Origin of the sequence: Nonomuraea candida, assembly GCF_000725485.1 — a bacterium.
In the GTDB taxonomy this organism is placed as follows: domain Bacteria; phylum Actinomycetota; class Actinomycetes; order Streptosporangiales; family Streptosporangiaceae; genus Nonomuraea; species Nonomuraea candida.
In genome coordinates this window covers 1-53,795 of the sequence record NZ_KL647035.1, presented here as the reverse complement: position 1 = coordinate 53,795, position 53,795 = coordinate 1, and the positions used below count along the sequence as shown (strand labels likewise).

Below are 53,795 nucleotides of genomic sequence, written 5' to 3'. Positions count from 1 at the left end.
TGAACGCCGCCACCCGCTACGTCCGCGTACACGGCACGACCCGGGCCACCCCCTGGGGCTACTCCCTGTTCACCTTCGAGGTCCACGGACGCTGACCCGTCCGGTCAATAGGGTGACAATAAGGTCGCCGCAACTGGAGGATCCATGCGCAGACTGATCGCCGGCCTGGGCGCCGCCATCGCCCTGGCCGCCTGCACGATCTACGCGCCGGCGGCGGTGGCCGCCGACGCGCCCTACGACGTCCTGGTCTTCTCCAAGACCGCCGGATTCCGGCACGACTCCATCCCGGCCGGCATCCAGGCCATCAGGGAACTCGGCGCGGCCAACAGCTTCACCGTCACCGCCACCGAGGACGCCGGCGCGTTCACCACGGCCAACCTCGCCCAGTACGAGGCCGTCGTCTTCCTCAGCACCACCGGCGACGTGCTCAACGCCGGCCAGGAGACGGCGTTCGAGTCCTACGTGCGCGGTGGCGGCGGCTACGTGGGCGTGCACGCCGCCGCGGACACCGAGTACGCCTGGCCCTTCTACCACCAGCTCGTCGGCGCCTACTTCGCCAGCCACCCGGCCATCCAGCAGGTGAACTCCCCGACCCAGAACCGCGCCCACCCGGCCACGGCGCACCTGCCGCAGGTCTGGACCCGCAGCGACGAGCTGTACAACTACCAGACCAACCCGCGCGCCTCGGCCCGCGTCCTGGCCACGCTGGACGAGTCGTCCTACTCGGGCGGCTCCATGGGCGCCGACCACCCGATCACCTGGTGCAAGACCATCGACGCCGGCCGCTCCTTCTACACCGGCTTCGGCCACACCCAGTCGTCCTACGCCGAGCCGGCCTTCCGCGCCCAGCTCCTCGGCGGCATCCGGTACGCGGCCAAGCGCGCCCACGCCGACTGCCGGCCCGAGACCGGCTACACCACCCTCTACAACGGCTCCACCAGCGGCTGGTCGCAGTCGGGCCCCGGCAGTTTCAGCAACGCCGACGCCACCCTGACCTCCGTCGGCGGCATGGGCCTGTTCTGGTACAACGCCAAGCAGTACACCTCGTACTCGCTGAAGGCCGACTGGCGGCTCACCGGCGACAGCAACTCCGGCGTGTTCGTCGGCTTCCCCAACCCCGGCGGCGACCCGTGGGTGGCGGTCAACCAGGGCTACGAGATCCAGATCGACGCCACCGACACCCCCGACCGCACCACCGGCTCCGTCTACGGCTTCAAGTCGGCCGACCTCGCGGCCCGCGACGCGGCGCTCAACCCGCCGGGGGAGTGGAACACCTTCGAGATCCTCGTCGAGGGCCAGCGCCTCCGCGTCTACCTCAACGGCTCCCTGGTCAACGACTTCACCAACACCGACCCGAACCGCAACCTGGACGGGTACATCGGCATCCAGAACCACGGCGCCGCCGACCAGGCCGCCTTCCGCAACATCCGCATCAAGGAGCAGGGCACCCAGCAGCCCGTGACGAACCTGGCGCTGAACAGGGCCTTCCCGGCCTCGGCGGCCGTGGACGCCTCGGCCACCACGCGCTGGTCGAGCGCGTTCTCCGATCCGCAGTGGATCCAGGTGGATCTGGGGGCGTCTTACACGGTGGACCGGGTGCGGCTGGTGTGGGAGACGGCGTACGGGTCGGCGTACCAGATCCAGACCTCGCCGAACGGGACGACCTGGATGAACGCCGCCACCCGCTACGTCCGCGTACACGGCACGACCCGGGCCACCCCCTGGGGCTACTCCCTGTTCACCTTCGAGGTCCACGGACGCTGACCCGCTCCGCCGCGGCCGGGACGTTTCCCGGCCGCGGTGGCAGCCGGGCGATGCGCCCTCACGGGACGCACCGGCGGGCCGATCGGGCACCGCGACCTGCCGTCACTACAATCGAACCCGTAACACGCCGGTGACCGGGAGGGCCGATGCAAGCCGTGCGGCGACGCCTCGCGTCGCGGGTCGCGCGCGGCCTCCTGCTCGTCCTCCTCGCCCTGGGCGTCTACGGCATGCACACCCTGGGACACGTGACGGGCGGGCATGGTGGCTCCCCGTCAGCGGCCCACTCCACGGGCGTCGCCCAGGAGCCGGCCCACGCTCTCGCGGCGGCACTCCAGTCCTTCGCGCCCGAGCCCGGGACACCGGGCCTGGACCCGACCAGTGTGTGCCTGGCCATCCTGACCTCCTTCGTGGCCGTGCTGCTGGCCACGGCCTGGCTCCGGGCGCGGCGACGCCCCGGAGCGGGCGGCGGGGCGATGCCTCCCGCCCGGCACGTCGCCCGGCCTCCGCCCCGGCCCACGTCCGTACGGCTGGCAAGTCTCTCGATCCTGCGCATGTAGGCCGATGCCCCGGCAGGCGGCCCTTCCCGGGGCTGTCCGCGAACAGGACCACGGACACCTACACATCGAGAGACCGATCGACCATGCGTATCAACCGCAGGATTTCCATGACCGCAGCCGCGGGCGCGCTGGCTCTGCTGACCGCGTGCGGCGGGGGGAGCGCCGGCTCCACGGCCGGCCGCGAAGGGACGAGCGGCGGCCCCGCCCCCGCCACCCCTGTCGCCACCCCTGTCGACACCACGAGCAGCGCCCGGCCGTCGGCGGCCGTCAACGACGCGGACGTCATGTTCGCGCAGATGATGATCCCGCACCACGAGCAGGCCGTGGAGATGGCCGGCCTGGCGGCGACCCGCGCGGGCGACCCGGAGATCAAGCAGCTCGCGGCCCGGATCAAGGCGGCTCAGGACCCGGAGATCCGGACCATGAAGGGCTGGCTCGCCGCCTGGGGCAAGCCCGCGGCCGACCCTGGGCACGGCATGGATCACGAGATGCCGGGGGTCATGTCCGAGGAGGACATGACGAAGCTCCGGGCCGCCACGGGCAGGGACTTCGACAAGCTGTTCGCCCGGCAGATGATCGCCCACCACGAGGGCGCGATCGAGATGGCCCGCACCGAGCAGGCCCGGGGAGCCGACCCCGAGGCCAGGGAACTGGCCAGGGCCATCGAGACCACGCAGCGAGCCGAGGTGGCGCAGCTGCGGAAGATCCTCGACCGGCTCTGAGGTTCGCGGCCCGCTCGGGCCTTCCGCCCGGGTGGCGCACGAAGGCCCGAGCGGCGCCGCGGCGGCCGCGGTGCCGCCTTCCGGGACGTCTCCACGCCGGCCGGCTCGCTCCGGTGACGTCGCGGGAAGAGCCCGGCCGGCGCGGGTGGCCGGCCGGCCGGCGAGGGGACGCCTGAGGCGTTGACCCGGGCCACCCGCCGGATCGATAGTGGGAGGAGTACGGAAGGGGAGTACCCGCCGTTCGACATCCCTGCCGTCATCACGGCCCGCACGCCTGGGCGGACCCGGCGGGATGGCCCTGGCGCGCGGAGCGCGGCCCGCGTGGAGGGGTGCGGGAAGACCTTCGTCCTCGTGGCCATGTCTCCAGGCGAGGCCGAGGGAGTCCTCATGTCGATCATCGTGCTCGTGGAACTGCTGCTGGGCGTCCTGCTGCTCTTCTCCGCCCTCGTCAGCGCCGCGGCGCTGTGGGTGGGGCCACCGCGCTCCCGCGGCGTCGTCCGCCGTTCGCTCCCCGTCGAGGACCGTCCCGACTGGCCGGGACGCCGGAGCGGGCCGGAAGCCTGACCCGGCGGCGGAAACCAGGACGGTCCCTGTCCGAAGTGACCGGCTGCCGGTCACCGGCGGCCCGTTCGCCGAGACAGCCGGCAGCCGGCCGCGACGGCGCAGTCCGGGCAGCGGTCAGCGGACGTCGGGGAACGAGCCGTCGCCGAACAGGATCCGCGCCGCCAGGGCCCGACCGGGGCGGGCGCGCAGCACGTGCACCGCGGCCTCGGCCGCCGCCGCGGACCGAAGGCCGCCGAACGCCCGGCGCAGCAGCAGCCGCCCGCGGAACCGGCCGCGCAACGCGACCCCGTCGTAGCGCTCCAGCGCCCGCCTGTCGCCGGTGCGCAGGTAGTCGGCCGTGACCGCGGCGGCCAGCTCCGCCATGCGCAGGCAGGGATCCAGCCCGCCCGCCGTCAACGGCGACACCGCGCCCGCGGCGTCGCCGACCAGCAGCCCGGCCGGGCAGGCCAGCCGCCGCAGCACTCCGCCGACCGGGATCGGGCCGCCCCGGCGCTCGACCGGGCCGACCGCCGCGGCGCGGCCCGGCGCGGTGGCGGCGAAGGCGTCCAGCAGGTGGCGGACCCCGGCGCGCATCGCCTCCGGATACCCGGCGACGCCGACGTGCGCGTGCCGCCCATCGTCGATGACCCACCCCAGGTAGCCGGGGGCGACGCGGGGATCCAGCACGCAGTGGAACGCCGGCGTGCTCGTCCCCGATGCGATCGGATGCACGATCTCGGCGCCGACCAGGAACCGGGTGTTGACGTCGAGGCCCAGGTCACGCGCCACCCGGGAACGGGCGCCGTCCGCGCCGATGACGAACCCGGCCCGCACCGGCCCGGCGCCCGCGAACCGCGCCACCCCGCCCGAGAAGCCGAGGTAGCGCGCGCCCAGCAGGACCCCCGCCCCGGCCGCCAGCGCCGCGTCCCGCGCGTGGGCGTAGACGGCCGCCATGTCGGCCACGCGATACTCGTCCCGGTCGCTGGTGAGCCGGATCGGCGCCCGCCGCGACGGCGGGTACAGCAGCACGTGACGGATCCCGGGACCCAGCAGGTGGCCGGGCAGGGGGAAGTCGTCGAGCGTGCGGCGCACGAAGATCCCGGTCGTGCGGATGCCCGCGGACAGCGACCGGCGGCGCTCGGCCACGAGCACGCTCAGTCCGCGGCGGGCGAGCAGGCAGGCCGTGCGCAGGCCGGCCAGGCCCGCCCCAACGACCAGGACGTCCACAGTTTGCATACCGTGCGACAGTAGGTCCGATTCTCCGGCGATTCGATGGTTTGCACCGGCCCCGCCCAGGACCTCCACACCGTCACCACATGCCCGAGCCGGGGGGCGGGCAAGGCGCGGCACTCTCAGGCGCCCTGCTGTCTGGATTCTGCCCGTTGACTGTCCGATCGCAACGGCCTACCGTCAGGGCAACTTAAAGGAAAGTTTCCTATAAATTTGGGAGACGTCACGTGAAGAAGGTCCTGCTCGCTCTCACCCTCTTACTCGGCATGACGGTGGTGCCGGCCCCCGCCGAAGCCCGCCATTCCGACTACAAGAGAGTCGCCTACTTCGTCCAGTGGGGCGTCTACGGCCGCGACTACCACGTCAAGGACATGAAGACCAGCGGGGCGGCCCGCAAGCTCACTCACATCAACTACGCCTTCGGGTTCGTGAACCAGCAGGCCGAGTGCTACTCCTCCGACCCCTGGGCCGACTGGCAGCGGCCCGTGCCCGCCGAGCAGAGCATCGACGGCGTCGCGGACGCGCCGGGCCAGGCACTCAACGGCAACCTCAACCAGCTCAAGAAGCTCAAGGCCGAGTACCCCCATCTCAAGATCCTGATCTCGCTGGGTGGCTGGACCGGCTCCGCGCACTTCTCCGACGCCGTCCTCACCCCCGAGTCGCGCAGCAAGCTCGCCAAGTCCTGCATCGACCTGTGGCTGCGCGGCAACCTGCCCGGCCTGCCCGACGGCACGGGCGCCGGCGTCTTCGACGGCATCGACCTCGACTGGGAGTGGCCCGGTTACCCCGGCGCCCCCGGCAACGTCGTCCGCCCCGAGGACAAGCAGAACTTCACCGCCTTCGTCGCCGAACTCAGGTCGCAGCTGAACGCTTACCGGCGTTCAGCTCTCATCACGGCGTTCCTGCCCGCCGCCGCCCGCGTCATCGACGCCGGCCTGGAGGTGCGGCAGGTCTTCCGCCACCTGGATTACGCCACCGTCCAGGGCTACGACCTGCACGGCCCGTGGGACAAGATCACCGGCCACCACTCCAACCTCTTCAACGACCGCCGCGACCCCAACGAGATCCGCGAAAGCCTCGACCAGACCATCACCTACTACCGCGAGCGCGGCGCACCCGCCCGTAAGCTCGTCGCCGGCGTCCCCGCATACGGCAAGGGCTGGACCGGAGTGCCGGCCGGACCCGCCGGGGACGGCGTGTACCAGCCCGCCACCGGCGCGGCCCCCGGCAAGTGGGAGGCCGGGTCCGAGGACTACAAGGACATCCTCGCCAAGCCCGGCAAGCGCTACCGCGACCTCAGGACCGGCGCCGTGTGGTTGTACGACGGCAACGAGTTCTGGACCTATGACGACCCGGCGGCGATGCTGCAGAAGGCCGCCTACATCCGGCACAAGAGGCTGGGCGGCTACATGATGTGGTCCATCGACGGCGATGACGCCAAGGCCTCCCTCACCTCCGCCCTGTACAGGGTTCTCCGCTAGAGGCCGGCCAGCGACTCTGATCGCTGCTCGTGGTGACTCTCCCTGATCGCGTCTTTCGGCCGGGGTCAGGGAGAGGACCCATGGAAGAGCCGCACGGCATCGTCCGGGCACACGACGGGGACGCTCGACCTCGGAGCCCGCCCCGCCGGCGGGCTCCGCGTCACGGCCCGGCTCCCTGGCACCGTCGCGACCGGCTCGGCCCCGCCTGAACGCGAAGAGCCCCTCATAAGGGCGTCCCGGCCCCGTGAAGAGGTGCCGGCTCCTCGCCGTACTCGGGGAACATCGGGGGCAGCTGTCCCGGGGTGAGAGCCGTCGGGCCGAAGAGCCAGTCCACGTGGCCGTAGTCGTGGACGTCGCGGGCGCGGAGCACCGCGTTGCGCCACTCCCGCTTCTCCTCGTCGTGGTGCCACAGGTCGCCCCAGGCGCGGGCGGTGGTCTGCACCCGGCGGCAGTGCCGCACGCGGACGGCGTTGTAGGCCGCCAGCGCCGCGTCCCAATCGACGTCCGGCGCGGCGTTCCGAGGGGCGTCCGGCGTGGCGTCCCGCTGGGTGTCCGGCCGGGTCTCCCGGGCGGCGGCTGCCGGCGCGCCCGCCCGTCCCTGGCCGCTCACGTGCTCGGACAGCACCCACGCGTCCTCGATCGCCATGACCGCGCCCTGGGCGAGGTACTGCAGCGGCGGATGCGCCGCGTCCCCGGTGAGGGCGATCCGGCCCCGGACCCAGTTCGCGATGGGCTCGCGGTCGAACATCCGCCACCGGCGGTCGCGCCACAGCAGCGGCAGGCCGGCCCGCACCTGGTCGCAGGCAGCGGTGAACGCCGCGTCGAGCTCGTCGGGCGTGCCCCAGTCCGCCTCGCCGGCCAGCGCCTTCGGCGACTCGAACACCGCGACCTGGTTGAACACCTCGCCGTGGCGCAGGGAGTACTGGACGAAATGGCACCGGGGGCCGACGTAGACGACCACGTCGTCGGGCTGCGTGTCGAGGTGGGAGACCTGGCCGGAGGGCACGGTGCCGCGGTAGGCGACGTACGCGGAGCTGACGGGGGCGTCGTCGCTCATGACGCGCCGGGCCACCGAGTGCAGCCCGTCGGCGGCCAGGACGATCCGGCCGAACTCCCGCCCTCCTTCGTGGACGGCGAAGGCTCCTCCTTCGGCCTGCTCGTACCCGGTCACGGTGACGTCGTTGACGAGATCCCCCCCCGCCCGCCGGCAGGCCCGCAGGAGCGTGCCGTGCAGGTCGCTGCGGTGGATCACCAGGTAGGGGAAGCCGTAGCGCCGCTCCACGTCCCGCAGGTCGAGCGTGGTGAGGACCTCGCCGTCGAGCGCGTCCTTCATGACGATGCTCCGGGGCAGCACGCCGAGGGACGTGACCTCGTCGAGCAGCCCCCAGCGGTGCAGGATGCGGGTGCAGTTGGGGGCGATCTGCAGGCCGGCGCCGACCTCGCCGAACCGGTGAGCCTGCTCCAGCAGCCGCACGCGCAGGCCCTTGCGGGTGAGCGCCAGGGCGTTGGCCAGCCCGCCGATGCCCCCGCCCACCACCACGACGTCGGCGTCGCGGCTCTGTTCGGACATGACCGGTGATTCCTTTCTCGGCTCGCGCCGGGGCTAGAGCCAGCGGGGAAGCGTGGGCGCCGGATCGCCTGCGGAGCCGGTGACGCCGTCCGATCGGCGGCCGGAGAGGTACGCGGCCAGGCCGGCCAGCGTGCCGGCGACCCGGGTGGGGCCGCCGGAGCCGGACACGGTCCACGTGCCGTCGTGGTCGGTGGCCGCCAGGGCCAGCGCGGGCCCGTCGGCGCCGGACCGCTTGGCGGTGATGTCGTCGATCAGGGCGAGCAGGAAATCGGCGGGCAGATCGCCGAACTCCACGCCCGCGCCGAGATCGACGGCGTGCACCATGACCTCGCGGGCCCGCATCCACGGGATCTCCGCGGCGGTCACCGTGCGGCCCTGCGCGGTGCGGACGTGCCGCTGCCAGTGCCGCCGGTCCAGCTCGGCGAGGCGCGCGTCGAGGGCCTCGGCGGCTCGCGCGCTCCAGGCGCGCAGCTCGGCCGCGGGCAGTTTCGCGCCGGCCGCGATGTCGGCCTCACGCTGGGCGGGGGAGGAGTACATCGGCCGCTCCTCGCCGGTGCGGGCCCAGTGCGCCAGGTTGACCAGCGCCTCGGCGTTGGCCGCCAGGTGCGCCGGCAGGTGCCTGCCGCTCCAGCCGGCCAGCCGGGTCGGCCGGTCGAGGTGGCCGTCCGGCAGCGCGGCCAGCGCGCCGGCGAAGATCGCGCTGCCCTGCGCCGTCCACCGCAGACCGTCGGCCAGGCTCCGGTTCGCGGCCGTCATGCGCTCCACCGCCGGCCCCCGGCGCGGCGACGGCTCGCGGCCGTCATGCGATCGGCCCGGCGCCGGCTTCGGCCTCGATCGGCTCGGCTTCGGCCTCGATCGGCTCGGCGACGGCCTTGACCTCCGACCGGCCGAGGCCGGTGATCTCGGTCGCCAGGACGCTGCCGCCGGTCAGGTACCGGGCGGGCACGCGGGCGTGGCCCACCCCGCCAGGCGTGCCGGAGGCGATGACGTCGCCGGGGTTGAGCGTGAGGATCGTGGAGACGTACCGGACCAGGTCGACGGGGTCGAACACGAGGTCCGCGGTGTCGGCCCGCTGCACCAGCTCGCCGTCGACCCAGCCGCTCAGGGTGAGCGAGGGCCGGCTGCCACCGGGCAACTCGTCGGGGGTGACCAGGTAAGGGCCGAAGGGCGTGCTGGTCTCCCACGTCTTGCCCTGCAACCACATCGGGGAGCGGTACTGCCAGTCGCGCATGGTGACATCGTTGAACACGGCGAATCCCGCGATGGCCGCGGCGGCCCCGGACTCGTCCGCGCGCCGCACCGAGGCGCCGATCACGATCGCCAGCTCGGCCTCCCAGTCCACCTGGCCGGACTCCGGCGGGAGCCGGATCTCGTCGTACGCGCCGACGAGCGCCTCGGGGTACTTCGCGAACAACGTCGGATACCGCGGCAGTTCCCGGCCCATCTCCAGGATGTGGGCACGATAGTTCAGCCCCACACAGATGATCTTGCCGGGACGGGGCACGACGGGCGCGTAACCCGCCGCCCGGAGAGCGGGCCCGTCCGCCCGGGCGGCGCGCCCGGCCCAGCCGGGCCGGGCCAGCAGCTCGCCGACGTCGGCGCAGCCCAGATCGATCAGGCTCTCCCCGTCGACGCGCACGGCCCGGGTGTCCCCGCCGGCGGTACGGATGGTGGCGAGCTTCACGGGTTGGTTCCTTCCAGGTCGGTACGGTTCAGGTGCAGGGCCTCGAAGATCGGGCCGTCGCTGAATCGGAAGAGGTCCAGCGCGCCGGAGTCGGAGTCGGACGCCGAGGCCTCGGACCTCGCGGAGAACGGCGTCCAGGAAGGCACGACGAACAGGTCGCCCCGGGTGACCGGCCACGACACGTCGCCCACCGTGACCCGGCCGCTGCCGTCGAAGACCTGGTACACCGAGGAACCCGTCTCCCGGCGCGGCGCGCTCCCCGCCCCGCGCCGAAGCCGGTGCATCTCGACCCGGATGGTCGGCAGCACGTCGCCGCCGGTGGTGGGATTGACATAGCGCACGGCCGCGTGACCGGGCTCGATCGTCCCGGCATGGCCCTCGGCCTCCAGCGCGAGCTGGTCGGCCAGCGCGCGGTCGGTGTCGGCCCACCGGTAGGCCAGCAGCGGGGTGGCGGGCCGCGGGCCGGGGAAGGCGACCGGGCGCAGGCCCGCGTGGCCCCACAGCCGCTCCGACCGGGACCGCTCAGGGGTGGTGCGCTCGGCCGTGCCGATCTGATCGCGGCCGAACTCGAAGAACTGGGACTCTGTGACGTACTGGAACGGGATGTCCAGGCCGTCGATCCACGCCATCGGCCGGTCGGCCGCGTTGTGGTGGGCGTGCCAGTTCCATCCGGCCTGCGGCAGGAAGTCGCCCCGGCGCATGGGCACCGGATCGCCCCCGACCACGGTCCACACGCCCTCACCCTCCACGACGAACCGGAACGCGTGCTGGGTGTGCCGGTGCTCCGGCGCGTCCTCGCCCGGCATCAGGTACTGGATCGCCGCCCACAGCGTCGGCGTCGCGAACGGCCGCCCGCCGAGCGCCGGGTTCGCCAGCGCGATCGCCCGCCGCTCACCGCCCCGGCCCACCGGCACCAGGCGCCCGGACCGGTCCGCCAGGGCCAGCAGGCTCTCCCACCGCCACAGGTGCGGGACCGCCTTGGACCGGGGATGCGGCGGCATCAGGTCGCCGATCTCGGTCCACAGCGGGACCAGCAACTCCTTCTCGAAGCCGCGGTACAACTCCGCCAGCGCCGGCGACGGCGCCGGCTGATCGGGGGAGTCCACCACGGACAGGCGAACCGGGGAGTCCGCTGTCTCGGTCATGTCTGCTCCTGGCTCGGTCAAGCGGGGGCGGGCGCGGCGGCGGGCCGCGAATGCCGGGTCCAGCTTGTAGCGTGCGGAGCAGTTCGGAATAGGAGATTCTGCTATGAAGAATCCGCCCCACTATCTCCTGCGCAGCGTCGACCATGCGCTCCAGCTGGCGGTCATGCTTCAGGTCGAGGGGCCGTTCGGCGTGGGGGAGGCCGCGCGGCGGCTCGGGGTGGCGCCCTCCACCGCGCACCGGCTGCTGGCGATGCTCGTCTACCGGGACTTCGCGGTCCGGCGGGAGGACCACCAGTACACCGCCGGGCCGGTCCTCTCGCTCGGCGGCAGCTCCCAGTCGCGTACCGCGCTGCTGCGCTCGGTCGCGATGCCGCACCTGGCCGCCCTGGTGGAGCGGGTCAGGGAGAGCGCCAACCTGCAGATCCTGTCCGGCGACCACGTGCGGTTCATCGGGTCGGTCGAGTGCACGCAGGCGCTGCGGGTCGGCAACCGCGAGGGCATGGTCTTCCCCGCGCACCTGGCCTCGGGCGGCAAGGTCATGCTCGCCGACCTGCCGCCCGAGCGGCTCCAGGCGCTGTACGACGAGGACAAGTGGGCCGGCCGCGCGGACCGGCGGCCCAACCTGGCGGCGCTGCGCCGTGAGCTGCGCAACGTCCGCGACCGGGGCTTCGCCATCAACGCCGGCAAGACCGAATCGGGGGTCACCGCCCTCGGCCGGGCCGTGCGCGGCGAGGACGGCCGCGCCGTGGCGGCCGTGTCGGTGTCGATGCCCACCACCCGCTTCTCGCGGGACCGCCTCCCCGAACTGGTCGCCGCCCTGTCGCTGACCGCCCGCGACATCGAGGAGGAACTGCGGGGCGCCTCCGCCGCCGAGTGAATCTCAGCCGGTGTGGTCGGTGCCGATGCTCAGGGCGTAGCCCCAGCCGGAGACGTGGTCGTCCTCGAAGGTGATGTCGCGGTAGACGCCCTTGCCCCGCAGGGCCAGGCCGCCGGTCGAGGCGGGGAGTTCACCGAGGCCGGCGGCGGAGCGCTCGTTGCTCGGCGGCGTCGAGTGCGGGGGTGAGGGGTGCGAGCGTGGTGCGAAGGAGGTCCGGCAGCGAGCCGGACGGCACGACGAGCCCGCTGATCGTGGCGGACGAGGCAGTCGTGTGCAGCCACCGCTCGATCGCCACGCGAACCGCGGCGGCCACGCTCGCCGCGAGCACCCGTGCGGTGTGCGGGTCGTCATCGCCGAGGCGTTCGGCGATCGCGTCGGTGAGGGGATGTTCGATCGCGGCAGTGGTTTCGAGGAATGCCTCGCGCAGCGCGGGGCGGGTGATGATCAGCAGCAACGCGTCCCGGCCGGACTCGTCCGGGGCGGTGTACTGATCCACGATCGCCTCGATGACGGCGTCGGCGAGGCCGACGCCGGCGGGCCGGTCGGCCACCGCCGCCGCGACCCGCGCTTCCCGCTCGCCGGTGACGGCGGCGACGATCGCGTGTTCGCGGCTGGAGAAGTAGTTGTTGTACGTCCTCGGCGAGACGCCGGCGGCCTCGGCGATGTCATCGACGCGCACGTCGTCCGGGCCGCGCTCAAGAGCCAGCCGCAGGGCCGCCGCGCGCAGGGCCTCCCGGGTGGCCTGCTTCTTCTGCTCGCGCAGCCCCGTCCGTCTCGTCGTCACCGTCTCAGCATCCCAGTTTTGATGCGTACATGCAAACTTGCGTGCACGCACTTTTCTGCTTAGCCTGAGCGTCCTCATGCCGCAGGAAGGATCAACGCGATCGTCCTGCCTCCGTTGCGGGCGAACCACAGGGAGCACACGTGATCACAGATGTCGTCATCGCCGGCGGCGGCCCGAACGGGCTGATGCTGGCCTGCGAACTGAGCCTGGCAGGGGTCCGGCCGGTCGTGCTGGAGCGGCTGCCGGAGCCGAGCGAGGAACCGAAGGCGAACGGCTTGCTCGGCCAGGTCGTGAGAATGCTCGACCGCCGGGGGTTGTACGAGCGTCTCAGCGGCAGCCCGGAACCGCCGCGGCCGAACACCGCGTACTTCATGTTCGGCGCGATGGGCCTGGACCTGAGCCTGCTGGAGGACAGCCCCGTCTACGCCCTGCCGGTGCCGCAGCGACGCATCGCGCAGGTTCTGCAGGAGCGCGCGATCGAGCTGGGTGTGGAGATCCGGCGGGGACACGAGGTCGTCGGCCTGTCACAGGACGACGACGCGGTCACCATCGACGTCGCGGGTCCGGGCGGGGCGTACCGCCTGCGGGCCCGGCACCTCGTCGGCGCGGACGGAGCCCACAGCACCACGCGCAAGCTCTCCGGCATCGGATTCCCCGGCGTCACCTACGACCGGATGACCGTGCGCTCAGCGCATGCGACGGTCCCGGCGGACTGGGTCGATCCTGCGACCGGCGCGCTGAACGTGCCCGGCTACGGCGCTGTTTCCCCGTTCCTGCCCCACCGCACCGAGCACGGAGGGTTCTCCTACGCGCCGATGCCTGGCCACCCGCCGCTGGTCAGCACCACAGAGTGGGACCAGCCCGCGACGGACGCCCCCATGAGCCTGGCGGAGTTGCGGGCGAGCATCCGCCGCGTGCTCGGCGTCGACGTGCCGCTCGGCCCGCCCGACGGCCAAGGACCGCACGCGCTGCGCCGGCTGACCGGCGGCAACACCCGGGTCGCCGAACGGTTCGCCGACGGCCGGGTGTTCCTGATCGGTGACGCCGCCCACGTGTACGCCGCCACGGGAGGCGGTCCAGGGCTCAACCTCGGCCTGCAGGACGCGGTCAACCTCGGCTGGAAACTCGCCGCCGAGATCCGGGGCAGCGCCCCGTCCGGACTGCTGGACAGTTACGACACAGAGCGGCGATCGGCCGCCCGGCGCATGGTGCTGAACGCGCAGGCGCAGGCGGCCCTGATCGCCCCCGGCAGCGATGTCACCGGACTGCGCGAGGTCTTCACCGAGCTGCTCCGCGACCCGGGCACCGTGCGGCGCCTGGCCGAACTCATCGCCGGCGCCGACGTCCGCTACGACATGGGCGGGCGCGAGGCGCACCCGCTGGCCGGCCGGTTCGCCCCGGACCTGGAACTGCACACCCCGACGGGGCCGGTCCGGCTGGCCGAGCTGACCAAAACGGCACGTCCCCTGCTGCTCGACCTGACCGAGGGAGCATCGCTGGCCGAGACGCTCGCCCCGCGCCACGACCGGATCGACATCGTCGCGGCGCGCTCCCAGGCCCCCGGGCCCACCGCCCTGCTCCTCCGACCGGACTGCCATGTGGCCTGGGCATCCGCATCACCCCGGCCAGATCCCATGGAGATCGAAGCACTCCGGGCGGCCCTGCGGCGGTGGTTCGGCGTCGCCGGACGCGCCCACTCCTAGAACGAAGCGCTGAAGACGTCGCCGGACAGCCTCATCGGCCCGGTGGCTTCGGGAGGTGTCAGAGCTCGACGGACTGGCCGTGGCGGAAGACGTCGCCCGGGTCCCAGCGCCGCTTGGCGCGTTGCAGCCGGGGGTAGTTGGCGCCGTAGTAGAGGGTGGACCAGGGCACTCCGGAGGTGTTCCACGCGGAGTCGTTGAGATCGGCGTCCGGATAGTTGACGTAGCACCCGTCGGTGACCTCGTTCGGCACGGGCACCCCGCCGGGATACATGTTCCGGTACAGCGTGCGGATCCACCGGAGGTGGTCGCTGCCGTCCTGATCCGCCGGCCAGTAGACCTGGTGCTGCAGCTTCATGACGGAGTCCCGCTGTACCACGGCGGTGTCGCCGGGCTTCAGCCGGTTGACGGCGGAACCGTAGGAGTCGATCTGCACCACCGCGTCGCGCTTGGTCGCCCTGTCCTCCGTCAGGCTTCGCCACAGCGCGGTGACCTGTTCCGCGGGAAGCGCCCTGCGCATGTAGGCCGACTTGTGCTTGCCGCATCGGGTGTTGTGCGGGGCGCTGACCTTCTCCGTGACGTTCCAGGGCACCGCGAGGAGCTCCTCACGCGGCCGGCCGAAGGTCGCCTCCTCTCCGAGCACCTCGCCGGCGGCGGAGACCGGATGCTCTCCGATCGCCACGGTCAGCGGGTGCAGCTCCCTCCCGATGCCCTGGTTGATCTCACGCTCGAAGTTCCTGATCAGCTCGCGGGCGTTCGGGACGCCGGCGTCGATCTGCGCCATCAGGCCGATCTGCGGCTGGCTGGCGTGATTCAGCGTGAGGATGCCGAACAGCGCGGCGTACTCGTCGCACGGCCCGCCCTGGTGCTCCTCGAAGAAGGCGCCGAAGTTGCCGACGATGCGCCGGAACCGGTCCTCGTCGATCTCGTCCCATTTCCAGCCGCCCATGGCGGAGAGCACGCTCTTGGGCGCCTCGGGCAGGTCACGGAACCACATGCGGGTGACGATGCCGAAGTTGCCACCGCCGCCTCCCGTGTGCGCCCACCACAGGTCCTTGAGATCGGGATCGTCGTCGTCCCTGGTGGCGGTGACCAGCTCCACCGTGCCCGTCCTGCCGACCACGGCGACCTCCACCGCGTACAGGTAGTCGACGGTGAGCCCGTGCTGCCGCGACAGCAGGCCGAAGCCGCCGCCGGTCACGTGCCCGCCCAGCGCGACCGTGGACCACGAGCCGCCGGGCAGCGTCTTGCCGGTTCTCTGGTACATCTTCTTGTAGAACTGCCCGAGGGTGAGACCGGCCTCCATGCAGAAGGCCCCCATGTCGTCGTCGACGTGAGCGCCGTCCATCAGCGACAGATCGATGATCACGCGTACGTCGGGGGCGCAGACGAAGTCCTCATAGCAGTGACCGCCGGACCGGATCGTGATGCGCGACCTCTCCGGGCGGGCCGGTTCGTCGAGCGCCTCCTGCAACGCGGCTTTGACCTCGGCGCTGTTTCTCGGGAGGCGGATGTAGTCGGGCCGCGCGGCCAGCCAGCGCGCGTTGAAGCCACGGCGGAGCACCTCGTAGCGCGGCTCGCCGGGCTCGATCTTGATTCCGCCTGGATGTGCCATCGCCGAGCCTTCCACGTCGGAGTACGGACGGAGTGGCGAGCCCGCCGTCCCCCTGGGGCTGCCGCGGGAGTTCGTACCCGACGGGCACCTGGCGTAATGCAGCGGCCGCACCAAGACCGGACAGCGGGTTGTTAGATCATCTCCGCGGCAGGCGGGCCCCGTTCGCGGCCCCCGGCCGGTAGGCGTCGTTGACGTCCACGGGGGCCGCGCCGCCCGCGGTGCCGCCGCCGGGGATGTGGATCGTGCCGCCCACCGCGACGGCGGCGGTCCCGTGCCGGGGCACCGGCATCGGCGCCAGGCGCACCCACCGGTCGCGCGCCGTGTCGTACGCCTCGGTCTCGGCGAAGACGGTGTTCGGGTTCGTCCCGTCGTGCCGTCCCTCGCCGCCGAAGGTGTAGATCGTGCCGCCCACGGCCGCGGCGGCGATCCCGCCCCGGGCCGTCGGCATCGGCGCCCGCTCCGACCAGCGGCGCGAGCGCAGGTCGAGCGCGTACACGGTGTCGCGCACGTTGACCTGTCCCCGGTCACGGCCGCCGAGCACGTAGAAGGTCGCGCCGACGACCGCGCCGCCGACGTGGTCGCGCGCCTGCGGCAGGCTCGGCAGGCTCTCCCACCGGCCGGTCGCGACGTCGTACGACGACACGAGGTCCACCGTGTCCTGCAGGCCGCCGGGGCCGGGCGTCAGCGTGCGCATGCCGCCCGCGAGATAGATCTTCGTCCCGTGTACGCCCATCGCGGCGCTTCCCCGCTCCATGCCGGCGGGCATCGGCGGCAACGGCGTCCACCGGCCGGTACGCGGGTCGTACACGAAGCTGTCCCGCAGGGCCTGCCACGACGCGCCGCCGGACAGCCCGCCGAGCACGTAGATCCGGCCATCGACCGCCGCCACGTTGGGGTGGTTCATCACGACGGGCAGCGGGGCCGCCTCCGACCAGGTGTCGCGCCGGGTGTCGTAGACCTCCGCCCGCCCGGTGGTGACGAAGCCGCCGGCCGGGCCCGGGACGATGCCGCCGATGACGTAGACCCGGTGGCCGAGCGCGGCGACGCTGTGCTCTTGCCGGGGCCCGCCGCCGATCGCCGCCCGCGGCCACCACCCCTTGCCGTAGGCCGGCTCGGCGGCGGGTGTCGCGGGCGTGGTGGAAGGGGTGGGCGTGGTGGAAGGGGTGGGCGTGGAAGGGGTGGACATGGTGGGCGTCGGATGGTTGGGGTGCGCGTGCGCGGGCAGGCCGGGGCCCGCCGCGAGGACCGCGCCGAGGAGCAGGGCGATACCGCGTCTCATGATTCTCCTCATCGTTCGTCAGTTCGGGGTCTTCGCTGGTTCAGGGACTGGTGTCGTACGGCCACACTCGCCCGCAGCCCGCCCGCCGGCCAGGGCTGAGCTCACCCAGGGGTTGTCATCCCCTGGCTACGACCGGCCGCCCGGGCCACGATGGAGCGGTGAACCTCCGTGAGCTCGCCGCGTTCCTGAAGACCCGCCGCGCCCGCGTCCGGCCGGCGGACGTCGGCCTGCCCGCCGGCCCCCGGCGCCGGGTGCCCGGGCTGCGCCGCGAGGAGGTCGCGCAGCTCGCGGGGCTGTCGGCGGACTACTACACCGAGCTGGAGCGCGGGCGCGGCGCCCAGCCGTCGGCCCAGGCGCTGTCCGCGCTCGCCCGCGCGCTGCGGCTGGAGGGCGACGAGCGCGATCACCTGTTCCATCTCGCGGGCCGCCCCGTCCCGGCTCCGCACGCCCCGGCCGCGACCGCGCACGTCGAGCCCGCCATGCTGGGCCTGCTGGACCGGCTGGCCACGACGCCCGCGATGATCATCACTGACCTGCACGAGACCCTGGTGCAGAACGACCTGGCCGCCGCGCTGCTCGGCCGGCACCCGATGAGGCGCGGCCTGGAGGCCAGCTACGTCTACCGCTGGTTCACCGACCCCGCAGCCCGCGCGCTCTACCCGCCGGACGAGCACCCGCACCACTCCCGGGTCTTCGTGTCCGACCTGCGGGCGGTCGCCGCCCGGCGCGGCCGTGACGCCCACGTGGTCCGGATGGTGGTCGCACTGCGGCGGCGCAGTCCCGAGTTCGCCGCCCTGTGGGACGGCCATGACGTGGCGCTGCGCCGGGCGGACCACAAGCGTCTGCTCCACCCGGCGCTGGGGGTCATCGAGGTGGACTGCCACAGCCTGTTCAGCGAGGACGGCCGACGGCGCCTGCTGTGGTTCACCGCACCGGCCGGCAGCCGGGGTGCGGCCCAGCTGGAGTTGTTGTCCGTCATCGGCACCCAGGACATGAGCCTCGGCCCCTCCCGGGTGAGCCGCACCGCTCCGGACGCGAGCCGCACCGCTCCGGACGCGCCTGCCTGTGGATGTGCTTCTGATCCCTCCGTAGGAGTCGCGGAGAATCCACGGATGCCCCTGATCTGCGGTCATTGTTCGTTGAGCGGGTCAGGCGCCAGTGGCGATCATTGCGACTCACCTCACATGCGGAAATGAGCGCGTCCGCTGCCGAACTCAAAGGGCTCTCGTGGTGAGGTTCTCGGTCTACGGGAACGTGGGGGAATGCGCGGGGCGGGAGGACAACGCGACCGGTTTCGATTCGAAACAGGGCGGGATGAGCCCGGCACGATAAAGCGATCTCCGTCCGCGGTTATACCGCCGCTATGGCGGTCCACGCTAATTTCTGTTGATCGATCAAATGCCCCTCTCCCGTAAGGAGAAGCATGCAGAAAGTCACCTGGTTCCGCCGGCTCGGCCTCGTCTCGGTGGTGGTGACGGCGGTCGGCCTGGCGACCACGCCCGTGGCCGCGCACGCCGACGGCTATGACACCCCCCGCAGCGCCACTGCTGTAGGGGCGGGCAACACCTACGCGGCCGGGCTGGCGGCGGCCGAACAGCGGGCCCGGCAGGCCGTCCTCGCGGTCGGCCACGACTGCACCCCTGGCGTTTATCACACGTTGCTGACCTACTCCTCTCCGGGTGGCGGCACCTGGGTCTTCCGGTCCACCCATGATGCGATGTGCGTCGACTGATCAACTTTCGGCAGGCCGGCCTCCGCCGGGGTCGCCGGGGCGGGCAGCCGCGCCGCCCGCAGCGGAGGCCGTGCCACGGGACACGGCTACGGCCTCCATGCGAACGAGGTCCGGCAAGCCGTCAACGGTCAAGGCGCGGATCTCGCCGAGCCGGGTGGCCGGGGTGGTGTCGACGTCGTACACCCTGATCGAGGCAGGGCCGGCGCCCGGCTCTCCCACCGCCAGAGTGCGCCCGGCGACGGCGACCAGCGGAGGCTGCGTCGTGCCCGACTCGACCGGCACGAGGGCGGGTGTGGGCCGCCACGTCTCGAGGGCGACGACGCCTCCTTCCCCCGCCTGGCCGCACCCGTACCCGGCCCACACCCGCTCGTACGCCTGCGCCAGCGTGGACGGGCACGGGTAGGCGCTGAGGTCGACCCGCCTGGTGATGGCGAGCGTCGCGAGCTTGAGGGGCGCACAAGCACTCCATTCTGGAAGATGATTGTCGAACACATGTTCGCACACTGGATCATCGTCGTCCAGAAGGACCTCGCGGGCGACCGGGTGCTCCGGAGCGGCGTTCCCTGGGGATTCTCCCGTCGTTGCCGCGTCCTCTGACGGCCTGCTGCTACGGTTGGCTCTCCGTTGTGATCATGAGGGGATGTATGTTCGGCATTGTCCGCCCGTGCCGGCATGGTCTGTGCAAGGGGCTCTACGCGGACTGGATGGGCCACTTGTGCGGACTCTGCCTGGCCCTCCGCGACGAACACGGGCACCTGTCCCGTCTGGTGACCAACTACGACGGCCTGCTCGTGTCCGTCCTGACCGAGGCCCAGACGCCCGCGCCCACACCGCGCCGCAAGGCGGGCGCGTGCGCGCTGCGCGGCTTCAAGGGCGCCGACGTGGTGGAGTCCGAGGGGGTACGGCTGGCGGCCTCGGTGTCGCTGCTCCTGGCGGCCGGCAAGGTGAACGACCACGTGGCGGACGGCGACGGCATGTACGCCCGCCGCCCCCTGGCCGCCGGCGCCACCCGCCTGGCGGGCCGCTGGTCCTCCGCCGGTACGGCCACGGCCGGCACGCTGGGCTTCGACCCCACCCCGCTGACGGCGGCGGCCGCCCGCCAGGCCCTCCTGGAACGCATCCCCGCCCAGCGGCCCCCGGGCAGCGCCGCCGCGCCCGGATTACGAGAGTTGACGGGCCCCACCGAGGACGCCGTGGCGGCGGCGTTCGCGCACACGGGGGTGCTCGCGGGCAAGCCGCACAACCGCGAGGCCCTGGAGGCGGCCGGTCGCGCGTTCGGGAGGCTGGCCCACCTGATCGACGCGGTGGAGGACCTGGCCGACGACCGGGCCTCCGGGGCGTACAACCCGCTGGCCGCCACCGGCACCGGCCTGGACGAGGCGCGCCGCCACTGCGACGCCGCGCACGCCGACCTGCGCGCCGCCGTGAACGCGCTCGACCTGCCTCGCCCCGCCCTGACCCGCGCCCTGCTGGTACGGGAAACCGGCAACGCCATCTCCCGAGCCTTCGCCACCGCCGGATCTCAAGCCGCCGCAGGAACGCACGGCCCCGGCCATGCCCCCGGCCACTCGCCGGGCCAGGCCCCCGGCCACTCGCCGGGCCAGGCCCCCGGCCACTCGCCGGGTCATTCACCAGGCCACCCGCCGGGCGATCCCGGCGCACCGCCGGGACGCCGGCCGCCGAAGCGGGATCCCGGCGGGCTGCTGTCGCTGGCGTGCGCCGCGTTGACCTGCTGCACCTGCGGCCTGTACCGGCCGGCCTGGGACGAGGATCACGAGGGCTCCTGCTGCCAGCGCTTCGACTGCTCCGGTTACGAGTGCTGCGGCAACTGCGGTGGCTGTCGTCACTGCTGCTCGGGCGAGGACGGCGATTGCGGTTGCGACGGCTGCGGTTGCGACTGACGGCTGTGACTGCTCACTGCCCAGGTCGCGCCCAGGTTTCGCCCATGGTTACGCTCTGGGCGTCGATGAGGAGCGCCGGCCTGCTTCCAGATCGCCGGCGTGACCGGTTCGCGCGGCGGTGGAGAGTGGCGGGTGCCGTGGCCGGGACCACCGGAAGCGATCACGCAAGGCGTTCCGGTCCGGCCGCTAGGAGTCCTGGGTGAGGTCGGCGCGGTGGTCGGCGGCCCACTGGGCGAGGGTGCGGCCGGGCTTGCCGAGGACGCGTTCGACGTCGGGCAGGACCGGGGGCGGCTCCTCGGCGTACTCGGCCTGGTAGCCGAGCAGGTATTCGGCGATGTCGTAGGGCATCCCGGCGGTGATGTAGGCGGAGCGTGCCTGTCCGTAGGTGAGCGCTTCGAAACGCAGGTTTCTGCCCAGTCCCTCGCCGATGGCGGCGGCCTGCTCGCGGTGGCTGAGCGCCTGCGGGCCGCTCAGCGAGTAGGCCTTTCCGGCGTGCCCGTCCTGGACGAGGGCGGCGGCGGCGACCTCGGCGATGTCGGCTTCATGGATGGGTACGCCGATCGCGTCGGGGAAGGCGCTGCGCACCACGCCTTCGGTGCGGATGGACTCACCCCACATGTCCAGCTTGTTGATGGCGAACTCGCCCGGCCGGACGTGGGTCCATTGCAGGCCGGAGGCTTCGACGGCCTGTTCGACCTGGTGCAGCATCTCGTAGCTGCCCGGCCGCCGGACGGTGACGGCCACACTGGTGAGGGTGACGATGCGGGTGAGCCCCGATTCGACGGCCTGTCCGGCGAAGGCGCCGGCCTGCTCGGCGGCGCGGCCGGGGTCGGGGTCGAGCAGGCCGGCCAGGTAGAAGGCGCGGTCCACGCCGTCGAGCGCGGCGGGCGCGCCACTGATGTCGCCGGCCACCAGTTGCACGCCGCCGGGCAGAGCGGCGGTGGCCGGGTTCCTCGTCAGGGCGCGTACGTGATGTCCGGCGCGCAGCAGGCGGTCGACCACGATGCGTCCGATCGTGCCGGTCGCGCCGGTCACCAGGATGGTCATAGAGGTTCTCCGTTCGCGGACGGCGGACGGCCACGGGCCGTCGATCGAGCCCGAGTGGCGGCCGGTGAGCGTCCCGCCTCGGCGCACGGTCCGGCTCTGCGTCGCGGCGATCGCCGGCGGCACCGTCGCCTCATCAGCGGCCGCCCTCTTCGCGCCTCGGCCGCCCCGTGCCGCCGCCCTCAGCTCGATGGCGCGCGCCCTCATCGCGGCGCTCTCCTGCCCGGAGAACCCCCTCCGCCGGGCGATCGGGTCGCGTCTTCTCGCTGCCCACCTTCGATGTGCCGCTCATGACGTGTTGCTCCTAGTCAGCCGCCGGGAGGGGATGACCTCACGCTATCCGCACCGGCACAGGTCAGGGCTTCTCGATTCCTGACCGATCCGACGCCCCGCGACGCCGTACGCGGCTCGCCGGGGCCGGTCTCCGCCTCGCCGCTCGGCGTCACGATCCTGCGGCCGGACACCGGCCCACGCGGAGGCGAGGCCTCACGGGCGTCGCGCGCCGCGCACATGACGGGCCACGACGTCACGGACGAAGGCGAGCCCGTCCCACAAGTCGCCCCACACCTCCGAGGTGAAGGGAATGACATCGACGCACCACCATTCACCCTGGTAGCAGTCGGCCAGCACGGGCAGCAATTCCTCGAAGTCGACGATGCCCTTGCCGAAGCCGATCTTCCGCGAGAAGAGATTGCGGGCCACGTCGCCGTCGGTGTCGCACAGATGGACATGCCCGATGCGGTCCCGGAGCCGCCGCACCAGCTCCACCTGCCCGCCTGGCAGCAGCTCCTCCGGCTGCACCTGGTTGTGCCCGGTGACGGTGGCGGCATGGAAGTGGCCGGTGTCGTACAGCAGCCCGAGATTGGGATGGCCGATGTCATCGAGCAGCCGCACGATCTCGCTCGGCTTGTTGAACGGCTGCCCGGACTCCACCTCCCACAGCACGGAACATCCGATCTCCGCTCCCTGCTCCGCGAGCTGTCCGAACATGCCCACCACGCCATCCCACACGCGGCGGTGATCGACGCCATAGGGGAGGGGGCCACGCATCCCCGGATCGACACGCATCCTGGTGATGCCCAGATCGGCGGCGAGCCGGAAGAACTCCGACCACCACTTCTCGTGCAAGGCGACGACTTCGTCATCGTCGGCCAGCGGCCATGGCGGAATGCCCGCGATCGGCCCGTGCGGCGCGGGCGCGAGCAACACCGGCTCCAGGCCCAGGTCGTCCAGCATGGTCGCCAGCCCGCGGCGGGCGGCGGGATCGGCGTAGCGCTCGATCATGACGTGATCGGCGAAACCCGCGAGCTCGACGCCGTCGAAGCCGAACGCCGCGGCCACCTTCAGCGTCTGCTCCAGGCCGGCGGGCCGGCGCATCCCGAACGACGTGGACCACGTGCCCAACGACACCTTTACCTGCCTGCTCATCGGGTTGCCGAATCCTCCCAGATCAGGGTTTTCGTCCTGGCCTCCGCTCAGGACGTGCGTCACAGGAAACCATGAGTCCCGGCGTCCGGGCGAGATCCCGCCCCGTTCTGCGAGCCGCTGAACCGGCCACGTGTCGTCGATCGGCAGGCGCACGGCTGCCAGGGCGATGGCGGAGGACCTGGTTCCCGTGAGGGAGCGCCGGCCCTCGGCATCGTCGGATGGATCTGGGACACGGTGCGGGCATGGGCGGCGGCGGGAGTCATCGGGCGGGACGCGGACGTGGGGGACGCGGGGAAGCGGGATCTTGTCGTCACCGTAACAGCCGTATCAGCCTTTGACCAGATATGGACGGAAGATCTGACTCTTTTCGACGCTACTTGTTGACATTTCGCTGAAAATGGCGCGTACTTCGATCGAAAGTCGTTCGAACTCCTCCTCCACGACACCACCGATCACGACGCGGCCGGTCCAGGCCCAGACCCGCATCGCGCGCGAAGGCAGCGTCCCGAGCGCCCGCACGACACCCTCACGCAAGCGTCATCGATTGGGGAACCATGACCGAGGTAGGCAGAGGCGTGGCGAAAAGCCCGCTCTCCCGGCGTGCCTTCACCACGTCCGCGGCGGCTGCCGCGTTGGCGCCATTGGTCGCAGCGAATCAGAGCGCGACGTCGGCCCAGGCCGGTACGGCCGGCACGACCATGGGCGCGGTCCGCCGCATCACTCTGTACGCCGAGCGGCTGGAGAACGGCCAGCTCGGCTACGGGCTGGAGCCCGGTACGGCCACGATTCCCGGGCCGCTCATCGAGATGGTCGAGGGCGACACGCTCGAGATCGAAATGGTCAACAACCTGGACGTGACGGCGAGCCTGCACGTCCACGGGGTGGACTACGACGTGGCCAGCGACGGTACGAGGCTGAACGAGAGCGTGGTCGAGCCCGGCGGCCGGCGCACCTACATCTGGCGCACCCACGCGCAGCGCAGGCGCGCGGGCGGGGCCGGCATCGAGCCTGGCAGCGCGGGCTACTGGCACTACCACGACCACGTGGTGGGGAGCGATCACGGCACGGGCGGCATCCGCCAGGGGCTGTACGGCCCGCTGGTGGTCCGGCGGAAGCAGGATGTCAGGCCGGACAAGACGTTCACCGTCGTCTTCAACGACATGATGATCAACAATCGCCCCGCGCACGACGCGCCGGAGTTCGCCGCCAAGGTCGGCGAGCGGGTGGAGTGGATCGTGATCACCCACGGCGAGTTCTACCACACCTTCCACATCCACGGGCACCGCTGGGCCGACAACCGCACCGGCCTGCTGGAGAGCCTTGCGGACCCCAGCCGGATCATCGACACCAAGATCACCGGGCCCGCCGAGTCGTTCGGCTTCCAGCTGATCGCGGGCGAGCGCGTCGGCCCGGGGGCGTGGATGTACCACTGCCACGTCCAGAGCCACTCCGACATGGGCATGGCCGGCATCTTCACGGTGACGGACGCGGCCGGGAACGTGCCGGGCCGACCGGGCGGCGACCACCCGGGCGGCGGTCACTCGGGCGGCGGTCACTCGGGCGCTGACCGCACGGGCGCTGACCACACGGGCCACTGACGGCAGTGCGCGGCCCCGGGCGCCCCTCGGGACCGGATTCGGCCGCCCTGTGCCGTACGCGCACGGCCCCATGCAGACGTTGACACCCCGGACCCGGGCCGATCCCCGGACTCGTCCGCGAGTGGTCCCGAACCACCCCTCAATCCCAAGGAGCAGTGATGGGCCGAACAGGCCACTTACCGTCCCGATCGTCCACCTGGCGACGCGTACTGATCATGATGTCGAGTGCCGTCCTCGTGCTCGGACTGGCGCCCCCGTCCGCCGTGCCGGCCCAGGCGCAGGCCCCCGCCCCCGCCGCCAAGAGGGCGGCCGTCAAGGTGCTGGTCTTCAGCGGCCAGGCCGCGCAGCAGGACGACCCGGTGCGTGCGGCCGCGACGGCGATCAGGGAACTGAGCAAGAAGAACGGGTTCTCCGTGGAGGAGGCCCAGGATCCGGCGGTGTTCACCGCCGACAATCTGGCGCGGTTTCGCGGCGTGGTGTTCCTGTCCGCCAAGGGCGTGAGCCTGGACGAGGCGCAGCTCGCCGCCTTTCAGGCGTACATCAGAGGCGGCGGCGGGTTCGTCGGCATCCGGGACGCCGCCCGCGCGCAGCTGGACTCGGCCTGGTTCACCGAACTGATCGGCACCCGTCCCGTCGGCGCCCTCCCCATCGCGGAGAAGGTGGTGGAGAGCGCGGCGAGCGCGGAGAACCCGCCGAACGAGACCAAGGACAAGGTCTTCGACGGCGACAACGACACCAAATGGCTGGCCCGGACGCCGACCGCGTGGGTGCAGGGCAAGCTCGGCAAGCCCGTCGCGGTGGCGCGCTACGCGCTGACGTCGGCCAACGACTCCGCCGGCCGGGACCCGAAGGACTGGACCCTCCAGGGTTCGCAGAACGGGACGACCTGGACGGATCTCGACAAGCGCAGCGGGGAGACCTTCCCCCAGCGGTTCCAGACCAAGGAATACACGTTCGAGAACACCACGGCCTACCAGTACTACCGGCTCAACGTCACCGCCAACAGCGGTGAGCCCCTGACGCAGCTCGCCGATCTGCGGCTCTACGGGCCCGACTCCGCGCCTCCGCCCGCGCCGAAGGAGCAGAAGGCCGTCGTGGACATCCTCGACCGCCGGCATCCGGCGAACGAAGGGCTTCCGCTCACCCTGTCACGGACCGACAAGTGGCTGAGCTGGAACCCCAATCCGGTGGGCAAGGTCCACACGATCGCGCAGGTCGAGGAGTGGACCTACAACCCGAAGATGGACGGCAACGGCCCGTTCCATCCGGTCTCCTGGTGCCGTGACTACGACGGCGGCCGGTCCTTCTACACCGGCATGGGCGGCACCGCGGCGAGCTACACCAGCGACAAGCAGTTCCGCACGCACCTCGCCGGCGCCATCCGGTGGGCGACCGGCATCGTCCGGGGCGACTGCCAGGCGACCATCGCGGCCAACTACACCGTGGAACGGCTGACCTCGCCGAACACGCAGGGCCGGCTCGACCAGATCGGTGAGCCGCACGGCCTGACCATCGCGCCGAACGGCAAGGTGTTCTACATCGGCAAGGCGGCCTGTCCCACCGGTCCGATCCCCGACTGGAACGACCCGAAGGTGGGCCTCGGCTGCGGCACCATCCACCAGTGGGACCCGAGGACCAAACAGGTCAAGCTGCTGACCACGCTGCCCGTCATGGGCAACCGCGGCAGCGGCGACGAACTGGTCAAGAACGAGGAGGGCCTGGTCGGCATCACCCTCGATCCGGACTTCGCGGAGAACGGCTGGATCTACGTGTACTGGATGCCGCATGAGTCGATCGACCGGGACAGGCGCATCGGCAAGCGGACGGTCTCCCGATTCGACTACGACTCGCGTACCCAGACGATCGACCAGAGCAGCCGCAAGGACCTCCTGCAGTGGGACACCCAGATCCACAGCTGCTGTCACGCGGGCGGAGGCATGACCTTCGACGAGGACGGCAACCTCTACATCGGCACCGGTGACAGCAACTCCTCCGGCGGATCCGGCGGTTACTCCGGGAACAACTGGACCCAGGACTACAAGGGCACCTCGTTCCAGGACGCCCGCCGTACCTCCGGCAACACCAACGACCTCAACGGCAAGATCCTCCGCATCCACCCGGAGCCCGACGGCACCTACACAATCCCCGAGGGCAACCTGTTCACCGGCAAGGAAGAGGGCGGCGGCAAGACCCGCGCGGAGATCTGGGTGATGGGCGTCCGCAACATCGCGCGGCTGCAGTGGGACAAGGAGAACGACTGGATCACGGCCGGCTGGGTCGGTCCCGACGCCGGCGGCCCGAGCGAGACGTGGGGACCGGCGAAGTACGAGACCGTGACGGTTCTCACCTCCGCCGGCAACCAGGGCTGGCCGTACTGCATGGGCGACAGGCAGCCCTACCGCGACCGCAGCAACAACGACGCCACCCAGCCCGCCGGGTGGTACGACTGCGACAACCTGAAGAACACCTCGCCGCGCAACACCGGCCTCGTCGACATCCCGCCGGCGCGTGACAACATGATCTGGTACTCGCCACAGGGCGGCGGCCCGGTCTACCCGAAGCGGCAGGACGGCAGCGGCCTCCCGACGTACAAGCAGGGCGAGGAGACCCTCACCATGCCCTACCTCAAGGGCGGCGGCCAGGCGGTCATGTCGGGCCCGACCTACCACCGCTCCCGGACCGACACCGGCAGCGGGGTCGCGTGGCCGGAGTACTGGGACGGCAAGTGGCTCATCGGTGACCAGTCCAACGGCAACAACCGCATCGCCGTGACCGTCGACCCGCAGACCGCCAGGGACGCGGGCCGGCCGGCGTTCGCCGAGGACCTGCGGAGCATCATCCCGGGCGGCACCGGCGCGAACCAGCTGTATTCGTGGATGGACGCGAAGTTCGGCCCCGACGGCGCGCTCTACATGCTCGACTACGGCAACGGCTTCTTCAGCCTGCACGCGAACCAGAAGCTGGTCCGCGTCACCTACAAGGGCGGTCCGGCGACGCCGAGCCCGGACGCCGCCGTGGCGCGTCCCGCCCGGCAGAACGCCGATCCCAGGACGATGACGTTCTCCGGCGCCAAGGCCGGCGGCGTGGCGTGGGAGTGGGACTTCGGCGACGGCAGCGCGCCGTCGAACCAGGCCGCCCCGACGCACACCTACGCCGGCTTCGGCACCTACGAGGTGACGCTGAAGGTCACCTACGCCGACGGCGAGCAGGCCACCGGGAAGATCCCTGTCACGGTCGGCTGCACCGCGCCCGACGCCCGGCCGACGGTGCAGTTGCTCGACGCCTTCACCGGCGTGCGCAACAAGGCGGCCGGCGGCGGCTGCACGATCAACGACCTGATCGACGACGAGCGCGACTGGAAGAACCACAACCAGTTCGTCCGGCACCTCGACACCGTCGTGAGACAGCTCCGCGAGGACGGCGTCATCACCGCCCAGGAGGCGAAGGCGCTGCGTACCGCCGGCGCCGAGTCGGAGGTCGGGAAGGTGAAGGGCTACCAGCCCATCTTCGACGGCACGGCATCGTCGCTGCTGGGCTGGAGCCAGGCCCCGTCCGGCAACTTCGCCCTCCGGCCGGACGGTACGATCCGCAGCTCCGGCGGTCTGGGCATGCTGTGGTACTCCGACAAGGCGTACGCGGACTTCTCGGTCCGGCTGCAGTTCCGTGACAGCTCGCCCGACCCTCATCGAGCCAACAGCGGCGTCTTCGTCCGGTTCCCGGACCCGAGGACCCCGCTGGAGCAGCGTCCCGCCGGAAGCTGCGGCACGGTCGGCGCGGCGCGCACGTCACCCGCGTGGGTCGCGATCTTCTGCGGCCACGAGATCCAGATCTACGACGGCGACACCGGCGAGCCGCAGAAGACGGGCTCCGTCTACAACTTCTCGCCCAACGGCCTGAACCGGGCGGGGGTGACCCCGAAGGGCCAGTGGAACGACTACGAGGTCCGCGTGGTCGGCCAGCACTACACGATCATTCGCAACGGCACGGTGATCAGCGAGTTCGACAACACGCCGGGCAAGGCGTCATCCCGCGCCGGTGACCCGCCGACAGACCTGCGCCAGTTCATCAGCGGGTTCGTCGGGCTGCAGAACCACGGCGGCAACGACGTGATCGACTTCCGCAACATCCGCGTGCGCGAACTCTAGGACGGTACGCCGGCCGGGTGCCGGGCCGGGGAGCGTTCCCCGCGCCCGGCACCCCACCCCAGCTCGGAAAGGTGCATCGACACATGCATGCCGGATCTCTCCCTTCCCTCGTGACCAGAGCCTTACGGCGGGCGTCCGCGCCGCGCCTCGCCTTCTTGCTGCTCGCCGTGGCGCTTCCCGCGCTCTTCCTGTCGTCGGTCCAGGCCGACGCGCGGCCCCGTACGCAGCTCACCGCCGTGCGGGCGGCGGACCAGGTGCTCACCTGGACCGCCGACGACAGCATGACCGCGTACAAGTCGGCGCCGGAATCGGCGACGGCGGGCCCCGCCACCATCGTCTTCGAGAACAGCGCGGCCACCGGCAACACCACCGGCATGACGCACACGCTGACGTTCGACACCTCCACCCCCGGCTACAACCACGACGTCAGCCTCAACATCATCGCCAGCCCCTTCGACGCCGCCGGCGGCCGGCACATCGCGCAGGTGAACCTCACCCCCGGCAAGTACCGCTACACCTGCGTGATCCCCGGTCACGGCCAGATGACCGGCGAGTTCGTCGTCACGGAAGGCGGGAGCGAGGACACGACCGCGCCGCAGGTCTCCGCGCAGGTGGCGGGTGACCAGGACACGGACGGCAACTACGTGGGCGCGGCGACGGTCACGGTCTCGGCGAGCGACACCGAGTCCGGGGTGGACACCGTGGAGTACGCGCTCGACGGCGGGGAGTTCGCGGCCTACTCGGCCCCGGTGTCGGTCAACCGGGTGGGGGCGCACACGGTGACCTTCCGGGCCACCGACAAGGCGGGCAACACCTCGCCGGTGGGCTCGGTGACGTTCACGGTGGTGGCTCCGCAGGAGGAGGACACCACTCCGCCCGTGGTCACCGGGAAGGTGACCGGTGAGCAGGACGCGGACGGCAACTACGTCGGCGTGGCGACGGTGACGGTCACGGCGAGCGACGTCGGCTCCGGGGTCGACACCGTGGAGTACTCGTTCGACGGTCAGCCGTTCGCGGCGTACACGCGGCCACTGCCGGTCAACCAGCCCGGCGCGCACACGGTGACCTTCCGGGCCACCGACAAGGCGGGCAACACCTCGCCGGTGGGCTCGGTGACGTTCACGGTGACGGCCGCGCAGGAGGAGGACACCACCCCTCCGCAGGTCTCGGCGCAGTTGTCGGGCCAGCAGGACTCGGCGGGCAACTACGTCGGCTCGGCGACCGTGATGCTTTCGGTGAGCGACACCGAGTCGGGGGTCGCCACGGTGGAGTACTCGCTCGACGGCGGGCCCTACACCGAGTACCCGTCTCCCGTGTCGGTCAACCGGGCGGGCGCGCACACCCTGTCGTACCGGGCCACCGACAAGGCCGGGAACACCACGCCGGTGGCGACTTTGAGGTTCACCGTGGTGGCTCCGGCGGAAGACACCACGCTGCCGCAGGTGTCGGCCGCGATCACCGGCACCCAGGACTGGGCCTGGAACTATGTCGGCTCGGCGACGGTGAAGCTGACGGCGAGCGACGTCGGCTCCGGGGTGGACACCGTGGAGTACTCGCTCGACGGTCAGCCGTTCGCGGCGTACACGCGGCCGCTGCCGGTCAACCAGCCCGGCGCGCACACCCTGTCGTACCGGGCCACCGACAAGGCCGGGAACATGTCGGTGGGCACGGCCACGTTCATGATCGTGGAAGTCGGCGGCGAGTAGCGTCCCGTTTCCTGGCAGGGGCGGCGGCCGCCCCGGATGGCGAGTTCGCCGGCCGATGAGCGGCCTCCGCCCGAGGACGGGCCCGCTCATGCGCCAGGCCGCCCGACGACGGCGGCGGCCTGGGCCCGGCCGGCCTCACCCGAGGGGCGGCAGGTGGCCGGGCAGAGCTGATCCTCCCCGAAGGCGGCCGTGGACGCCTGGTCCGCGTGCACGACGAGCACCTCGGCCGAGGTGCGCGCTGACGCCACTCGGGCAGCAGGTGCACCAGGCCCTGCGACCACTGGCCAGGTGGTCGGATGAACGGGCAGCCGCGCAGGAGAGCACCGTCTCGGCTCAGGACAGCAAGTCGATCTCCGTTCCGACGTCCTGCTGCTCCGCTCGCTGGAAGGCGGACCAGGCAAGGGCGAGATCCTGCCAGGGAAGCCCGACGGGCGCGTACACCGATCGCTGGGCGGCGTCGGTGCGGCCTGGGTGTGAGCCATTCAGGATGTCGCCAAGGGTGGCCGTGGCAGCCGAAGCCGGGAGGCCGGCTGCTGCCAGCGCACCGGTCGCGGCGGCCAGCTCGGTGTCGTCCACCACGAGAAGGGCCGATCGCAGCAAGTCGGCGGCCAGTTCCTGTTCCCCGGCTCGTCGGCGCCGAGGGAGGTGAAGTGCTGCCCGGGCCGGGTGTCGCCCAGGTGCAGCAGCGGCGTGCGGGACCAGGTCGCCAGCAGGACGACGTCGGCCACAGAGGCGACCTCGGCCGCCGAGCCGAGCACCTGGCCGCCGTGGCGGGAGGCGAAGGTGGCGGCGCGACCGGGGTTGGTGTCATGTACGACGAGGCCGCCGTCGCCCCTCAAGCCGCGCAGCCCGCGCACCATCAGCTCGGCCTGCGCACCCGCACCGACCACCCCGATGACGGCGGCGGGATCGGCCACGGTCAGGGCATGGGTCCCCAAGGCCGCGGCCAGGCCGGTGCGCCAGGCGGTCACGGTGGCCGAATCCAGCAGTGCGAGCAGTTCGCCATCCTGTCCACTGTGCAGGCAGATCACGCCTCGCAGCGCCGGCCGGGCACCGGGGAACTTGGCGTTCACCTTCACGGTGTACGCCTCGATACCGGACAACACCCCCGGGATCAGAGCAGTGGCCGTCCCCGGGAAGGGCAGATCCGTGCGGACTCGCTGCCCCCTCACCGGCTCGGAACCGTCGGCACGGAACCCCTCGCGCAGCGCCTGCAGACAGGAAACAGGCTCCAGTACGGCTTCCAGATCGCTTCGAGTCAGCACACGGGTCACCAAGCCATGATCTCATCCACTGGAGACCGGAAGCGGCCGCGTCGGCGGCGTTGTCCACCGGAACATGGCCGCCGCTGGAGGAACAGGTCGATCGTTTCCTCGCCAAGCTCGTCGGCCTCACGCCCGCCCCCGGCTGCCGACCGGAAAGACCGTCTCGTGGGCGAGGAACTGCTCGGCCGGGGACAGGCCCGGGGACAGGCCATGGTCCACCAGCGCGTTGCGGATCTGGCGCCGCCTCACGATCGTCCTGTCAGGAGTGGTGAGCCCGCGCACCCGCTGGGCAGGCGATGCTCACGCCAGGCAGGGGGCCGGGGACGCGGTCCCCGAGTCCAGCGGCAGGGAGCCTTCCCGCCTGCGAACCGGGCGGGACGATAGGTTGAGCCGGGCACGCAGTCGCTGGATCTCTTCGAGGAACGTGGTGTCCTCGAGGGTCCGGCTGGCATAGAACAGCAGGCAGGGCCGCTGGTCATGGCGGTCGGCGAAGGTACGGAGCATGCTCATCATCGGGCCGATGCCGACCCCGCCGGCGATCAGCGCGAAGCCCGGCCCTTCGTTGCGGTCGGGGGTGAACACGCCGTGCGGGCCGTCCAGATAGGCCCGGGTGCCGGGTCGCAGTTCCGCCACGCCGGTGGTGAAGTCGCCGAGTGCCTTGATGCTCATCTGCACCGCGCCGTCGGCCTCCGCGCTCGAGGAGAACGAGAAGGGGTGCTGAGTGACGGCGAAGGGCGAGCGTCCCACGGTGATCCACCCGAACTGGCCGGGCTCGAATCTGAACCCCTCGTGCCCGACGGGACGCAAAGTGATCGTCGTCGTGGCGCCCCGTTCGGCGGTGACCTTCTCGACCTCCCACGGCCGCCGGAGCCGGCGGAGCGGGCGGACGAGGCGCACCCAGACGATCAGGCTGACGAAGCCGGCCGTCATGACCGCCCACAGCACCCGTTTCCATGGCGCGTCGACGTAGTAGCCGACCAGCTCGATGTGCGCGAGGGCCAGCAGCACAGAGGCGACGGACAGCGACACGTGCAGGACCTGCCACGCCTCATACCGCAGGCGGAACCGCCGCCTGCAGACGGAGGTGAGCATGACGATCACCAGGCAGAGGGTGGAGACGACCGCGAAGCGGGCCCGCCAGGGCGCCGTGACCGGATCGAACAGTGCGATCAGGTCGATGTTCTGACCCAGGGCCGCGGGTGTGGGGGCGCAGGTGGGGGCGGGGTGACCGAGAGCGCAGGCGGGGCGGGTCTACGCGAGCCGGGCGGCGGGTGCTGTCAGGGCGGCGTGCGCCGGCGCGGCGGCGAGTGCTGATCGGGCGGCCTCCGCGACCTCCGTGGCGTTGCGGACGAAGCAGGCGACGGCCCTCGATCGGGCCTCCTGCGGCCAGGCGACCGACAGCGTGACCGGCTCCAGATCCACCACGGGCCGGTAGGCGATCTCGGGCCGCGGGTAACGCCGCGCGATCGAGGCGGGCGGGAACCAGACGATGGAGCCCAGCTCCACCAGCTCGAGGATCTGCGTGGTGTCCAGGGCGCCCTGCTGAGAGGTGGTCACGCGCTCGCGGCGGGCCGGTCCGCCGTTCGAGGACGGGGGCCCGGGCAGCAGCCCGGACAGGAGCCCGGACTGCTCGACCAGGGTGCCGCTGGGCAGTCTGCGCCCGGCGAAGTCGGCCAGCCGCAGGGCGGGCCGGGCGGCCAGCGGGTCGCCGGCCGCCAGCGCGACCAGGCGGGGCTCGGTCAGCAGCGGCTCGTGGTCGAGGCCGCGGTCGTCGAAGGGCCCGGACACGAGCGCGACGTCGGCCCGGCCGTCACGCAGCGACGGAGCCTGCTCGCCCACCGCCCCGTGCACCAGCTCGACCACCGGCGCGATGTCCTCGCTGTGGTAGGCGGACAGGATGCGCGGCAGCAGCCCGGCGTCGTGGTCGGCCTTGAGCGCGAGCCGTAGCCGCCGCTCGGGCCGGCCCGCGTGCCGGGCACGCCGGACGGCGGCGTCGATCGTGTCGAGGGCGCTGCGGGCGTCGCGCAGGAAGACCTCGCCCGCCGGGGTGAGCGCGACGTGGCGGGTGGTGCGTTCCAGCAACTGCACGCCGACCTTGCGCTCCAGCCGGCCGATCGCCCGGGACAGCGGAGGCTGCGCCATGCCGAGCCGTTCGGCCGCGCGCCCGAAGTGCAGCTCCTCCGCGACCGCTATGAAGTACCTGAGCTGCCGCATCTCCAGATCATTCATCTCCGCAAGGGTATCAATACTGATCCGATCGATCCTTCAGGTCCGCCCCGTGGCCAGGTTGACTGGATCGCGCGGCCCCCTTCCCCGGGCCGGCGACCCCGTGATCGCCCGAACCGTTTCGGGACGCACCGGGGCCTTCCCTGCCTCGAAACATCCGTCATGGAGACTTTCATGATCGTCAATATGCTGCCCGCCTGCCCGGCCGGCGGGCCGGCCGCTCTGGGGAGCACGCCGTGTCCTCCCGCTCGCACCACTGCGACCAGCGCGCGGGAGGGCCGGTGAAGACAGACCTCAGCCGGGGATGGCGCGCGCACGCGGCGGTCCTCGCGTTCGGGACGTTCGCCGTCGGCACGGACGGCTTCGTCGTCGCCGGCATCCTGCCCGAGATCGCCCGCTCGCTGGAGGTCAGCGTGGCCGCGGCGGGCCAGCTCGTCACCGTCTTCTCCATCGCCTACGCCGTGCTGGCCCCGGTGCTGGCCACGCTGACCGCCGGCTGGTCGCGGCGCGCCGTGCTGCCCGCCGGGCTGGCGCTGTTCGCCGTGGGCAACGTGATCACGGCGCTGGCGCCCTCGTACGCGCTGGTGCTGGTGTCCCGGGTGGTCGCCGCGGGCGGCGCGTCGCTCTACGCGGCGACGGCCAGCGCCACCGCGGCGGCCATCGCCGGGGAGGAACGCCGCGGCCGGGCCATCGCGATCGTCATGCTCGGCCTCACGTCCTCGCTCGCGCTCGGCGCCCCGCTGGGCACGGCGGTGGGGGCGGCGCTCGGCTGGCGGGCCACGATGTGGCTGGTCACCGGGCTGGCCCTGATCGTCGTGCCGATCATCGCCATGCGCCTGCCCGACGTCGGGCGCGGCCCGGCCGGCGGCTGGCGGCAGCGGCTCGCCCCGCTCGCCGACCGGCGGGTGCTCGGCGTGCTGGCCACCACGGTCGTGGCGTTCACCGGCATCTACGTGCCGTACACGTACCTGAGCGTCGTGTACGAGCCCGCCACCGGCGGTCAGGGGAGCCGGGTGGCCGTGCTGCTCCTGGCGTTCGGCGTGGCCGGCACGGTGGGGAACCTGCTGGCGGGACATTTCACCGACCGCAGCGGCCCCCGGCGCGTGGTGATCACCGGCACGCTGCTCCTCACCCTCGTCTTCCTGCTGGTGCCGGCGCTGCGCGGCTCGTACGCGACGGCGGTGGCGGCGATCGCGATCGGCGGCGTGTTCTCCTTCACCGTCACCACGCCCCAGCAGCACCTGATCATGAGCTACGCGCCGCCGGGCACGCAGCCCATGGCCGCGTCGCTGAACCAGTCCGCCCTCTACCTGGCGGTCTCCCTGTCGGGCGCGGCCGGCGGGCTCGCCCTCGACGCCGGCGGAGCCACGCTCCTCCCGCCGCTGGCGGCGGTGTTCGTGGCCGCCGCGGCCGGGCTCACCTGGCTGTTCGGCCGGGCGGACGCCCGCGTCCGGCCGGCCGGGTGAGCCCCGGAGATACCCGGGAACGCCGTCACCCTGGTCGCCGGCGACCGTGTCGTCCGGGCTGCTGGATGGCGGCGGTGGCGTCGCGCCGGCTCACCATGTCGGCGACGGCCGATGGTGGCGAGTTCTCCAGAGTTTGGGCCGAGCTCGGCGTGCGCCAGTCCAGGGAAGCCATCGGGTGCAGCGCCGGCAACGCCGCCGCGGAAGCCTCCAACGCCACCTTGAAACGCGAGAAGCTGCAACGCGCCTCGGGCGAACTTACGCCGGAGGCATTCCCGCGCCCACCGCCCGCACCCTGCTCGCACTGCTCGACGCCCTCCCCCTGGAATGATCAACGGCATCGGCGAGGCAACCGCTACGGCGCACCCAGCGCCATCGCCACCCAACCACCATCGCCCTCCTGCCGGTGCCCCGTCCTTCGGCAGAGCGGAGACGACCCGAACCCGGGAAGATCTGCCGTCCGGCGGATAGGCCCCGGGCGCGGCCGGTCCGAGGCTTGAGCCATGAGGAAGGCGATGGCGGCATGGCCGCACTGGGCCGGGTACGCGGCGGCCGCGTGGTCACTGGGGTACGGGGCGCTCGGGCTGTTCTGGGCGCTCGGCGGCGACGGGTTCCCCTTCGGCAGGGACGATCCCGACTGGGAGCCGGGCCTGTCCGTGCTCGGCGACGCCACCCGCGAGACGGCGGCGCCGGTGATCGCGGTGCTCGGCGCGCTGGGCGCGGTCGCCGGTCTGGCGATCGCGCGAGGGGCGCGGCGCGGCCGTGCCCTGCTGCTGGGGTTCGGCTGGGCGGCCACGCTCACGCTGACGGTGGTGCTCACCGACAACCGGGTACTGATGCTGGTGGCCTACGCGCCGCTGCTCGCGGTGTTCGCCTTCACCGGGGTGCCCGGCGGGCAGCAACTGTCGGAACTGGTGCCCTGGTCGCGGGTCAACCTGTTCGTCCTGCTGGTGGGCGGGCTGCTGTGGGCGCTGGCGGCGCTCGCCCACCAGCGGCGTACGGCCGCCAGGTGCCCGGCGTGCGGCCGCGGCGAGCACGGGTCGGCACGCTGGGCGACGGCGCAGGCCGCGCGGCGCTGGGGACTGTGGGCGGCGGTGGTCGCGGCGATCATCCCGGCCCTGTACGACGCCAGCCGTCTGGCCTGGGCGGTGGGCATCCCGCTGGGGATCACCGAGGAGTTCTGGCGGTGGCTGGACCAGACGGGACTGCGCTGGGGAGGGCTGTTCCTCAGCTTGATGGGCGTGGGCGGCGCGATCCTCACACTCGGGCTCGTGCAGCGCTGGGGCGAGGTCTACCCGCGGTGGATCTGGTTCAGGGCCGGCAGGCCGGTGCCGCCCATGCTGGCCGTCGTCCCCGCCTCGATCGTGTCGCTGATCGTGCTGTCGGCAGGGCTGACGTACTGGCGGCTGCGCATGGTGCACGGCTTCGACGACTGGGACATGTGGGCGACCTGGGCGACCTCGCTGGTGTGGCCGCTGTGGGGCATCGCGCTCGCCGTCGCCACGCTCGCCTACCACCTGCGCCGCCGCGGCGGCTGCCAGGTGTGCGGACGCGTTTCCGGGTTACCTGCGACGATGCCCCTTATTTGGGCCACGCGGCACGATTCTTACCATCGGGAGCGGTCGGCGAGATATCCAACGGATATATCTCTGACCTGGGACTTCACAGTGGGATGATGGCATCTTTGATTACTCTCAGTGGTGCGACGAGCACTTCAAGTGGTGGGAGCGCCTCCTTGACGCACGGCATCTGGGGGCCGTACGGCATGTTGGGCAGGCCAGATGCACCCGAGCGGCACTGTCGGGCTGAACCAGTGGTGGCCGCCGTAGCGGTCAGTTTTCGCGGATCCAGAGGGGGATGATCCGCCACTCGTGCAACCGCCAGCCGACCGGGGTGCGCTTCGCATCGCCGGTCAGGCGCAGGCCGCTGTTCATGTGAGGCGCCTGTCCATCACGGAAAAAGTACACGAGTGAGTTCGCCGCGACGGAGGCCCGATCGCCGTGGAGGTCGAGCAGCAAATCCGTGGTGATGTGCTGGGTGCTCTCGCCCTCAACCTCGGCCTTGCGCAGGAACCCCACAACGTTGTCAAGGCCGGTGAGCGAACCGCCGCGCGGCGAGTGCACGGTCACGTCCTCGGCGAAGACGTCGCCGGCGTCGTCCCATCGCTTCTCGTCGAGCAGGAGCGAGAAGCGGGTGAACAGGTCGGTGAGCTCGATGCGGTCGGCGTGTGGGGATTGCGTGGACATGGCGACTCCTATTCGTTGGCGCAGCCATCGTTGGCGCCACCAACAATGCCGGAATTCGTTGGTCGCGCCAACGAGGTAGTGCCTGGCGTGGACGAGACTCCCGAACGCTTGACCGCCAGGCCCCGGCTGGCTGCTCGGCCAGGTCGCCGCGCACGCAGGCCGCCTTTCCGCCAAGGCCTTTGCCTGCTGCGGAGGCCTCGCGGCGCCGAGCTCGGCACCGGGCTGGTGGCGTTGAGCTGGGGCGATGCAACCAGTAGGGACACACGTTCGAGGCGGCATGGTGTGAGGATCAGCCAACGTGCCACACGTGGAAAAGAAGATCATCTAGCTCTGACCTGTGAGAAGAGGCCGAGAACCCAAGATAGCGATCGGAGCGCGTCGGCCGGGGTGGTGCGGATGAAGGCGTTCGGGGTGATCGCGGCGAGGTGGGTGGCGGCGCTGTGGCGCAGCTGGTGCAGGTCGAGCCCGGCGTAGGTGTCCGGCAGGACGCGGGCGCGGTCGTAGCCGAGGCGGGCGCGGCCGGTGTGCGGGCGGATGTCGGCGGCGGCCGGGCGGCGGCCGGGCGTCGGGCTGGGACCGGGCGGCGTTCGGACAGGAACGGCGGACCGTGCGTGCGCGTGCTGCCGTCCGGAAGCCGCAGAAGCCGGGGCAGCAGATGGGCGGTGCCACGGTCCCAATACACCCACTCGCGATGACGGGCTCGTCGACGTCATGCGTGAGGTCGCCGCCGGTGTTGGCGTTGCGGTCGTAGTGGGGAAGCCGCTCAAGCCGTCTGGCTGGAACGGCAGCTCCACGCCGCGGGCGAGCCCGCCACGGTCCTGCCCAGCAGGAGCGGCCTGCGGCTCACCCTTGGCGGGCAGGTCACGATCCGGTCGGTGGCTGCTCTGGAGGACCTTCCCGGCGTCGATCGTCGTCGTGTCCCACATGGTGACGGCTTCAGCCGCGGCAGGTCTCCCGGTAGGGCAGTTCCGGGATCTGCGCCCGCCATTCCTCGGCAGTCAGGCCGCCGTCTGCCTCGCAGATCTTCGCTATCGCCGTGCCGGGGTCGACGGTGATCTCGCGGAGGCCGCCGTCGGGGAAGGAGATGAGCAGGGCCGTCCGGCTGAACGCCACGGCGGGCGGAGACTCGCCGGGCAGGCTGATGGCCGAGCCCACAGGCCGCCGCCCGTCAACGTCCCACAGTCGTATGCCCGACTCGTTGTCCTCGGAGACGCTGGCCATCAGCCCGCTCGGCGGATGCGAGAGCAGCGCGGAGATCGTCGCCGAGTGCGCGTTCTGCGGCGGGACCAGCGGCTGGCGCAGGTCGACTCCCCAGAACCCCACCCGCCCGTAGAAGTCACCCGTCACGGCCACTCCACGCGTGAAGAGGATGCTCCCCTGGGCGCGGGCGTCGGGCGGATCTCGGACGATCCCGCCGGTGGCGGTGTCGACCAGGACCCCCTGCCACCCACTTCCGGTGAACAGCCGGCGCCCGTCGGGGGTGAAGGCGAGAACGTCTCCGCCCACTTCCGGCACGGAGACGGTCCGGGTCCGGGTCGCCACGTCCCAGAGTTCGAGCTCATCGCTCCCGTCGATGAAGAGGCTCACCGCCATGGTCGCGCCGTCCGCGGAGAAGGCCACGGACTTCACTCCCGTGACGTCCGGCCGGTGCGCTTCGATGGCGCCCAACTGTTCGCGCGTGGCCACGTTCCAGAGCGTCACCACCGAGGCCATGGAGTGGTGAAGCGCCAGCGTGCTTCCGTCGGGGCTGAACGTGGCATCGTACTCGGGTTGCGTCATGTCGTTGTACGGGAGATCTGCCGTAGGCAGCGGATCGCCGAGCGGTTGGCGGGTGGCGACGTCCCAGAACCGCACCACCGGCCGGTTCCTTTTCTGTCCCGATACGACGAGGACGCGACCGTCAGGGCTGAGCACCCGAACGCCTTTGTCCGGCGCCAGTGTCGCAGGCATGGTGAAGGGGGCGACATACAGCTCGTGCACGAGCCCGCGCGCGCTCTGCACGCGCAGGGTCCGGTCGTCGGCTGAGATTCGCAGCTCGTGCCGGACATCCTCCAGCGGCAGCGTGGCGCTCAGCAGCAGCTCGCCGTCGTGGACCCGCCACAGATTCACCCTGTCCTCACCGTCCAGGCCGGCCAGGAACCGGCCGTCGGGACTGAATCTCGGCTCGGTGCCGGCGACCAGCGACCCTTCCAGCTCCTTGCCGGCGTCGAGATCGAACAGCCGGATCCCCTCAGCAGCGGTCACGGCGAGCAGCTTGCCATCAGGGCTGAACGCCCCGCCGATGGCGGCCATCGGCAGCCATGGCGCGCTGACCTGCCTGCGTTTGCCGAGGTCCCACAGCTCGGGGCTCGCGGCGCCCTCTTTCGGTCCGACGTTGAGCACAGGCCCCTCTTCCGAGGTGACCTCGACGACCTGCTCCTGCTGAGCTTTCCGCGGGATGACCAGTGCCAGCCGATCGCCCGGGCTGATCGCCACCACCCGTCGCGTCAGTACGCGTTCGCGCCGCGCGACGTTCCAGACCTCGGTGCGGTCCCCTTCGGCGATGAGCAGCCCGCCGCTGGGGCTGAACTCCACCTGAGCGCCGATCAAGTGTTCGGAGGGCCCGGTGAGCGGGACGCCCGCCGAAGCGGCGCCGACGGGCACCAGCCGCACGCCGTCCTGGCCCGACACGGCGAGAGTACGGCCGTCGGGACTCCACGCGAGCTCCTCGACGTCTCCGGCCAGCGGGGTCCGGGAGATCTCGTTCTTCGCGGCCACGTCCAAGACGCGCAGCGTGCCGGGCGCGCCCGCGCCGCCGGCCGTGTACGCGGCCAGCCTGGCGCCGTCCACGCTCAGCGCGTGCGCCGATGCGGCGCTGTCCGGATCGGCGAAGACGTCGGAGACCGGAAGCGCCATCGAGCCGACGAGCTCGCCCTTGGCCTCGGGGACCGGGGCGATCCGCCAGGCGGCGACGCTCAGCCGGCGGGCCAGCTTCGGGTCGCTCAGCCGCAGGGCCGCCGCGCGCCCGGCCGTGAGCTGGGCCGTCGCCTCCTCCAGGCGGTTGTCGGCCAGACCGGCCTGCCGGGCGGCGACTCCCGCCGCGACCACGGAGGCGATCAGCAGGACCACCAGAGCGGCCGAGACGGCGATCCGCCTCAGGGAGGTGCGCCGGGCCAGTGCCGCGCTGGCACGCACGAAGTCGCGTTCCAGGGGAGTGAGGTCGTCGTCGCGGTCGCCCGGCTCGATGAACAGCTTGTCGACGACGGCCAGGCGGGTGCCGCGGTAGAGGAGTCCCGCGTCGCCGCCCTGCGCCTGCCACGCCTCGGCCGCCTCGGTGAGCTGGCGATGGGCGCGCAGGCGATCGCGTCCCTCGTCCACCCAGCCGCGCAGCCGTGGCCACGACTCGATCAGGGCCTCGTGCGCGAGGTCCACGGTGTCCTGGTGCAGTGTGAGCAGCCTGGCCGCGGCCAGCCGCTCGATGACCAGCGCGGTGTCCGCCTCCCCGTACGGGTCCAGCTCCGCCCGACCGGCCGGACGGCGGGTGTCCTGGGCCTGCTCGCCCGGCTGGATCAGCCTGAGCAGGATCCGCCGGGCGATCCGCGCCTGTTCCGGCGACAGCTCGGCGTAGAGCTCCTCGGCGGTGTGGCTGATCGCCCCATGGACTCTGCCCACGCTCTCGTAGGCGGCCAAGGTCAGCAGCTTGCCCGTACGGCGGCGCCAGACCTCCCGCAGCGCGTGCGACATCAGCGGCAGCGCCCCGGGCTCGCCGGCGACGTCGGCGACGATGGCGGCCGTCAGCGCCCGCTCCACCGTCAGCCCCTCGGCCATGGCCGGCCGGACGACCGCTTCGCGCAGTTCCTCCTGCCGCATGGGCCCGACCAGCAGATTGGCCTCGCGCAGGGCCTCGGTGAGCTCGCGGTGCCCGGCGCAGTGCCCGTAGAAGTCGGCGCGGACCGCGATGACCACCCTCATCCAGCTCGGCGCCCGCCGCGCGCCGAGCAGCAGGTCGATGAAGCGCGCACGCTCGTCCTGGTCCTGGCAGAGCGTGAACACCTCCTCGAACTGGTCGACCACGATCAGCGTCTCGCCCGCCCCCGCGGCCGGGACGAGCCGCTCGGCGTGCCGCATCGGGTGCTCTCCCGGAGTGAGGATCAACGCCGTGGCGAAGGACTCCTGCGAGGACGCCGTCTGCCCGCGTACGGCAGGCACCAGTCCGGCACGCAGCAGGGACGACTTCCCGCTGCCTGAAGGGCCGAACACCGCGGCGAAACGATGCCGGCCAAGCAGCTCGCGCAGCTCCTCGACGAGCTCATCCCGGCCGAAGAAACGATCGCGATCGCCGGTCTCGTACGGGGCCAGGCCCAGGTACGGCCCGCCGCCGTCGTCGTCGGACTCCCGCTCGCGGGCGAGCTCCTGGGTGACCTCCTGCCAGCGCGCCTCCCATTCCGCGGCGTCTCCACCGCACGCCTCCACGAAGGCGAGGACGACCGGCAGGGAGGGCAGGCGCTCACCGGCCGCCGCCTGCGACAGCGTGGTGACCGAGTAGCCCGCCCGCTTGGCCATGCTCCGATAGGTGAGCCCGCCCGCCTCCTGGCGGAGTGTGCGTAACTCCGAGGCGAAACGTCCAACCGGTCCGGTCGCCGGGTCCACCGGCCTTTCACGACGGCCCACCACCGTTTCGGGATTCCCTCCACTGGACGACAAGGGCAGTTCAGACGCGCTCGGGGATCACGTTAGCCGTTGCCCGCTGTGTGACGATCACGGCCCGCTTCAATGGAGCCCTCACCCTCCACCCCGGCGCGGCGACCTGGAGCGACAGGCCGCGCAGGGACGCCGGCCGCACGCCTATGACAGCAGGAGCGCCGCGTCCCAGCCGCTCTCGGGCATCCTGCCCGAGGCGTAGGCGTGCAGGGCCGAAAGAACGCCCGCGGCTCCCTGCAGCCAGCCGGGATCGCATCGCCCGTTGGGTGACGCCTCGCCGGTGACGAACCCGAACGGCGTGCCCAGGTCGCGCAGCCCGAGGACATGAGCGGCAATGCGCTCGAGGCCGGCTGCGAGCGCGCCGCCCCCGGCGGTGGCCTCGATCCTGCCCAGGCAGTGCAGGGTGCCCGCCAGCCCGTGACAGAGCTGAGCCTCCTCGGGCAGAAGCCCGTGGTCGAGAGCGCGGATGCACCCCATGCCGGCCTCGTACGCGGTCGTCAGCCACGCGGGCTCGCCCGCCGCGAGGCCGGCCAGTTGCAGTGCGCGGGCGACGCCGGAAGTGCCGTAACACCATCCGGGCCGCGGCCGGCCGGATGGCGGCTCGTCGCCGCGGTACTGCTCCAGTGACAGCGTGGCCGGCCAGAACGGCCCGAACGTGTCGGCCTGCCGCCAGGCGTCAAGGACGCTGCCGATGTAGCCGAAGGCCTCCAGCTGGCCGGGCACCGACACACCTCGCGCGTACGCGAGCGACAACAGCGCCAGACCCGGACATCCCGTGCGCCACACCGAGGTCACAGCGTGCCCTTGAGGACGGATGGGTGGCCCACCACCCGGGAACCTCCGTCCCCTCCACCCGGAGGGGACGCGCGAGCAGCACCAGCGCGTGCAGCACGTCGGCCAGCGTGCCGGAGTGGTCCGCCCCGGGCAGCAGGAGATAGCGGCCGAGCCCGGTCAGGCCGGTGATCACGTCGTAATCGCAGCAGGAGAGCGTGCCCGGTTCGGCCAGGGCGCGGTGGTGGCGGGCGAGCGTGTTCGCAGTGAGCTCGGCGATGGCCTGATCGAGCCGCTCCAGGACGCCCGCGTAGACCATGAGGCCGCGCCGGACGGCCCGGCAGGCGTACGCCAGGGCCGGATACCCGTTGTGCAGGCCGTTCCAGGCGGGCGGCGCCGCGTTTCCGGCCGCCAGGGCGAGACAGCCGCCGGCGAGCCGCTCGTACCGCTCGTCGGCGCGACCGAGCTCGGCGAACAGCAACGCGATCCCGGGAAGACCATAGGAGAGCGAGCAGGGGGCCTGCCCGGCGGAGGGCTGCGCGCCGGCGGTGCCGACCCGCCGGGCGAGGTCGTCGGGGTCGGCGAATCCCTCGGTGACGGCCTGGGAGATCACCTCTGCGATCGCGGAGCTGACCGGGGAGCTGACCGGGGAGCTGACCGGGGAGGGGATCGTGGAGGTGACCGGGGAGGGGATCGTGGAGGTGACCGGCGCCGCCTGATGGCCGGTGTTCACGGCGCCGGTGCCGACATCGAGCAGGCAAACAATGTGTTTCCCGCTGAAGCCCGGCGGTCGATGGCGTGGGCGGCGTGGTGTGACAGTTCTCCCGGCCCGGATTCAACTGGCCAACGTTGAGTTATCTCGGAAGGAGACGACGATGTCGCGATCCGTAGTGATCACAGGAAGCTCGTCGGGCATCGGCCGCGCTTCCGCCCAGGCACTGCGGGCCAGGGGCTTCGGGGTGTTCGCCGGCGTCGGCGACCTCGCGGACGGTGAAGACCTGCGCGCCGCATCCGGCGGCGAGATCATCGTGGGATTGTCCGGGCTCGTCGACAACGCCGGCAAAGGCGCCCCGTGGCCGATGGAGCTTGTGTCACCGTCCGGAGGCGGGGGCGCGTCTGGTGCAGGTCGAGCGGTCGGGGTGGCAGATGGGCGGTGCCGCTGTCCCAGTTCCCCACCCGGTGGCGCCGCTCGTAGTAGCGCAGCAGCCGCTCATGGACCTCGTCCGACGCGACAATTACCGATGTGCACCGTGCCTCCGACTTGACTCTGACATGGATGTCAGAGCTTAGCCTTGCCGCAATGAAACGGACAGTTTCGCTCTGGCCTGCCTGTGCCTCAGCGTCTTCGTCGTCGGCGCCGCCGAGTTTCTGCTCGCGGGTCTTTCAACTATGGGCTACTGCTACTTTTCGGCGACATTTCGGACCTCCGGTTAACCCGGGTGCTGTCCAAGCTGACCGTCATATACTGCCGCCATTTATCCACAACATCTTTCCCGGGCGGCGGCGCATAGTGGCCATCCGGATCAAAGTTCGAGTTCATGGACAAGCATAAAGAAAGGAATGACATGAAAGAATATTCGGGTCTCTTGCTCTTGACTCCACCCTGGCTGTCATTTCACTCCTCGCAAGCGGTACGGCAAGCCTGGAGAACTTCATCAGTAAAACTCGTTCTCGGACTGCCTGTAAAGCCGCTTTGTGCCGAGCAAGTTATCTCAGAGGCGCTCAGCGAGCACGGCGAGCTACCCGCCGACGTGGCTGGCACCCTCTTGGCCATGCGCGATCACTCGGGCACCCAACGGCGGCGTGGGCAGTTCGACAGCGACACCACCAGGTTCCTCACCTGCAACAACGGCTACAACTGCCTCCTGGTGATCCGCGACACCAACGGAACCGCCAGGTGCATGGGCGCATACCTGAAGAAGTCCAGCACGGAGAGCTGGACGAAGATCGACCAGGGCTACCACACGCACTACGCCGGGCCGAGCTACCTGCTGGCGATCGACTCGTGCGTGGACTGGAGGGGACGCTCCGACACCGCCATCACGCAGGAGATAGGGACGAACTGCGGCCGAGCCCGCACGGCATGACGCTGTGGCGGGGAGCTCGGCGCCGCGGTGGTGGTGCCGGCGGCCGCGCTGGGTGGGTCGTCGTCTTCCAGCGTCCAGTCCAGCGTCGACCTGCCCACGCCGAGTTCGCGGGCGATCTGTGTGACCGACTGGCCGCGGGCGCGGCAGGCGCGGGCGGCGGTGAGCACGCCCTCGCTCCCTTGACGGGGCGGCCGTCCTCGCGGCCGGCGGCGCGGGCGGCGGCCAGGCCGTCCAGGGTGCGCTCGGAGGTGAGGTCGCGCTCCATCTCGGCGGCCATCGCCGCCACCAGGAATCTTTCCAACCTCGACGACTGGAATAACAAGGTCGATAACATCATCCTCAAGTAGGAGTTCGGACGCTGACCATCGGACAGCGAGGCCGGCTGCCCCGACCCATCACCGAAGCCGGCCACGGAGGCCCGTTCGGCGAACCAGCGTGGATCGGTAGACCCACATCTGACACCAGGACGGGTACGGCACGCCGGCCCTGCCAACTCGCCAGCCAACCTCCCGCCTGTTCCGACGGGATGCTCGGCGCCGCATGCAGGAGGAGAAGCCCAGTCTGAAGTGACTCCTTAAGAGGGCAATGCGCCCAGGCATCGAGTGTTCGGGGCGTGTTCGATCACCTGGGGTTGAAGGATGGGATTCATGAAAGGTCAAGCGGCACGGGTATTTGTCGTGCCGTTGTTCGGAGCGAGTTTCTCCATGCGGGAGATCTCCTCCAGCCGGGCCTGCTGTTCGGGGACCTTCTGCGGCTGCGCGAGCTGTTCGCCATGCGGATCCCGGGCAGCCCGGCGCGGGTCGTGCCGGACCTCGTGCACCACTTCGCCCAGGCGCTGGTCCGCACTGGCCTGCTGGACGTGGCCGTCCCGGTCATCGACTCCTACTGTGCGGGAGGACCTGCCCTGCCGATGCGGTGGTCGCGGAGATCGACCGCCGCCTGCGTGGGATCATCGATCGCGAGCCTCGTAGCCGGTCCGATCAGATGGAAAGCCTCGCGGCCCGCATCGCCCTTCACCCGGGCGGCCACACCGTCCGGGCCCGGCGACCGGAGGTGGTCGCCGCCGAGCTGGGAGTGTCGGTTGAGGACTACAGGGCTGCCAAGGCGCTGAGCGACGGTGACCTGCCCGGCGAAACGGGGAAACGATGGGTACCGCGTGGCCGCCGTGCAACCGCTCCTTGATCACCCGCTGTCTGTCCGTGGTCGCGCCGTCCGTGGCCTGGCGTTGGGGGAGAGGCCTCAGGGAGGGTGCTTGAAATCTTCAAGGCGATCAGGAGCCTTTCGTGTCCGCTGTCGCGGGGTAATCCTCATCTGTCGGTGAAGCGGCATCAGTTTGCGGGGTGAGTTCTCTAGCCTGGAATTGACGGTGCCGTCCTTCCGGATGGGTGGTCGACGTGACGCGGACCCTGTGATGCTGGCGGCGTTGCGTCGGCTGTCGCTCGGCGAGGAGTTGACGGAGGAGGAGGCGTCGGCCGCGCTGTACGCAATCATGCGTGGCGAGGCGTCACCGGTGCAGATCGGTGGGCTGGTGATGGGGCTGGCCGCCAAGGGGGTCTCACCGTCGGAGGTCGTGTCCATGGCCCGGGCGGTCATGGAGTTCTCGGCCCCGTTCTCGGGCGGTTCCCGAGTGCTGGACACGTGCGGCACCGGCGGCGACGGGCACAACACCTTCAATGTCTCCACGGTGGTGGCGATCGTCGCGGCGGCGTGCGGGCAGCGGGTCGCCAAGCACGGCAGCCGCAGCGTGTCCTCCCAGTGCGGCAGCGCTGATGTGCTGGAAGCGCTTGGGGTGCGCACCGACTTGCAACCGGCGCAGGCGGCGCGGTGCTTGGAGTTGGCAGGCATCGTGTTCTTGTCAGCCACGGTGTTCCACCCGGCGTTCCGGCACGCGATGGGCCCTATCAAAGAGCTGGGCGTGCGGACGGTGTTCAATCTGCTGGGGCCGTTGTGCAGTCCGGCTCTGGCCCGCTACCGGATTCTCGGGGTGCCCGACGCGGCGCTGGTCTCCTTGCTGAGTGAGGTCCTGATGGAACTGGGAGTAGAACGCGCACTGGTGTTCTCTTCCCAGGACGGCTTGGACGAGTTGAGCATCTCGGCTCCCGCGCAGGTGGTGGAGGTCCGTGACGGCTCCCTGCACCCCTACCTGCTGGATCCGGCGCGGCTGGGTCTGGCCCCCGCCGGGCTGCGAGAGCTGGAGGGCGGCCCGCCCGGGCCGAGCGCCGAGCTGGTGCGCGGACTGCTGGCCGGTGAACGCGGGCCCCGGCGCGACATGGTGCTGCTCAACACGGCGGCGGCACTGCGGGCCGCGGGCAGGTGCGAGGACTGGGGCGAGGGCATGGCGCTGGCGGCCGGGGCCATCGACAGCGGCCGCGCGGCCGCGACGCTCGATCGCTGGATTCAGGTGTCGCAGGCGGTGGCGTCGAGCTGAACGGCCGGACGGCGGGCCGGCTCGCTAACGCAGGCGGCCCGAGCTCGCGGCCAGGGAGCGGATCCGCTGGAGGACCAGCCGGGTGTCGGCCAGATCGGAGAGCACAGCGTCCGCGCCGGCTGCGCGCAGCTCGCGCGGACCGCTGCTGCCGGTGGCCACTGCCACGACGGGCACACCGTGGGCGTGTCCTGCGGCGATGTCGGCCGGGGTATCGCCGACCAGGACCGCGGCGTCGGGTGGTTGGGCCCGTTCCCGGACGTGCCGCAGGGCGTCGGCAACGAGGGCGTCGCGCGTGTAGTGGTCGTCGCCGAAACCGCCCAGCGCCCAGTCGATGTGGGTGTGTAGACCGAAGACGGTCAGTTTGATCTGCGCGACCGGCCGCACGTTGCCGGTGACGACTGTCTGCAGGGCGCCCGGCAGTCGGGCGACGGCGGCCAGGGCTGCGGCGGCGCCTGGTAGCGCACGCCCCTGGCGCCGTATCTGCTCTGCCTGTCGCCGGTGCCGGTCGGCCAGCGCCCCGACGAAGCCGCGGAAGTCGGCGACAGTGGTGTCGATTCCGTGCAGGCGGGCGGTCTGATGGAAGATGACGGGGTCGGTCTTTCCGTCGATCACGGGGTGCCGTTCCATCGTCCGACCGGTGACTTGGGTGAAGGCCTGGCTGTAGAGCCGAAGGCCCACTGCTTGCATGTCGATGAGAGTGCGGTCGATATCCCAGAGCACCAGAATCCGAGAACCGCATTGGGTTGAGTCCGTTATTGCAGCAATCGGTTTCACCTCAAATTATGGACGGCGATTCAGGCATGTGGTGGAAACCGATCGGATCCGGGTGGCGCGCCCATGCGGAGATCATTCCAGGTGACAGTTCGGCGAATCCCGGTGTTTCGAACAGAGCCAATACGCGGTCGAGTTCGGTGCTTGACACGTGGCCGGTGGCGATCATCTTCGCGCGCGTCTGCTCGAAGGTCAACTGCCAGAAACGGCTGATCGGAGCACCGGGAATGATCGCGGGCAGGAAAACGTCGAGGCCTTGGTCGACCAGTCCCAGCGAGGCCAGCCGGGCCGGATATTCGCGGACCCAGGTTATGTCGGTGCCGATGGTCGAGCGCAGGGACGACCACAGGGCGGCGAAGGCCGCGCGCACGGCGGACTCGCGGCTGGTCGGGGTCGCCAGGTCGATGGAGTCGCCCAGCAGGAGGACGCCGCCCGGGGCCAGCCAGGACACCAGCCGTTGCAGTACCCGATCACGTTCGGGCAGGTGCATGAGCAGGAATCTCGCGTGCACCAGGTCGAAGCTCGCCGGTTCGAGCGTTTCGCTCAGATCCTCGGCGGTCAGGTCGGCGGCCACCACACGAAGGTTCGGTGCGCGGAGCCGGTCGAGATAAACAGTGCTGCGGTCCAGGGCGACAACCTCGCGGGGCGCGGCGTGAGTGATCAGCCACAGGGCCAGCTCCCCGGTACCGGACCCGGCATCCAGGCATCGCATGCCGGGTCGCAGCCCCAGCGCTTCGATGTGCTGGTGAGTAACCGGGTCATAAGTGCGGCTGATCGCGTCGAGGCGTTCTCGTTCCTTGTCGCGCGTGTGCGCAAAGATCTGGTCGCCGTAGCGTTCCCCGCCTTTCTCTGCCGCACCATCGAAATCATCAGATTCCATTTATTAATCGTACATGGAGAGTGCTGCTCTGGGTATGTGACTCATCCCTTACCGGCGGGCGACCAGCATATTTCACATCTCGCCGATAGCGTCTATTCGCTATTTCATTTTTCGGGCATCCGAAAAGAAAATGGACAGTGACATGCCTACAGGACATCCGCCGATCGTGCCCCAATGGCAGCCGGACACCTGGCGGAACCATCCAGTCGCCCAGCAACCGGATTGGCCCGATGTGGCCGCGGTGGCGGACGCCGAGCGACGGCTGCTGCAGCTACCGCCCCTGGTCACGCCGGAGGAGTGCCGAGCGCTCACCGCAGCGCTGGCCGAGGCCGCCGACGGCCGGGCGCTGGTGCTCCAGGCCGGCGACTGCGCAGAGCGTTTCACCGAGACCGCCAGCACCGAGGCCCGGGCCAGACTGGTGGAAGCGCTCGCCAACCGACTGATGACCGCCACCGGGCTGCCGGTGGTCGCCATCGGCCGCATGGCGGGCCAGTACGCCAAACCGCGATCGTCGTCCACGGAGGAGGTGTCGGGCCCCGACGGCCCGCTCACCGTGCCCAGCTACCGAGGCGACCTGGTCAACGGTCCAGATCCGGACTCGCGCGATCCTGACCCCGGCCGACTGGTGGAGGGCTATCACCGCGCCGCGGCCACCTTGGCCCTGTTGCGCGCTCGCAGCACCAGCACCAGCACTGGCCCCCGCCCAGCTACGGATGTGTTCGTCTCCCACGAGGCACTGCTGCTGCCCTTCGAGGAGGCCCTGACCCGCTATGACTGCCAGGCCCACGCCTGGTACGCGACGTCGGCCCACCTGCTGTGGATCGGCGACCGCACCCGAGGGCTCGACCAAGCCCATGTGGAGTACCTGCGCGGCATCGCCAATCCGGTGGCGGTCAAACTCGGCCCCACCACCACCGCGGACGATGTCGTCGCCCTCTGCCAGAAGCTGAACCCCGAGCGCGTGCCGGGCCGGCTCACGCTGATCACCCGGATGGGAGCGCGCCAGGTGAGCCGGCTGCTCCCTGAGATGATCGAGGCGGTGACCCGCGCGAAGTACCCAGTGGTCTGGGTGTGCGATCCCATGCACGCCAACACCACCACGACGGCCGCCGGATTCAAGACCCGGCACTTGGACACGATGCTCGCCGAGGCCGAAGACTGGCTGGCAGCGCATCACGCTACCGGCTCCCACCCCGGAGGGCTGCATCTCGAAGTCACCTGCGACAACGTGACCGAATGCATCGGCGGCCCGGCGGGCGCAGCCAACGAAGACCAGGTGCATCAGCACTTCCTGTCCGCGTGCGACCCGCGGCTCAATCCGGAGCAGGCAGGCGAGCTGATCGCGCAGACCGGGCGGCTCATCAGGCATCGGTCCCCGAAAGCCGCTGGCTCCACCTCGGCGAAGACCGCCACGGGACATTGGCGCCCCTACGCCCAGGAGCGCCACGCCAACCTCACTGAAGCCGCCACCACCCACACATGGACCACTACGGGGCGCCTGGAGATCACGCGGATCGCGCAGCCCTACCCCCACCATGCGCTGGACCAGGTCACCGCGGCGCTGGACGAACGACCCGGCGGCGTTCTCGGCTCCGGCGTTCAGCAGCCCGGTCGTTACCGCCGCTGGCGCATCGGCTATGTGGCTCCCTGCCTGGAAGTCACCGTCGCCGCACGCCGCGTGAACGTCCGCGCGCTCAACGAGCGCGGGCGCGTGCTGCTCCCGATCGTCGCGCAGGCGCTGTCGGCGAGCGGTCACCTCACCTCCACCGGCTCCTCCGCCCTCACCCTGGTGGTGCCGGCCCCCGCTGACGTGCTGCTCGAGGAACAACGCAGCCGGCGCTCCAGCGTTTTCTCAGCCCTGCGCGCGCTGCTGGCCGCATTCGCCGCACCCGACGACGTCCACCTGGGGCTGTACGGCGCGTTCGGTTACGACCTGGCGTTCGGGTTCGAGTCGATCACCCTGCGGCGGCCGCGTCCTGACGACCACCGGGACCTGGTCCTGCACCTGCCCGATGAACTCTACGTCGAGGACGAGTTCGGAGTGATCCGCTACCGCTACGACTTCACGCTCGGCGACACCACCACTGCCGGCCTGCCCCGAGACAGCGACCGCATCCATCCGGCCACCCGGCCCCCGGCACTGCCACCGCCACCCCGGCAAGGCGACTACGCCAAGGTCGTCCGGACTGCCCAGGAACACTTCGCCCGCGGCGACCTGGTCGAAGTCGTGCCCAGCCACGTCATGTACGCCCCCTGCACGTCGGCGAGCGACTTCTACGACCGCCTGCGCCGCCGCAACCCCGCACCCTACGAACTGCTGTTCAACCTTGATGGAGAGCATCTTGCCGGGACATCTCCGGAGATGTATGCACGGGTCACCCGCGACGACCACGGCCGCCTGTGGGTCGAGACCTGCCCCATCTCCGGCACCATCCGCCGCGGCCGGGACGCCGTCGAGGACAGCGACCACGTCCGCACCCTGCTCAACTCCGGCAAGGACGAGTCGGAGCTGACCATGTGCACCGACGTCGATCGCAACGACAAGGCCCGCATCTGCGACCCCGGCAGCGTCCAGATTCTGGGCCGCCGCCAGATCGAGATGTACTCCCGGCTCATCCACACCGTCGACCACGTGCGAGGGCGGCTACGCCCCGGCTTCGACGCCCTGGACGCCTTCCTCACCCACATGTGGGCCGTCACCGTCACCGGCGCCCCCAAGCGGGCCGCGATGCAGTTCATCGAGGACCACGAGCAATCCCCCCGCCGCTGGTACGGCGGCGCCGTCGGCGTCCTGCGCTTCGACGGCACCCTCGACAGTGGCCTGACCCTGCGTACGGCGCAGATCCGCGACGGGCTGGCCGCCGTCCGCGTCGGCGCCACGCTCCTGCACGACTCCGACCCTGACGCCGAGGAGCGCGAGACCCAGGTCAAGGCCCAGGCATTGATGGAAACCCTCACCAGAGCCCCGCGCACCACCAAGCCGGACACGCCGCCGCCCCCGCAGACCGAAGCGATACCTATGCGAGTTCTGCTGATCGACCACAGGGACTCCTTCGTACACACACTGGCCGACTACTTCCGCCAAGCCGGTGCGCAGGTGATCACCATGCGCGCGGGACTTCCCTCGGCCACACTCGACGAACTCACCCCTGACCTGGTCGTGCTCTCGCCGGGCCCCGGCCGCCCCGGAGAGCACGGCTGCCTGGACCTGCTCAACGAGATCACCGCCCGGGGGCTGCCCGCCTTCGGCGTCTGCCTGGGACTGCAGGCGATGATCGAGCACAGCGGTGGCACCATAGTGCCACTGCCCGAACCTGCCCATGGCCGGCCCAGCAGCATCACCGTCCACTCCGGACACCTGCTGACGGGCCTGCCCCCTCAGTTCACCGCAGGCCGCTACCACTCCCTGCATGCCGCCCAGGTGCCGGACTGCTACGAGATCTCTGCAACCACCGACGACGGCGTCGTCATGGCGATCGAGCACCGCCACGCGCCCCGCTGGGCGGTCCAATTCCACCCCGAGTCCCTCATGACCACCGACCACAACGCCGGACGCCGCATCATCGCCAACGTCCTGCGCCTGGCCCGCGCTCATCAAGCGGCACGTGCTCCCCTCCTCGAGGAACGCTGAGATGGGCGCAGCGCTCCGGGTGGGTCTGCCTCTGGGCTGAGGGGCGAGCAGGCCGGTGATCTCGGCGATGGCCTCGGTGGGGGCTTGGTCACGTCCGTGGACGTGACCTTGGGAACATCCTCCCGGCGTGGGAACCGGGCCTCCTGTTCAAAGCTTCAGCATCAGGGCGAAACCCAGCCGCGCAGCACCGCTCTTGTTGCCCCAGCTCACCGAGCGGTGGAAAGCCGAACAGCAAGCGTTCGCCGCCCGCGACCTGTCCGGCGTCGACTACGTCTATCTGTGGGCTGATGGCATCCACGTCAACATCCGGCTGGAGGAGCACAAGCTTTGCCTGCTGGTGCTGATCGGGAAGCGCGCCGACGGCCGTAAGGAACTCGTCGCCCTCACCGACGGCTACCGCGAGTCGGCCGAATCCTGGGCGGACCTGCTGCGTGATTGCGCCCGGCGCGGCATGCGCCCCGGTCCTGGCCATCGGCGACGGCGCGCTCGGCTTCTGGTCCGCGCCGGCCGAGATGTTCCCACGGACCAGAGCCCAGAGATGCCGGTTCACAAGATCGCCAATGTGCTCGGGTCGCTACCGAAGCCGGCCCACCCGGGCGCGACGAACGTCCCAGAGAATCACCCGTCCCCAGCCGCCTAGTGCTGTGACCGGAAACGATCACCGGGTTGGGTGAGGATTTCAGGCGGCCGGTGAGAGGGGCCGGCCGCCCCAGCGGAGACCCTTCTCGCTACGGATGCGGGCACGTTCGCGGCGTTGGGCGGCCAGGACGTCGGGGTGACGGGCGTGGGCGTTGCGCCAGCGCAGGTAGGCGTGCAGAGCCTTGGTCTGCACGGTGTGGTTG

At 71.3% G+C, this 53,795-nt stretch carries 43 protein-coding genes and 3 pseudogenes; 21 read left to right on the top strand and 25 right to left on the bottom strand.

Features of this window, described 5'->3' with window-relative positions; translation table 11 throughout:
• Positions 1 to 144: 144 nt before the first annotated feature.
• The 4 genes from IO39_RS49945 to IO39_RS49930 all read left to right on the top strand — a co-directional run bounded on the left by IO39_RS49945 (position 145) and on the right by IO39_RS49930 (position 3,607).
• The gene (locus tag IO39_RS49945) at positions 145 to 1,764 is read left to right on the top strand and encodes a ThuA domain-containing protein (RefSeq protein WP_084774841.1); all 1,620 of its coding nucleotides are present in this window, start codon (positions 145 to 147) and stop codon (positions 1,762 to 1,764) included.
• Between the two features lie 155 nt (positions 1,765 to 1,919).
• A complete protein-coding gene (locus IO39_RS49940; protein WP_157549962.1) occupies positions 1,920 to 2,321 on the top strand; it encodes a DUF6153 family protein in 402 nt (133 codons plus the stop codon).
• A gap of 107 nt (positions 2,322 to 2,428) precedes the next feature.
• Positions 2,429 to 3,043 (top strand): DUF305 domain-containing protein, encoded by a 615-nt coding sequence (locus tag IO39_RS49935; protein ID WP_157549961.1) that lies wholly within the window; start codon positions 2,429 to 2,431, stop codon positions 3,041 to 3,043.
• A 387-nt stretch (positions 3,044 to 3,430) separates the two neighbouring features.
• Positions 3,431 to 3,607 carry a hypothetical protein gene (locus IO39_RS49930; RefSeq protein WP_157549960.1) on the top strand — a complete coding sequence of 59 codons (177 nt, stop codon included), beginning with the start codon at positions 3,431 to 3,433 and terminating at the stop codon, positions 3,605 to 3,607.
• A gap of 114 nt (positions 3,608 to 3,721) precedes the next feature.
• Here IO39_RS49930 and IO39_RS49925 read toward each other — a convergent pair whose 3' ends face one another.
• Positions 3,722 to 4,822, bottom strand: coding sequence for an FAD-dependent oxidoreductase (locus IO39_RS49925; protein WP_052424386.1), 1,101 nt, complete (start codon positions 4,820 to 4,822; stop codon positions 3,722 to 3,724).
• Positions 4,823 to 5,043: 221 nt separating this feature from the next.
• Between IO39_RS49925 and IO39_RS49920 the strand changes: the two genes are divergently transcribed.
• Positions 5,044 to 6,297 carry a glycoside hydrolase family 18 protein gene (locus IO39_RS49920; protein WP_043641299.1) on the top strand — a complete coding sequence of 418 codons (1,254 nt, stop codon included), beginning with the start codon at positions 5,044 to 5,046 and terminating at the stop codon, positions 6,295 to 6,297.
• A gap of 223 nt (positions 6,298 to 6,520) precedes the next feature.
• Here IO39_RS49920 and IO39_RS49915 read toward each other — a convergent pair whose 3' ends face one another.
• Genes IO39_RS49915 through IO39_RS49900 form a run of 4 tightly spaced genes read right to left on the bottom strand, consistent with a single transcriptional unit; the run spans position 6,521 to position 10,696 of the window.
• Positions 6,521 to 7,867 (bottom strand): FAD-dependent monooxygenase, encoded by a 1,347-nt coding sequence (locus IO39_RS49915; RefSeq protein ID WP_043641297.1) that lies wholly within the window; start codon positions 7,865 to 7,867, stop codon positions 6,521 to 6,523.
• A gap of 33 nt (positions 7,868 to 7,900) precedes the next feature.
• The gene (locus tag IO39_RS49910) at positions 7,901 to 8,623 is read right to left on the bottom strand and encodes a maleylpyruvate isomerase family mycothiol-dependent enzyme (protein ID WP_043641350.1); all 723 of its coding nucleotides are present in this window, start codon (positions 8,621 to 8,623) and stop codon (positions 7,901 to 7,903) included.
• Between the two features lie 43 nt (positions 8,624 to 8,666).
• A complete protein-coding gene (locus tag IO39_RS49905) occupies positions 8,667 to 9,551 on the bottom strand; it encodes a fumarylacetoacetate hydrolase family protein (protein ID WP_052424385.1) in 885 nt (294 codons plus the stop codon).
• Positions 9,548 to 10,696 carry a cupin domain-containing protein gene (locus tag IO39_RS49900; RefSeq protein WP_043641295.1) on the bottom strand — a complete coding sequence of 383 codons (1,149 nt, stop codon included), beginning with the start codon at positions 10,694 to 10,696 and terminating at the stop codon, positions 9,548 to 9,550. The genes IO39_RS49905 and IO39_RS49900 overlap by 4 nt, the downstream gene beginning before the upstream one ends.
• A 103-nt stretch (positions 10,697 to 10,799) precedes the next feature.
• On the opposite strand from IO39_RS49900, the gene IO39_RS49895 reads away from it, so the two are divergent.
• The gene (locus IO39_RS49895; protein WP_043641293.1) at positions 10,800 to 11,573 is read left to right on the top strand and encodes an IclR family transcriptional regulator; all 774 of its coding nucleotides are present in this window, start codon (positions 10,800 to 10,802) and stop codon (positions 11,571 to 11,573) included.
• Between the two features lie 130 nt (positions 11,574 to 11,703).
• Here the strand turns inward: IO39_RS49895 and IO39_RS49890 are convergent, their stop codons facing one another.
• Positions 11,704 to 12,357 carry a TetR/AcrR family transcriptional regulator gene (locus IO39_RS49890; protein WP_043641291.1) on the bottom strand — a complete coding sequence of 218 codons (654 nt, stop codon included), beginning with the start codon at positions 12,355 to 12,357 and terminating at the stop codon, positions 11,704 to 11,706.
• Between the two features lie 140 nt (positions 12,358 to 12,497).
• On the opposite strand from IO39_RS49890, the gene IO39_RS49885 reads away from it, so the two are divergent.
• The gene (locus IO39_RS49885; protein WP_043641290.1) at positions 12,498 to 14,060 is read left to right on the top strand and encodes an FAD-dependent oxidoreductase; all 1,563 of its coding nucleotides are present in this window, start codon (positions 12,498 to 12,500) and stop codon (positions 14,058 to 14,060) included.
• A 58-nt stretch (positions 14,061 to 14,118) separates the two neighbouring features.
• Here IO39_RS49885 and IO39_RS49880 read toward each other — a convergent pair whose 3' ends face one another.
• Entirely contained in the window at positions 14,119 to 15,672 is a 1,554-nt protein-coding gene (locus IO39_RS49880; RefSeq protein ID WP_043641289.1) for an FAD-binding oxidoreductase, read from the bottom strand.
• 136 nt (positions 15,673 to 15,808) lie between these two features.
• Positions 15,809 to 16,951 carry a Kelch repeat-containing protein gene (locus IO39_RS49875; protein ID WP_052424384.1) on the bottom strand — a complete coding sequence of 381 codons (1,143 nt, stop codon included), beginning with the start codon at positions 16,949 to 16,951 and terminating at the stop codon, positions 15,809 to 15,811.
• A 158-nt stretch (positions 16,952 to 17,109) separates the two neighbouring features.
• Here IO39_RS49875 and IO39_RS49870 point away from each other — a divergent pair, with 158 nt between their 5' ends.
• Complete coding sequence (locus tag IO39_RS49870) at positions 17,110 to 18,147, top strand: helix-turn-helix transcriptional regulator (protein ID WP_084774834.1); 1,038 nt, start codon at positions 17,110 to 17,112, stop codon at positions 18,145 to 18,147.
• A 227-nt stretch (positions 18,148 to 18,374) separates the two neighbouring features.
• Positions 18,375 to 18,683: a hypothetical protein gene (locus IO39_RS49865; RefSeq protein WP_043641286.1), complete on the top strand. Its 309-nt coding sequence runs from the start codon at positions 18,375 to 18,377 to the stop codon at positions 18,681 to 18,683.
• Here IO39_RS49865 and IO39_RS49860 read toward each other — a convergent pair whose 3' ends face one another.
• Positions 18,684 to 19,187 (bottom strand): hypothetical protein, encoded by a 504-nt coding sequence (locus tag IO39_RS49860; RefSeq protein ID WP_157549959.1) that lies wholly within the window; start codon positions 19,185 to 19,187, stop codon positions 18,684 to 18,686.
• A gap of 140 nt (positions 19,188 to 19,327) precedes the next feature.
• On the opposite strand from IO39_RS49860, the gene IO39_RS49855 reads away from it, so the two are divergent.
• Positions 19,328 to 20,584, top strand: coding sequence for a DUF5685 family protein (locus tag IO39_RS49855; RefSeq protein WP_043641281.1), 1,257 nt, complete (start codon positions 19,328 to 19,330; stop codon positions 20,582 to 20,584).
• Between the two features lie 186 nt (positions 20,585 to 20,770).
• Here IO39_RS49855 and IO39_RS49850 read toward each other — a convergent pair whose 3' ends face one another.
• The 3 genes from IO39_RS49850 to IO39_RS55815 all read right to left on the bottom strand — a co-directional run bounded on the left by IO39_RS49850 (position 20,771) and on the right by IO39_RS55815 (position 23,590).
• Complete coding sequence (locus tag IO39_RS49850) at positions 20,771 to 21,631, bottom strand: SDR family oxidoreductase (protein ID WP_043641340.1); 861 nt, start codon at positions 21,629 to 21,631, stop codon at positions 20,771 to 20,773.
• Between the two features lie 483 nt (positions 21,632 to 22,114).
• Positions 22,115 to 23,209: a sugar phosphate isomerase/epimerase family protein gene (locus tag IO39_RS49845; RefSeq protein ID WP_157549958.1), complete on the bottom strand. Its 1,095-nt coding sequence runs from the start codon at positions 23,207 to 23,209 to the stop codon at positions 22,115 to 22,117.
• Between the two features lie 174 nt (positions 23,210 to 23,383).
• A complete protein-coding gene (locus IO39_RS55815) occupies positions 23,384 to 23,590 on the bottom strand; it encodes a hypothetical protein (protein WP_211267453.1) in 207 nt (68 codons plus the stop codon).
• Positions 23,591 to 23,697: 107 nt separating this feature from the next.
• On the opposite strand from IO39_RS55815, the gene IO39_RS49840 reads away from it, so the two are divergent.
• The 3 genes from IO39_RS49840 to IO39_RS49830 all read left to right on the top strand — a co-directional run bounded on the left by IO39_RS49840 (position 23,698) and on the right by IO39_RS49830 (position 30,505).
• Complete coding sequence (locus IO39_RS49840) at positions 23,698 to 24,654, top strand: multicopper oxidase domain-containing protein (RefSeq protein ID WP_211267452.1); 957 nt, start codon at positions 23,698 to 23,700, stop codon at positions 24,652 to 24,654.
• A 218-nt stretch (positions 24,655 to 24,872) separates the two neighbouring features.
• Positions 24,873 to 28,799: a ThuA domain-containing protein gene (locus tag IO39_RS49835; protein WP_211267451.1), complete on the top strand. Its 3,927-nt coding sequence runs from the start codon at positions 24,873 to 24,875 to the stop codon at positions 28,797 to 28,799.
• A 110-nt stretch (positions 28,800 to 28,909) separates the two neighbouring features.
• Entirely contained in the window at positions 28,910 to 30,505 is a 1,596-nt protein-coding gene (locus tag IO39_RS49830) for an OmpL47-type beta-barrel domain-containing protein (protein ID WP_052424382.1), read from the top strand.
• A gap of 333 nt (positions 30,506 to 30,838) precedes the next feature.
• Here the strand turns inward: IO39_RS49830 and IO39_RS49825 are convergent.
• The 4 genes and pseudogenes from IO39_RS49825 to IO39_RS49815 all read right to left on the bottom strand — a co-directional run bounded on the left by IO39_RS49825 (position 30,839) and on the right by IO39_RS49815 (position 33,999).
• Positions 30,839 to 31,770 (bottom strand): annotated as a pseudogene (locus IO39_RS49825) (ornithine cyclodeaminase family protein).
• Between the two features lie 126 nt (positions 31,771 to 31,896).
• The gene (locus IO39_RS59375; protein WP_281200471.1) at positions 31,897 to 32,019 is read right to left on the bottom strand and encodes a hypothetical protein; all 123 of its coding nucleotides are present in this window, start codon (positions 32,017 to 32,019) and stop codon (positions 31,897 to 31,899) included.
• Positions 32,020 to 32,070: 51 nt separating this feature from the next.
• On the bottom strand, positions 32,071 to 32,934 hold the full coding sequence (locus tag IO39_RS49820; protein WP_342671508.1) for a ferredoxin reductase family protein: 864 nt from the start codon (positions 32,932 to 32,934) through the stop codon (positions 32,071 to 32,073).
• Between the two features lie 87 nt (positions 32,935 to 33,021).
• Positions 33,022 to 33,999 carry a LysR family transcriptional regulator gene (locus IO39_RS49815; RefSeq protein ID WP_043641274.1) on the bottom strand — a complete coding sequence of 326 codons (978 nt, stop codon included), beginning with the start codon at positions 33,997 to 33,999 and terminating at the stop codon, positions 33,022 to 33,024.
• A 278-nt stretch (positions 34,000 to 34,277) separates the two neighbouring features.
• Here IO39_RS49815 and IO39_RS49810 point away from each other — a divergent pair, with 278 nt between their 5' ends.
• Positions 34,278 to 35,462, top strand: a complete 1,185-nt coding sequence (locus IO39_RS49810; RefSeq protein ID WP_052424380.1) for an MFS transporter — start codon at positions 34,278 to 34,280, stop codon at positions 35,460 to 35,462.
• Between the two features lie 500 nt (positions 35,463 to 35,962).
• Positions 35,963 to 37,135 (top strand): NYN domain-containing protein, encoded by a 1,173-nt coding sequence (locus IO39_RS49805; protein ID WP_157549954.1) that lies wholly within the window; start codon positions 35,963 to 35,965, stop codon positions 37,133 to 37,135.
• Between the two features lie 156 nt (positions 37,136 to 37,291).
• Here IO39_RS49805 and IO39_RS49800 read toward each other — a convergent pair whose 3' ends face one another.
• The 5 genes from IO39_RS49800 to IO39_RS59570 all read right to left on the bottom strand — a co-directional run bounded on the left by IO39_RS49800 (position 37,292) and on the right by IO39_RS59570 (position 43,769).
• Positions 37,292 to 37,705: a nuclear transport factor 2 family protein gene (locus IO39_RS49800; RefSeq protein ID WP_043641272.1), complete on the bottom strand. Its 414-nt coding sequence runs from the start codon at positions 37,703 to 37,705 to the stop codon at positions 37,292 to 37,294.
• 320 nt (positions 37,706 to 38,025) lie between these two features.
• Positions 38,026 to 38,631: a hypothetical protein gene (locus IO39_RS58705; RefSeq protein ID WP_245642716.1), complete on the bottom strand. Its 606-nt coding sequence runs from the start codon at positions 38,629 to 38,631 to the stop codon at positions 38,026 to 38,028.
• Between the two features lie 10 nt (positions 38,632 to 38,641).
• Entirely contained in the window at positions 38,642 to 42,334 is a 3,693-nt protein-coding gene (locus IO39_RS49795) for an nSTAND1 domain-containing NTPase (RefSeq protein ID WP_211267450.1), read from the bottom strand.
• Between the two features lie 195 nt (positions 42,335 to 42,529).
• A complete protein-coding gene (locus IO39_RS59575; protein ID WP_052424377.1) occupies positions 42,530 to 43,108 on the bottom strand; it encodes a lanthionine synthetase LanC family protein in 579 nt (192 codons plus the stop codon).
• Positions 43,062 to 43,769 (bottom strand): lanthionine synthetase LanC family protein, encoded by a 708-nt coding sequence (locus IO39_RS59570; RefSeq protein ID WP_169789257.1) that lies wholly within the window; start codon positions 43,767 to 43,769, stop codon positions 43,062 to 43,064. Before IO39_RS59570 ends, IO39_RS59575 begins: the two co-directional genes overlap by 47 nt.
• On the opposite strand from IO39_RS59570, the gene IO39_RS59370 reads away from it, so the two are divergent.
• The 3 genes from IO39_RS59370 to IO39_RS59990 all read left to right on the top strand — a co-directional run bounded on the left by IO39_RS59370 (position 43,750) and on the right by IO39_RS59990 (position 45,590).
• Entirely contained in the window at positions 43,750 to 43,875 is a 126-nt protein-coding gene (locus IO39_RS59370; protein WP_281200467.1) for a hypothetical protein, read from the top strand. The two genes, IO39_RS59570 and IO39_RS59370, sit on opposite strands and share 20 nt — an antisense overlap.
• A 1,053-nt stretch (positions 43,876 to 44,928) precedes the next feature.
• Complete coding sequence (locus IO39_RS49785; RefSeq protein ID WP_052424375.1) at positions 44,929 to 45,243, top strand: hypothetical protein; 315 nt, start codon at positions 44,929 to 44,931, stop codon at positions 45,241 to 45,243.
• 179 nt (positions 45,244 to 45,422) lie between these two features.
• Positions 45,423 to 45,590 carry a hypothetical protein gene (locus IO39_RS59990; protein WP_157549952.1) on the top strand — a complete coding sequence of 56 codons (168 nt, stop codon included), beginning with the start codon at positions 45,423 to 45,425 and terminating at the stop codon, positions 45,588 to 45,590.
• Between the two features lie 308 nt (positions 45,591 to 45,898).
• Here IO39_RS59990 and IO39_RS55800 read toward each other — a convergent pair whose 3' ends face one another.
• Positions 45,899 to 46,066 (bottom strand): hypothetical protein, encoded by a 168-nt coding sequence (locus tag IO39_RS55800; RefSeq protein ID WP_157549951.1) that lies wholly within the window; start codon positions 46,064 to 46,066, stop codon positions 45,899 to 45,901.
• A 588-nt stretch (positions 46,067 to 46,654) separates the two neighbouring features.
• On the opposite strand from IO39_RS55800, the gene trpD reads away from it, so the two are divergent.
• A complete protein-coding gene (trpD, locus tag IO39_RS49780; protein WP_052424389.1) occupies positions 46,655 to 47,671 on the top strand; it encodes an anthranilate phosphoribosyltransferase in 1,017 nt (338 codons plus the stop codon).
• Positions 47,672 to 47,695: 24 nt separating this feature from the next.
• Here the strand turns inward: trpD and IO39_RS49775 are convergent, their stop codons facing one another.
• A complete protein-coding gene (locus IO39_RS49775) occupies positions 47,696 to 48,391 on the bottom strand; it encodes an HAD family hydrolase (protein WP_211267449.1) in 696 nt (231 codons plus the stop codon).
• 55 nt (positions 48,392 to 48,446) lie between these two features.
• Positions 48,447 to 49,322 (bottom strand): class I SAM-dependent methyltransferase, encoded by an 876-nt coding sequence (locus tag IO39_RS49770; RefSeq protein ID WP_052424374.1) that lies wholly within the window; start codon positions 49,320 to 49,322, stop codon positions 48,447 to 48,449.
• Positions 49,323 to 49,452: 130 nt separating this feature from the next.
• Between IO39_RS49770 and IO39_RS59565 the strand changes: the two genes are divergently transcribed.
• Positions 49,453 to 52,953 carry an anthranilate synthase component I gene (locus IO39_RS59565; RefSeq protein ID WP_084774826.1) on the top strand — a complete coding sequence of 1,167 codons (3,501 nt, stop codon included), beginning with the start codon at positions 49,453 to 49,455 and terminating at the stop codon, positions 52,951 to 52,953.
• A gap of 202 nt (positions 52,954 to 53,155) precedes the next feature.
• Positions 53,156 to 53,554: pseudogene (locus IO39_RS49760) on the top strand (transposase); the annotation flags it as partial.
• Between the two features lie 78 nt (positions 53,555 to 53,632).
• On the opposite strand, the pseudogene IO39_RS59560 reads toward IO39_RS49760, so the two are convergent.
• Positions 53,633 to 53,795: pseudogene (locus tag IO39_RS59560) on the bottom strand (IS630 family transposase); the annotation flags it as partial.

Excerpts from the sequence above, each read along its gene's own strand:
- IO39_RS49945 (WP_084774841.1), top strand. The coding sequence starts at position 145 with ATGCGCAGACTGATCGCCGGCCTGGGCGCCGCCATCGCCCTGGCCGCC.
- IO39_RS49935 (WP_157549961.1), top strand. The coding sequence starts at position 2,429 with ATGACCGCAGCCGCGGGCGCGCTGGCTCTGCTGACCGCGTGCGGCGGG.
- IO39_RS49930 (WP_157549960.1), top strand. The coding sequence starts at position 3,431 with ATGTCGATCATCGTGCTCGTGGAACTGCTGCTGGGCGTCCTGCTGCTC.
- IO39_RS49925 (WP_052424386.1), bottom strand. The coding sequence starts at position 4,822 with ATGCAAACTGTGGACGTCCTGGTCGTTGGGGCGGGCCTGGCCGGCCTG.
- IO39_RS49915 (WP_043641297.1), bottom strand. The coding sequence starts at position 7,867 with ATGTCCGAACAGAGCCGCGACGCCGACGTCGTGGTGGTGGGCGGGGGC.
- IO39_RS49910 (WP_043641350.1), bottom strand. The coding sequence starts at position 8,623 with ATGACGGCCGCGAACCGGAGCCTGGCCGACGGTCTGCGGTGGACGGCG.
- IO39_RS49900 (WP_043641295.1), bottom strand. The coding sequence starts at position 10,696 with ATGACCGAGACAGCGGACTCCCCGGTTCGCCTGTCCGTGGTGGACTCC.
- IO39_RS49895 (WP_043641293.1), top strand. The coding sequence starts at position 10,800 with ATGAAGAATCCGCCCCACTATCTCCTGCGCAGCGTCGACCATGCGCTC.
- IO39_RS49880 (WP_043641289.1), bottom strand. The coding sequence starts at position 15,672 with ATGGCACATCCAGGCGGAATCAAGATCGAGCCCGGCGAGCCGCGCTAC.
- IO39_RS49875 (WP_052424384.1), bottom strand. The coding sequence starts at position 16,951 with ATGAGACGCGGTATCGCCCTGCTCCTCGGCGCGGTCCTCGCGGCGGGC.
- IO39_RS49865 (WP_043641286.1), top strand. The coding sequence starts at position 18,375 with ATGCAGAAAGTCACCTGGTTCCGCCGGCTCGGCCTCGTCTCGGTGGTG.
- IO39_RS49855 (WP_043641281.1), top strand. The coding sequence starts at position 19,328 with ATGTTCGGCATTGTCCGCCCGTGCCGGCATGGTCTGTGCAAGGGGCTC.
- IO39_RS49850 (WP_043641340.1), bottom strand. The coding sequence starts at position 21,631 with ATGACCATCCTGGTGACCGGCGCGACCGGCACGATCGGACGCATCGTG.
- IO39_RS49835 (WP_211267451.1), top strand. The coding sequence starts at position 24,873 with ATGTCGAGTGCCGTCCTCGTGCTCGGACTGGCGCCCCCGTCCGCCGTG.
- IO39_RS49815 (WP_043641274.1), bottom strand. The coding sequence starts at position 33,999 with ATGAATGATCTGGAGATGCGGCAGCTCAGGTACTTCATAGCGGTCGCG.
- IO39_RS49805 (WP_157549954.1), top strand. The coding sequence starts at position 35,963 with ATGAGGAAGGCGATGGCGGCATGGCCGCACTGGGCCGGGTACGCGGCG.
- IO39_RS49800 (WP_043641272.1), bottom strand. The coding sequence starts at position 37,705 with ATGTCCACGCAATCCCCACACGCCGACCGCATCGAGCTCACCGACCTG.
- IO39_RS58705 (WP_245642716.1), bottom strand. The coding sequence starts at position 38,631 with ATGTGGGACACGACGACGATCGACGCCGGGAAGGTCCTCCAGAGCAGC.
- IO39_RS49785 (WP_052424375.1), top strand. The coding sequence starts at position 44,929 with ATGCGCGATCACTCGGGCACCCAACGGCGGCGTGGGCAGTTCGACAGC.
- trpD (WP_052424389.1), top strand. The coding sequence starts at position 46,655 with ATGCTGGCGGCGTTGCGTCGGCTGTCGCTCGGCGAGGAGTTGACGGAG.
- IO39_RS49770 (WP_052424374.1), bottom strand. The coding sequence starts at position 49,322 with ATGGAATCTGATGATTTCGATGGTGCGGCAGAGAAAGGCGGGGAACGC.
- IO39_RS59565 (WP_084774826.1), top strand. The coding sequence starts at position 49,453 with ATGGACAGTGACATGCCTACAGGACATCCGCCGATCGTGCCCCAATGG.